Origin of the sequence: Maritalea sp. S77 (assembly GCF_049801075.1) — a bacterium.
In the GTDB taxonomy this organism is placed as follows: Bacteria; Pseudomonadota; Alphaproteobacteria; order Rhizobiales; family Devosiaceae; genus Maritalea.
In genome coordinates this window covers 573311-630981 of sequence record NZ_JBNAGG010000001.1, presented here as the reverse complement: position 1 = coordinate 630981, position 57671 = coordinate 573311, and the positions used below count along the sequence as shown (strand labels likewise).

53 protein-coding genes (2 of these 53 running past the window's edge) are annotated in these 57671 nt (G+C 52.6%); 31 read left to right on the top strand and 22 right to left on the bottom strand.

Translation table 11 applies throughout. The features are described 5' to 3' along the window. On the bottom strand, nucleotides 1-138 hold the beginning of the coding sequence (locus tag ACP15Y_RS02905) for an ROK family protein (RefSeq protein WP_424981505.1). Its footprint begins 1065 nt before the window's first position; 138 of the gene's 1203 nt are visible here — the first part of the coding sequence; its start codon is at nucleotides 136-138; its stop codon lies beyond the left edge, outside the window. A gap of 129 nt (nucleotides 139-267) precedes the next feature. Between ACP15Y_RS02905 and ACP15Y_RS02900 the strand changes: the two genes are divergently transcribed. The 14 genes from ACP15Y_RS02900 (at nucleotide 268) to ACP15Y_RS02835 (ending at nucleotide 17581) form a co-directional block, all read left to right on the top strand. Beyond that, entirely contained in the window at nucleotides 268-1017 is a 750-nt protein-coding gene (locus tag ACP15Y_RS02900) for a glucosamine-6-phosphate deaminase (RefSeq protein ID WP_424981504.1), read from the top strand. After that, nucleotides 1018-2160, top strand: coding sequence for an N-acetylglucosamine-6-phosphate deacetylase (locus ACP15Y_RS02895; protein ID WP_424981503.1), 1143 nt, complete (start codon nucleotides 1018-1020; stop codon nucleotides 2158-2160). Nucleotides 2161-2182: 22 nt separating this feature from the next. Continuing rightward, complete coding sequence (locus ACP15Y_RS02890; RefSeq protein ID WP_424981502.1) at nucleotides 2183-3166, top strand: TRAP transporter substrate-binding protein; 984 nt, start codon at nucleotides 2183-2185, stop codon at nucleotides 3164-3166. 68 nt (nucleotides 3167-3234) lie between these two features. Then, the gene (locus ACP15Y_RS02885) at nucleotides 3235-3738 is read left to right on the top strand and encodes a TRAP transporter small permease (RefSeq protein ID WP_424981501.1); all 504 of its coding nucleotides are present in this window, start codon (nucleotides 3235-3237) and stop codon (nucleotides 3736-3738) included. Next, complete coding sequence (locus ACP15Y_RS02880; RefSeq protein ID WP_424981500.1) at nucleotides 3735-5030, top strand: TRAP transporter large permease; 1296 nt, start codon at nucleotides 3735-3737, stop codon at nucleotides 5028-5030. Before ACP15Y_RS02885 ends, ACP15Y_RS02880 begins: the two co-directional genes overlap by 4 nt. Nucleotides 5031-5053: 23 nt before the next feature. Then, entirely contained in the window at nucleotides 5054-6271 is a 1218-nt protein-coding gene (gene uxuA / locus ACP15Y_RS02875) for a mannonate dehydratase (protein WP_424981499.1), read from the top strand. After that, nucleotides 6272-7693, top strand: coding sequence for a mannitol dehydrogenase family protein (locus ACP15Y_RS02870; protein WP_424981498.1), 1422 nt, complete (start codon nucleotides 6272-6274; stop codon nucleotides 7691-7693). It abuts the gene before it with no gap. 8 nt (nucleotides 7694-7701) lie between these two features. After that, nucleotides 7702-9210: a UxaA family hydrolase gene (locus tag ACP15Y_RS02865; RefSeq protein ID WP_424981497.1), complete on the top strand. Its 1509-nt coding sequence runs from the start codon at nucleotides 7702-7704 to the stop codon at nucleotides 9208-9210. A 142-nt stretch (nucleotides 9211-9352) separates the two neighbouring features. Continuing rightward, entirely contained in the window at nucleotides 9353-10048 is a 696-nt protein-coding gene (locus tag ACP15Y_RS02860; RefSeq protein ID WP_424981496.1) for a TetR family transcriptional regulator, read from the top strand. A gap of 10 nt (nucleotides 10049-10058) precedes the next feature. Then, nucleotides 10059-12494, top strand: a complete 2436-nt coding sequence (locus tag ACP15Y_RS02855) for a GcvT family protein (protein WP_424982446.1) — start codon at nucleotides 10059-10061, stop codon at nucleotides 12492-12494. Beyond that, nucleotides 12491-13744, top strand: coding sequence for a sarcosine oxidase subunit beta family protein (locus ACP15Y_RS02850; protein WP_424981495.1), 1254 nt, complete (start codon nucleotides 12491-12493; stop codon nucleotides 13742-13744). Before ACP15Y_RS02855 ends, ACP15Y_RS02850 begins: the two co-directional genes overlap by 4 nt. Nucleotides 13745-13756: 12 nt before the next feature. Continuing rightward, on the top strand, nucleotides 13757-14059 hold the full coding sequence (locus ACP15Y_RS02845; RefSeq protein WP_424981494.1) for a sarcosine oxidase subunit delta: 303 nt from the start codon (nucleotides 13757-13759) through the stop codon (nucleotides 14057-14059). Beyond that, on the top strand, nucleotides 14056-17031 hold the full coding sequence (locus ACP15Y_RS02840) for a sarcosine oxidase subunit alpha (protein ID WP_424981493.1): 2976 nt from the start codon (nucleotides 14056-14058) through the stop codon (nucleotides 17029-17031). The genes ACP15Y_RS02845 and ACP15Y_RS02840 overlap by 4 nt, the downstream gene beginning before the upstream one ends. Beyond that, nucleotides 17021-17581 (top strand): sarcosine oxidase subunit gamma, encoded by a 561-nt coding sequence (locus tag ACP15Y_RS02835; RefSeq protein WP_424981492.1) that lies wholly within the window; start codon nucleotides 17021-17023, stop codon nucleotides 17579-17581. The genes ACP15Y_RS02840 and ACP15Y_RS02835 overlap by 11 nt, the downstream gene beginning before the upstream one ends. Nucleotides 17582-17595: 14 nt before the next feature. On the opposite strand, the gene ACP15Y_RS02830 is transcribed toward ACP15Y_RS02835, so the two are convergent. Further along, nucleotides 17596-18588: a GlxA family transcriptional regulator gene (locus ACP15Y_RS02830; RefSeq protein ID WP_424981491.1), complete on the bottom strand. Its 993-nt coding sequence runs from the start codon at nucleotides 18586-18588 to the stop codon at nucleotides 17596-17598. A 306-nt stretch (nucleotides 18589-18894) separates the two neighbouring features. On the opposite strand from ACP15Y_RS02830, the gene ACP15Y_RS02825 reads away from it, so the two are divergent. From ACP15Y_RS02825 to ACP15Y_RS02790, 8 genes are read left to right on the top strand one after another with little or no spacing between them, the layout of a single operon-like run. Continuing rightward, complete coding sequence (locus tag ACP15Y_RS02825) at nucleotides 18895-20610, top strand: formate--tetrahydrofolate ligase (RefSeq protein WP_424981490.1); 1716 nt, start codon at nucleotides 18895-18897, stop codon at nucleotides 20608-20610. A gap of 26 nt (nucleotides 20611-20636) precedes the next feature. Continuing rightward, nucleotides 20637-21323: a corrinoid protein gene (locus ACP15Y_RS02820; protein ID WP_424981489.1), complete on the top strand. Its 687-nt coding sequence runs from the start codon at nucleotides 20637-20639 to the stop codon at nucleotides 21321-21323. Between the two features lies 1 nt (nucleotide 21324). Beyond that, nucleotides 21325-21987 (top strand): DUF1638 domain-containing protein, encoded by a 663-nt coding sequence (locus ACP15Y_RS02815; RefSeq protein ID WP_424981488.1) that lies wholly within the window; start codon nucleotides 21325-21327, stop codon nucleotides 21985-21987. 37 nt (nucleotides 21988-22024) lie between these two features. Further along, entirely contained in the window at nucleotides 22025-22414 is a 390-nt protein-coding gene (locus ACP15Y_RS02810) for a methylenetetrahydrofolate reductase C-terminal domain-containing protein (protein WP_424981487.1), read from the top strand. Continuing rightward, a complete protein-coding gene (locus ACP15Y_RS02805) occupies nucleotides 22407-23480 on the top strand; it encodes a methylenetetrahydrofolate reductase (RefSeq protein ID WP_424981486.1) in 1074 nt (357 codons plus the stop codon). The genes ACP15Y_RS02810 and ACP15Y_RS02805 overlap by 8 nt, the downstream gene beginning before the upstream one ends. A gap of 11 nt (nucleotides 23481-23491) precedes the next feature. Then, nucleotides 23492-24394 carry a dihydropteroate synthase gene (locus tag ACP15Y_RS02800; protein ID WP_424981485.1) on the top strand — a complete coding sequence of 301 codons (903 nt, stop codon included), beginning with the start codon at nucleotides 23492-23494 and terminating at the stop codon, nucleotides 24392-24394. Further along, nucleotides 24285-24854: a GFA family protein gene (locus ACP15Y_RS02795; RefSeq protein WP_424981484.1), complete on the top strand. Its 570-nt coding sequence runs from the start codon at nucleotides 24285-24287 to the stop codon at nucleotides 24852-24854. The genes ACP15Y_RS02800 and ACP15Y_RS02795 overlap by 110 nt, the downstream gene beginning before the upstream one ends. Next, complete coding sequence (locus ACP15Y_RS02790) at nucleotides 24805-26379, top strand: trimethylamine methyltransferase family protein (RefSeq protein WP_424981483.1); 1575 nt, start codon at nucleotides 24805-24807, stop codon at nucleotides 26377-26379. The genes ACP15Y_RS02795 and ACP15Y_RS02790 overlap by 50 nt, the downstream gene beginning before the upstream one ends. A gap of 35 nt (nucleotides 26380-26414) precedes the next feature. Here the strand turns inward: ACP15Y_RS02790 and ACP15Y_RS02785 are convergent, their stop codons facing one another. From ACP15Y_RS02785 to ACP15Y_RS02770, 4 genes are read right to left on the bottom strand one after another with little or no spacing between them, the layout of a single operon-like run. Beyond that, a complete protein-coding gene (locus ACP15Y_RS02785; RefSeq protein ID WP_424981482.1) occupies nucleotides 26415-27227 on the bottom strand; it encodes a GntR family transcriptional regulator in 813 nt (270 codons plus the stop codon). 10 nt (nucleotides 27228-27237) lie between these two features. Then, the gene (locus tag ACP15Y_RS02780; RefSeq protein ID WP_424981481.1) at nucleotides 27238-28065 is read right to left on the bottom strand and encodes an ABC transporter permease; all 828 of its coding nucleotides are present in this window, start codon (nucleotides 28063-28065) and stop codon (nucleotides 27238-27240) included. Continuing rightward, a complete protein-coding gene (locus tag ACP15Y_RS02775; protein ID WP_424981480.1) occupies nucleotides 28062-29018 on the bottom strand; it encodes an ABC transporter permease in 957 nt (318 codons plus the stop codon). The genes ACP15Y_RS02780 and ACP15Y_RS02775 overlap by 4 nt, the downstream gene beginning before the upstream one ends. A 57-nt stretch (nucleotides 29019-29075) precedes the next feature. Next, a complete protein-coding gene (locus ACP15Y_RS02770; protein WP_424981479.1) occupies nucleotides 29076-30572 on the bottom strand; it encodes an ABC transporter substrate-binding protein in 1497 nt (498 codons plus the stop codon). 236 nt (nucleotides 30573-30808) lie between these two features. Between ACP15Y_RS02770 and ACP15Y_RS02765 the strand changes: the two genes are divergently transcribed. Genes ACP15Y_RS02765 through ACP15Y_RS02750 form a run of 4 tightly spaced genes read left to right on the top strand, consistent with a single transcriptional unit; the run spans nucleotide 30809 to nucleotide 34825 of the window. Further along, nucleotides 30809-31765 carry an ABC transporter ATP-binding protein gene (locus ACP15Y_RS02765; protein ID WP_424981478.1) on the top strand — a complete coding sequence of 319 codons (957 nt, stop codon included), beginning with the start codon at nucleotides 30809-30811 and terminating at the stop codon, nucleotides 31763-31765. Beyond that, nucleotides 31765-32703 (top strand): ABC transporter ATP-binding protein, encoded by a 939-nt coding sequence (locus ACP15Y_RS02760; RefSeq protein WP_424981477.1) that lies wholly within the window; start codon nucleotides 31765-31767, stop codon nucleotides 32701-32703. Before ACP15Y_RS02765 ends, ACP15Y_RS02760 begins: the two co-directional genes overlap by 1 nt. Beyond that, entirely contained in the window at nucleotides 32682-33698 is a 1017-nt protein-coding gene (locus ACP15Y_RS02755; RefSeq protein WP_424981476.1) for a serine hydrolase domain-containing protein, read from the top strand. The genes ACP15Y_RS02760 and ACP15Y_RS02755 overlap by 22 nt, the downstream gene beginning before the upstream one ends. A gap of 11 nt (nucleotides 33699-33709) precedes the next feature. Continuing rightward, entirely contained in the window at nucleotides 33710-34825 is a 1116-nt protein-coding gene (locus tag ACP15Y_RS02750) for an anhydro-N-acetylmuramic acid kinase (protein ID WP_424981475.1), read from the top strand. A gap of 4 nt (nucleotides 34826-34829) precedes the next feature. Here ACP15Y_RS02750 and fsa read toward each other — a convergent pair whose 3' ends face one another. From fsa to ACP15Y_RS02735, 3 genes are read right to left on the bottom strand one after another with little or no spacing between them, the layout of a single operon-like run. Next, complete coding sequence (gene fsa, locus ACP15Y_RS02745) at nucleotides 34830-35483, bottom strand: fructose-6-phosphate aldolase (protein ID WP_424981474.1); 654 nt, start codon at nucleotides 35481-35483, stop codon at nucleotides 34830-34832. A gap of 11 nt (nucleotides 35484-35494) precedes the next feature. Continuing rightward, nucleotides 35495-35914 (bottom strand): riboflavin kinase, encoded by a 420-nt coding sequence (locus ACP15Y_RS02740; RefSeq protein ID WP_424981473.1) that lies wholly within the window; start codon nucleotides 35912-35914, stop codon nucleotides 35495-35497. After that, entirely contained in the window at nucleotides 35914-36420 is a 507-nt protein-coding gene (locus ACP15Y_RS02735; RefSeq protein WP_424981472.1) for a flavin reductase family protein, read from the bottom strand. The genes ACP15Y_RS02740 and ACP15Y_RS02735 overlap by 1 nt, the downstream gene beginning before the upstream one ends. Before the next feature lie 106 nt (nucleotides 36421-36526). Here ACP15Y_RS02735 and ACP15Y_RS02730 point away from each other — a divergent pair, with 106 nt between their 5' ends. Beyond that, complete coding sequence (locus ACP15Y_RS02730) at nucleotides 36527-37123, top strand: PadR family transcriptional regulator (RefSeq protein ID WP_424981471.1); 597 nt, start codon at nucleotides 36527-36529, stop codon at nucleotides 37121-37123. A 20-nt stretch (nucleotides 37124-37143) separates the two neighbouring features. On the opposite strand, the gene ACP15Y_RS02725 is transcribed toward ACP15Y_RS02730, so the two are convergent. The 5 genes from ACP15Y_RS02725 to ACP15Y_RS02705 are packed head-to-tail and all read right to left on the bottom strand — an operon-like array spanning nucleotide 37144 to nucleotide 42241. Then, complete coding sequence (locus ACP15Y_RS02725; RefSeq protein ID WP_424981470.1) at nucleotides 37144-38052, bottom strand: ribokinase; 909 nt, start codon at nucleotides 38050-38052, stop codon at nucleotides 37144-37146. Nucleotides 38053-38058: 6 nt separating this feature from the next. Continuing rightward, the gene (locus ACP15Y_RS02720) at nucleotides 38059-39414 is read right to left on the bottom strand and encodes an NtaA/DmoA family FMN-dependent monooxygenase (RefSeq protein WP_424981469.1); all 1356 of its coding nucleotides are present in this window, start codon (nucleotides 39412-39414) and stop codon (nucleotides 38059-38061) included. A 51-nt stretch (nucleotides 39415-39465) separates the two neighbouring features. Beyond that, complete coding sequence (locus ACP15Y_RS02715) at nucleotides 39466-40299, bottom strand: ABC transporter permease (protein WP_424981468.1); 834 nt, start codon at nucleotides 40297-40299, stop codon at nucleotides 39466-39468. After that, complete coding sequence (locus ACP15Y_RS02710) at nucleotides 40292-41122, bottom strand: ABC transporter ATP-binding protein (RefSeq protein WP_424981467.1); 831 nt, start codon at nucleotides 41120-41122, stop codon at nucleotides 40292-40294. Before ACP15Y_RS02710 ends, ACP15Y_RS02715 begins: the two co-directional genes overlap by 8 nt. Before the next feature lie 12 nt (nucleotides 41123-41134). Then, the gene (locus ACP15Y_RS02705) at nucleotides 41135-42241 is read right to left on the bottom strand and encodes an ABC transporter substrate-binding protein (RefSeq protein ID WP_424981466.1); all 1107 of its coding nucleotides are present in this window, start codon (nucleotides 42239-42241) and stop codon (nucleotides 41135-41137) included. Between the two features lie 290 nt (nucleotides 42242-42531). On the opposite strand from ACP15Y_RS02705, the gene ACP15Y_RS02700 reads away from it, so the two are divergent. Further along, nucleotides 42532-43506: a LacI family DNA-binding transcriptional regulator gene (locus tag ACP15Y_RS02700; RefSeq protein ID WP_424981465.1), complete on the top strand. Its 975-nt coding sequence runs from the start codon at nucleotides 42532-42534 to the stop codon at nucleotides 43504-43506. A 3-nt stretch (nucleotides 43507-43509) separates the two neighbouring features. Here ACP15Y_RS02700 and ACP15Y_RS02695 read toward each other — a convergent pair whose 3' ends face one another. The 8 genes from ACP15Y_RS02695 to ACP15Y_RS02660 form a co-directional block, all read right to left on the bottom strand. Then, nucleotides 43510-46635: an alpha-mannosidase gene (locus ACP15Y_RS02695; protein ID WP_424981464.1), complete on the bottom strand. Its 3126-nt coding sequence runs from the start codon at nucleotides 46633-46635 to the stop codon at nucleotides 43510-43512. After that, the gene (locus ACP15Y_RS02690) at nucleotides 46628-47575 is read right to left on the bottom strand and encodes an ROK family protein (RefSeq protein ID WP_424981463.1); all 948 of its coding nucleotides are present in this window, start codon (nucleotides 47573-47575) and stop codon (nucleotides 46628-46630) included. Before ACP15Y_RS02690 ends, ACP15Y_RS02695 begins: the two co-directional genes overlap by 8 nt. Further along, nucleotides 47565-47921 (bottom strand): phosphomannose isomerase type II C-terminal cupin domain, encoded by a 357-nt coding sequence (locus ACP15Y_RS02685; RefSeq protein WP_424981462.1) that lies wholly within the window; start codon nucleotides 47919-47921, stop codon nucleotides 47565-47567. Before ACP15Y_RS02685 ends, ACP15Y_RS02690 begins: the two co-directional genes overlap by 11 nt. Then, complete coding sequence (locus tag ACP15Y_RS02680; RefSeq protein WP_424981461.1) at nucleotides 47914-48960, bottom strand: ABC transporter ATP-binding protein; 1047 nt, start codon at nucleotides 48958-48960, stop codon at nucleotides 47914-47916. The genes ACP15Y_RS02685 and ACP15Y_RS02680 overlap by 8 nt, the downstream gene beginning before the upstream one ends. A gap of 2 nt (nucleotides 48961-48962) precedes the next feature. Next, the gene (locus ACP15Y_RS02675) at nucleotides 48963-49799 is read right to left on the bottom strand and encodes a carbohydrate ABC transporter permease (RefSeq protein ID WP_424981460.1); all 837 of its coding nucleotides are present in this window, start codon (nucleotides 49797-49799) and stop codon (nucleotides 48963-48965) included. Between the two features lie 2 nt (nucleotides 49800-49801). Then, complete coding sequence (locus ACP15Y_RS02670) at nucleotides 49802-50734, bottom strand: carbohydrate ABC transporter permease (RefSeq protein ID WP_424981459.1); 933 nt, start codon at nucleotides 50732-50734, stop codon at nucleotides 49802-49804. Further along, nucleotides 50731-52002, bottom strand: coding sequence for an ABC transporter substrate-binding protein (locus tag ACP15Y_RS02665; RefSeq protein WP_424981458.1), 1272 nt, complete (start codon nucleotides 52000-52002; stop codon nucleotides 50731-50733). Before ACP15Y_RS02665 ends, ACP15Y_RS02670 begins: the two co-directional genes overlap by 4 nt. Nucleotides 52003-52159: 157 nt before the next feature. After that, nucleotides 52160-52906 carry a FadR/GntR family transcriptional regulator gene (locus ACP15Y_RS02660; protein WP_424981457.1) on the bottom strand — a complete coding sequence of 249 codons (747 nt, stop codon included), beginning with the start codon at nucleotides 52904-52906 and terminating at the stop codon, nucleotides 52160-52162. Nucleotides 52907-53149: 243 nt separating this feature from the next. Between ACP15Y_RS02660 and ACP15Y_RS02655 the strand changes: the two genes are divergently transcribed. The 3 genes in view from ACP15Y_RS02655 to ACP15Y_RS02645 are tightly spaced (each overlapping or abutting the next) and all read left to right on the top strand, a layout consistent with a single transcriptional unit that may run on beyond the window. Next, nucleotides 53150-54391 carry an ABC transporter substrate-binding protein gene (locus ACP15Y_RS02655; protein WP_424981456.1) on the top strand — a complete coding sequence of 414 codons (1242 nt, stop codon included), beginning with the start codon at nucleotides 53150-53152 and terminating at the stop codon, nucleotides 54389-54391. Then, a complete protein-coding gene (locus ACP15Y_RS02650) occupies nucleotides 54388-56415 on the top strand; it encodes an ATP-binding protein (protein WP_424981455.1) in 2028 nt (675 codons plus the stop codon). The genes ACP15Y_RS02655 and ACP15Y_RS02650 overlap by 4 nt, the downstream gene beginning before the upstream one ends. Further along, a protein-coding gene (locus ACP15Y_RS02645; protein ID WP_424981454.1) for a sigma-54-dependent transcriptional regulator crosses the window boundary here: on the top strand, nucleotides 56412-57671 show its 5' portion. Its footprint extends 105 nt past the window's final position; 1260 of the gene's 1365 nt are visible here — the first part of the coding sequence; its start codon is at nucleotides 56412-56414; its stop codon lies beyond the right edge, outside the window. Before ACP15Y_RS02650 ends, ACP15Y_RS02645 begins: the two co-directional genes overlap by 4 nt.

Below are 57671 nucleotides of genomic sequence, written 5' to 3'. Positions count from 1 at the left end.
CTCTGCAATTTTCTTTCTGGTTTGGAAGGGCTGGGCGCAAATCATTGAAAAAATTCGGCCTTTTCGGCCCGCAGGCATGTCATGCCCGTCAAAATTAAACTGCTTAGAATATTGGCTAAGCATCGGAATAATCGTCATAAATTTAGTCCCATCTCCATCTTGCTCACTATGCAGCGAAAATTTTCAAAAAAAAACTCATGAGCGCGATTTTTATTTATTGACAAAAATGTATTTAATTACGAAGATGAAAATAAATAAGGAGTAGCCATGAAAATTTCAATATCTGACACCAAAAAACAAAATGGCGCATTGGCAGCGGAGTCGGGGGCGAAAGCCATCCGCGCAACGATTGCAGTAAAAGGCCATGCGCGGATTATTTTGGCGACCGGTGCGAGCCAATTCGAAATGCTGGAAGCATTGGTGCAGGCGCCAGATATTGATTGGGCTAAGTGCGACATCTTCCATTTGGATGAATATGTCGGCGTTGGCGAAGATCATGGCGCGAGCTTTGTGCGCTATTTGCGCGAGCGTTTTGTTGCCAAGGTACCTGCTGTGGCAGCGTTCCACGCAATTGATGGCCAGGTTGCGGATATGGACGGACAAATCGGGGCGCTTAACGCCGCGATCTCTGAGGCGCCGATTGATGTTGCGTTTGTTGGTATTGGTGAAAATGGCCATCTGGCCTTCAATGATCCGCCAGCAGATTTCGAAACCGAAGTCCCTTATATGATTGTGACGCTTGATGAGGCGTGTCGCCAGCAACAAGCTGGGGAGGGCTGGTTCGAAAACCTCGCCGCTGTGCCAGAGCAGGCCATTTCCATGAGCGTGCAGCAAATTTTGAAATCGAAAGTAATCATCTGCACTGTGCCGGATGAACGCAAATCGGACGCGGTGAAGGGCGCTGTAGAAGGGCCCGTAAGCAATCTATGCCCAGCTTCAATAATGCAAACGCATGATCAGACCTATGTGTTTTTAGATGCGGCTGCAGCCAGTAAACTGAGCGAAAGCGCAGCATAAATGGCTGATCAAATGGTTCATATACCCCAAATCGCGCCCCATAATGCGGATCTGGCACTGCTGCAGAAGCAGGCAGAACAGGCTGGCATGGCTTCAGGGGACGAAACCGCGCTCAGCTATGGCCTGATTGATCTGCAAGTAAATGGGTTTGCGGGTGTGGATTTCAACCGTGCGCCGATCACAGCGGATCAGTTGGATTTGGCGTTGGCGCAACTGGCGCTGACCGGGGTGACATCTGTATTGCCAACCCTGATCACCGGAGCAGACGAACATTTTGAGCAAACACTGGATGCGCTTGAGCAGGCAGTGAACCAATCAAAACTTGGCCCTCATATGGTGCTGGGCTATCACATTGAAGGGCCATTCCTTTCCCCAAAAGATGGTTTTTCAGGTGCCCATAATGCCAACCATATGGGGCCAGCCCGCATCGCGCTTTATGAGCGGCTGCAAAAGTCCGCCAACGGCAAGATCAAGCTGGTGACTGTTGCTCCTGAGGTGACAGGCGTGTTGACGCTGATCCCCGAATTGGTGGCGCAAAATATCTGCGTGTCGCTGGGACACACGGCCGCAAATGGCGAGCAGGTGAGTGACGCGGCGTCTGCTGGGGCGATGCTCTGCACCCATTTGGGCAATGGCTTGCCACAGCAAATGCACAAAACGGAAAATCCGCTCTTTTGGCAATTGGCTGAAGATCGGCTGTTTGCCATGTTCATTGCAGATGGCATCCATGTGACCAAAAGTGCTTTGCAAACCATGTTGCGCGCTAAGGGTGTGGAGCGATCAATTCTATCCACCGACGCTGTGTCAGCGGCAGGGGCGAAAATGCCAACTGGGCTATACACACTTGGCGAAGCTGAGGTGGAGCGCGATGCAGGTGGCACAGTGCGCATTCCCGGCTCCAAATATCTTGCTGGTTCATCCACCACCATGGATCAAATGGTGCGCAATGTGATGGATTGGTATGGCTATTCCTTTGCGGATGTGCTGACAATGACCAGAACCAACCCTTTGAAAGTGCTCGGCAATCAGCCGGAGAGCTTAAACTCAAAAACAGAACAGAATTTTGTGGAATGGCAACGCCATTCAACGGGCCTTGCGGTGCAACGCGCCTATGTGGGCCCCTACAAGATTGAACGTGAATAATCGTGATTGTGAGGAGGAAACTATGTCAAAAATGATCACAAAACGCAGCCTAATGATGGCGGCAACATTGCTGTTCAGCAGCGCCACATTGGCAAATGCGCAAACCGTTTTGCGCTTGGCAGAAAACCAGCCAGAATCCAACCCTGTAACCGTGGCGATGCACCATTTTGCCAAACTGGTGGACGAATATTCTGACGGTAGCGTGAAAGTTGAAGTCTATTCAGGTGCGCAGCTCGGCCAGGAAGTGGAAACCATTGAGCAAACTCAATTGGGCATCATCGACATGGCGCGGGTAAATACTGTGCCGTTGGCCAATGTGTCACCATCTGTCGGCGTGTTCACCTTGCCTTACATCTTTAAAGGCAAAGAGCATAAATACGCAGTGTTGGACGGAGAAATCGGCCAGCAAGTGCGCAAAGACATGGAAGCAACAGGCATTGTTGGCTTTGACTTTATGGAAGCGGGTTCACGCAGCTTCTATACCCGCGAAGGTTCACCTATCAATTCAATCGATGATTTGAAGGGCTTGAAAATTCGGGTGCAAAGCTCGCCAATTTCAATCCGCATGGTCGAACTGCTTGGCGGCGTGCCAACACCAATGAACTATGGTGAAGTCTATTCAAGCCTGCAAACTGGCGTGATTGACGGTGCGGAAAACGACTTTGTGAGCTTCTTGACCTCTGGTCATTATGAAGTGACGGCCAACTATGTGATTGATGGTCACTTGAGCCCACCAGCCATTTTGATCATGAACAAAGCAAAGTTCGACAGCTTGTCACAAGAAGATCAGGACGCGATTTCAAAAGCGGCGAAAGATGCAGCTGTTTATGAGCGTGACTTGATGTTCACTGCCAATGATGAAGCGCGGGCAAAAGTTGAAGAAGCGGGCGTAACCGTATCAGAAATTGACAATGGCCCATTCCAAGAAGCCATTTTGCCAATCTATGATGAGTTCCCGCATCTATCTGACTTGATTGAAAAAATCCGCGCAGTTGATGCAGAATAATTCATGGTAAAATGAAGTGAGGGCAGGCCTGTGCTTGCCCTTATTTTATGCGGAGGGGAGGCAAATCGATGATCATGATTGCAAAAACAATAGATGGCATAAATGTCGTGGCCGAATTTGTGTGCCACCGCTTGCTTGAATTGATCGTGTGCGTCACCTTTTTGCAGGTGGTGATGCGCTATGTGTTTAGCAGCCCCACCAAATGGTCTGAAGAAACGGCCATGATCTGCTTAGTTTGGTATGGCATGATCGCCGCGGCAATTTGCGTGCGTCGCCACCAACATATCGCGATCACTTTCTTCCGAGATTTAGCCGGACCGCGCATAGCACGCTTCCTCGATATTGCTGCACAAGTGGCTGCATTTATTTTCGCGCTGGTGCTGATCTATTCCGGTTTGAAACTAACGGAACTGACAGGCGCGGTGAAACTGCCTGCGTCCGGTTTTCCGAAATCCACCCTTTATATGAGTGCGCTTGCAGGCGGAGCACTGATCTGCCTCAACGTGATTGCAAATCTGATCACGAATTCACTTGATTTGCCTGGTTTCCAAGAGGGGAGCACAAGCGCGTGACCCAACAAACTATTGGTATTTTTCTATTGTTGGGCAGCTTTTTGGGCCTATTGTTTGCGCGGGTGCCGGTGGCCTTCTCCCTTGGGCTATCCTCGGTGATCACCGCGACCTATTTGGGCCTGCCATTGATGATGATCGGCCAACGCATGGTCAATGGCCTGTTCAGCTTTACTTTCCTTGCGGTGCCGTTCTTCATTCTTGTCGGCAACATCATGACCGAAGGCGGCATATCTGACAGGCTGGTGAAATTTGCTGACGTGCTGGTGGGCCGTTTCAGAGGCGGCTTGGCGCAAGGCAATGTGGTGGCAAGTACATTTTTTGGCGGCATTTCAGGCTCGTCTGTGGCGGACGTGGCGTCCATCGGATCGTTCCTGATCCCAGCCATGAAAAAGCGAGGCTATAGCTCAGAATATTCGGTGGCCGTTACCGTGACCTCATCGGTGCAGGGCGTGTTGATCCCGCCGAGCCAAAACATGATTTATTATGCCTTGGCCGCAGGGGGCATTCCGATTGGGCAGCTTTTCATTGCTGGCTATGTTCCAGGCATCTTGCTGTCCGTTTCGCTGATGGTGCTGTGCTGGATTGCGGCGATCCGCCACGACCATCCAAAAGGCGACAAATATGGCTTTAAAGAAAGCATCGGCATTATGAGCCGTGCCTCCATCGGCCTGTTCACCATTGTGATCATCATTGGCGGCATCATTGCGGGCATTTTCACCGCAACTGAATCTGCTGCTGTGGCCGTGGTTTATGCGCTGTTGGTGACAGTGTTTATCTATCGCACCATGGATCGCACAAAAATGCGCCGCATCATGTCTTCAACGCTGTCATCGCTGGGCATGGTCGTGTCGATCATCATGACATCATCCGCATTTGGTTTCTTGCTGTCTTATCTGAAGGTGCCGACCATTTTGGCCGAATTCATCTTGGGCATGTCGTCAAACCCAATCGTGATTTTGCTACTGATCAATCTTTTGCTGCTGGTGCTGGGCATGTTGATGGATATGGGCGTTCTAATCTTGATCATGACCCCAATCTTATTACCAATCGTGCTGAAAATCGGCGTCGACCCCATCCATTTCGGCATCATTATGATTTTGAATTTGGGGATAGGCGTGTGCACGCCGCCAGTCGGCACCTCTCTCATGGTCGGGTGCGGGATCGGCAAGGTGAAGATTGAAAACACGATCAAAAGCCTGATGCCTTTCTATATGGCCATGGTGATCGTTTTGTTACTTGTTACTTTTATTCCCGCATTTTCCTTGGGCTTATTGTCCATTCTCAACAATTAGCCGCGAGTGAGTGGAGCATTGATATGTTAGAAGCATGGCGCTGGTATGGACCAGCTGACCCGGTTCCGTTGCCCTATATCCAGCAGGCGGGTGCCACTGAAATTGTATCTGCCTTGCACCATGTGCCGGCAGGGAAGGTGTGGACTGACGCAGAGATCGAAAAGCATCAAGCTCATGTGGCGCAGTTTAGCCATCCAGAGGCACCGTTGCGCTGGAGCGTGGTGGAAAGCGTGCCAGTTTCTGACGCGATCAAAGTGGGTAGCGCTGAGGCAGACGCACATATCGCTGCTTATAAAGATACGCTGCGCAATTTGGCCAAAGCTGGCATCAAAACCATCTGCTATAATTTTATGCCGCTTTTGGATTGGACGCGTACCGATTTGGATTTCGCGCTGGCGAACGGTGCAAAAGCACTGCGGTTTGATGCAACTGCCTTCGCCGCGTTTGACCTTTTTATCCTGAAAAGAGATGGCGCTGCAGATGACTATGACTCGGATCGGATTGAAGCAGCTGAAGCCTATTTCCAAAGTTTGTCCCCTGATGAAGCCGAAGCGATTTCCCTCAACATCGTGGCGGGGCTTCCAGGGGGCACTTCTGGCGGACACACGCTCGAAAGTTTCAAAACCCAACTGGCACAATATAAGGGCATCACATCTGCTCATCTTTTTGATCATTTTGTGAGCTTTTTACGCGAAGTGATTCCCGTTGCTGAAGAATTGGGGATGCGCATGGCGGTGCATCCAGACGATCCGCCCCGGCCATTGCTCGGCTTGCCGCGGATCGTTTCTACTGCCGCTGATCTTGAAGCATTGTTCAAAGCGGTGCCAGGCAAAGCCAATGGATTGACTTTCTGCACAGGTAGTTTTGGCGTGCGCGCGGACAATGATTTGGTGGAGATGGCGAAAACATACGCTGAAAGAATTTACTTCGCCCATTTGCGCGGCACGGTGCGTGAACAGGACACCGAGAGCTTTTATGAAGGCAATCATTTGCAATCAGACGTGAATATGCCGGGCGTGATCACGCAATTGCTAAACGAAGAAGTGCGCAGAAAACAAGCAGGTTTCGCTGATTTTGCGGAGATCCCGTTCCGCCCAGATCACGGTCACCAGATGCTGGATGATTTGGACAAGCAAGGCGTCAACGCAGGCTATACGGCAATTGGCCGCTTGAAGGGACTAGCTGAATTGCGGGGCGTGATCGCGGCACTTGATCACAGCCGTTCAATTGGAGCGCGATAAATGAAACTCACTCAAGCAAATCTTGCCACGCTGAAAAATGTGCAGACACCAAATTATGACCGCGATGCCGTAAGAAGCGGCATTGTGCATCTGGGCGTTGGCGCGTTTCACCGTGGGCATCAAGCTGCCTTTATCGATGATATTCTCGCGGATGAACCTACCTGGGGCATTGTCGGAGCCTCGTTGCGCAGTGCTAGCACAGCAGACGCGCTTAACCCGCAAGACGGGCTTTACAGCCTGATGGTGAAAGAGGGGAAGTCAACCCACATTCGTTTGATGGGTAGCCTTTCCCGCGTGCTTGTCGCGCCAGTTGAGCGCGAAGCATTGCTGGAAACCATGGCAGACCCGCAGATTAAAATTGTGTCGCTCACCATCACTGAAAAGGGCTATTGCTATGATGCTGCGCAGGATCGGTTGAACAAGAGCCATCCGGACATTGTGAAAGACCTAGCAAGCCCGCTTGAACCGATCAGCGCGCCAGGCCTGATTGTTGAAGCACTGCGGCGGCGCATGGAAAGCGGAGCAGGGCCGTTCACTGTATTGTCTTGCGATAATCTGCCTTCGAATGGTCGGGTGGTCCAAAAGATCATTATCGAATTCGCGCATCTGCTTGATGCAGAATTGGCGGCGTGGATTGAGGAAAACGTAACTTGCCCCGCCTCAATGGTGGATCGCATTGTGCCCGCCACAACGGATGCTGACCGCGCATTTCTGAAGTCCACGACCGATATTGAAGACCAATGGCCGATTGTAACTGAGCCTTTCCGCCAATGGGTGATTGAAGATAATTTCTGTGCGGGTCGTCCCGCCTTTGAGAGCGTGGGCGTTGAGATGGTGGCTGACGTGACACCGTTCGAGCACATGAAGTTGCGCATGCTCAATGGCAGCCATTCTTTCTTGGCCTATGCCGGACTGCTCAAGGGGCATGAATTTGTGGCGGAAGCCATCGCCGATGATGAATTGCGAACCCATGTCCTCAATATGATGACTGATGAAATCATGCCAACGCTGGATTTGCCGGATTCATTTGATTTGTATGCCTATCGTGACGAACTGATCGAACGGTTTGAAAACCCCGGCATGGCGCACAGGCTGACGCAAATTGCGATGGATGGTAGCCAAAAACTGCCGCAAAGATTGCTGAACACCATCAGAGATTGCATGGCCACCAATCAACCTTATAGCTATTTGATCAAAGCAGTTGCCGCGTGGATCAAGTTTGTAAGCCAATCAGGTGAGGGGCAACCCTTCGGCCCACTGAACGACCCGATGCGTCAGGCGTTGGAGCAAGATGTACGCACTGCCAATGGCAAACTGCAGCATCTTGCTGAGCAGGTGCTTGCAAGGCAGGAAATTTTTGGCGCTGATCTGTCGCAGTCGGACGCCTTTAGAAACGCACTTCTCAAGAAAATAAAAGCCTAGGACCTATCATGAGCATTTCTCAAAAATTGATGCCGCTCGGCGACGGGCTGGGCATTGCTTTAGCGCGCATTGAAAAAGGAGAGCCGTTGACCGCTGAACTAAATGCGGTGGATCGAATTCTAAAAGGTCATAAAGTTGCATTGCAGCCATTCAAGACTGGCGATGTGATCAAGAAGTTTCGGCGGCCAATCGGCGTTGCTAGTGCTGATATTGTCCCCGGACAATGGGTGCACGATCATAATTTGGCGTTTGATGACAGCTTAGCCAGCGCAATGGGCGATATTGCGCCGTCAACAAGCCAAAAGATGCAATCAAAGAAGCACAGTTTTCAAGGCTTTGATCGGGGAAATGGCCGCGTGGGCACCCGCAACTATGTGGGCATCATATCAACAGTCAATTGCTCTGGCACCGTGTGCCGCATTGTGGCGGAACGGGCGAACAAAGAACTGCTACCAAACTTTCCGAATATCGATGGTTTTGTGTCAATTGTGCATCAGTCCGGTTGCGGCATGGCCAATTACGACATGTCATTTGAACTGCTGCAGCGCACGCTAAAAGGATATATCGACCATCCGAATTTTGGTGCTGTGATGGTGATCGGTTTGGGCTGCGAGGTGAACCAAATTGGTGCTTATGCCAAGGCGGGCCATAATGGCGATCAGCTCACTTATTTCAATATGCAGCAGACCGGTGGCACCGCACAAACAGTTGAATCAGCACTCAAAGCTTTGCAGCCAATCTGTTCTAAACTCAATCAAAATTCAAACCGTACCCCATGCGATGCATCACACATAATGCTGGGCTTGCAGTGCGGTGGTTCAGATGGATTTTCCGGCATCAGTGCCAATCCGGCACTTGGAAAAGCCGTTGACCTATTGGTGCAAGCAGGTGGCACGGCCATCCTTTCCGAAACACCTGAGATTTTGGGCGCGGAGCCATTGTTGCTGGGCGGCGCAAGCGCGGAAACCAATGCGAAGCTAATTGAATGCGTGAAGTGGTGGCAAAATCATGCCCAGGAAAACGGCATCAGTTTGGACAACAACCCATCGCCCGGCAACAAAGCCGGGGGCTTGACCACCATTTTGGAGAAATCACTCGGCGCAGTTAGCAAGGCAGGCACCACACCGCTCAACGCATATTATGATTATGCGCAACAGATCACCGACAAGGGTTTGGTGTTTATGGATAGCCCCGGCTATGACCCTGTGTCCGCCACCGGACAAATCGCGGCCGGCGCCAACCTGATCGCCTTCACCACGGGGCGGGGCTCATGCTTCGGCGCAAAACCCGCCCCAAGCTTCAAACTTGCCTCCACGTCAGAACTCTTCACCACCATGGAAGGCGACATGGACATAGATTGCGGCACAGTTTTAGACGGGCGCCAGAATTTTGACGAACTGGGCGAAGAGATTTTTGACTCCATCCTTGCCTACGCTTCCGGCCAATGCACCAAAAGCGAATTGCTCGGCTATGGCGACGACGAATTCATCCCTTGGCGGTTTGGGGCAGTTTTGTAAAACTGTCGGCTCTTCGCAGCGTTTCTGTGCCGTTTCAAAAGTTAATGGATTGACAGGATGTTTTACTAAGATTACGCTGACTAACTAATCAGTCAGTAGCGCAAAGCGTTGCTGAGTGGCCGTGAGCAGGGTGGTAAGCGGAATGGATCAGCCGGGTAAAAACGCAACAATTGCTAAAGATACGCCGCAAGAGATTATTAACGGCGTACTCTCGGTTATGGCGAAAGAGGGTATTGCCAATCTCACGACCAAGCTTGTTTCGAAACGAGCAGGGGTGTCGACAGCCTCAATACATTATTTCTTCGATACCAAAGATGTGCTGATCTACTCAGCCTTCGGCTATATGGTGCGCACTTTGCGCGATGAAACGATTGCAATTCGCCAGGCGGAAGCTGATCCGCTTATGCGTATTGCGCGCTCGCTGGAGGTGCACTTCAGCCCGTTTCATTTTATGGCGGATATTTCGATCATTTGGCCGCAATTTTGGGCCTATTCTGGGTCGGACAAGAATGTTGCGCGGCTGATGCATATTTTCAGCAGCAGGATGATTTCAAACAGCACCGCAGATTTGCGCGAACTCGGATTTTCGCGAACCGCCGCGCGCATGAAAGCGATTGAGCTGAGCGCACTGCAACGTGGTTTGTGGATTGAGCGCCGATTGGCACTCAGCGTGCAACAGGAAGAATGTTGGCGGATATTGGAAGCAGCCCTAGCCGCCATTGCACAGGAAACGGGACGGGCAGCACCTAAGTTCAACGCACAGATGAATGCGAACGACCACCCGGACACATCTACTGGCTCTCAACAAAAGGCAGCGGACCATGACCAATCAATCTAGTGAACAGGCCCTGCCGTCATCGGCGCGGGCAGTGGTGATCGGTGGCGGCGTCGTCGGTGTTTCGACGCTCTACCATTTGGCGAAAAAGGGATGGACGGATGTCATCCTTATCGAGCGAAAGGAGCTAACGTCAGGCTCTACGTGGCACGCGGCTGGCTTGCTGCCCCTGTTCAATATGAGCTATTCTGTGGGTCAACTCCATAAATATTCCGTGGACCTATATGGGCGCCTTGGCGAAGAGGTCGGCATGGATGTGGGGCTCAGCACGGTTTCAAACATTCGCCTCGCCACCAACCAAGACCGGATGGATGAATATCATCAATATGCCGGGGTTGCCCAAACGATCGGCGTGGAGTTTGAGTTTCTCACGCCCGACGAGGTGGTGGAGCTTTGGCCCTTGGCTGTGAAGGATGATTTGGTCGGCGCGTTGCGTCACCCAAATGATGGCTATGTGCAACCAGCTGACTTGACCCAAGCGCTTGCTCGCGGCTCGCGCTCAATGGGCGCCAAAATTCATCGATACACGACTGTGACGGGCATCAACCAAGCCGCGAACGGCGAGTGGACGGTTGAAACGGACAAGGGCGCTGTTACTTGTGAACATGTGATTTCCTGTACCGGAAATTTTGCCCGCCAAACCGGCGCGATGGTTGGGCTTGATATTCCTGTAATGCCGGTTGAACACCAGTTCATCGTCACCGAGCCACACCCAGCGATTATTGAGCGGCGCGAAAAGGGATTGCCCGAAATGGGCGTGCTGCGCGAGTCCGATGGATCCTGGTATATGCGCGAGGAAGCCGGGGGGCTTTTGCTCGGCCCTTATGAAGTTGGGGCGCCAGCTTGCTATGTTGATGGTCCTGACGCGCAGAGCGAATATGAACTGTTCCAAGAAGATGTTGAGCGGTTAATGCCGCACATTGAATCGGCGTTCCGCCGCGTCCCGATTTTCGAAGAGCTCGGCATCAAGAAAGTCTATAATGGCGCGATCGCCTATACGCCGGATGGTAACCCCATCGTTGGGCCAGCTTGGGACAAAAAGAACTTCTGGCTCAACGAGGGCCACAGCTTTGGCATAACTGCCGCTGGTGGCGCGGGCTGGCAGCTTGCAGAGTGGATTGTTGAAGGCACACCAAGCGTTGATATGTTGGGCGTCGACCCACGTCGCTACGGAGACTATGCGACGAAATCTTACCTCATCAAGAAAAATGAGGAAGCATATGACCACGTGTTCAAAGTGCATTATCCCGATGAAGAACGTGGCGCAGCCCGTCCATTGCGGACATCACCTTGCTACGACCGGATGAAGGAAAAAGGCGCGGTTTTCGGCCAGCTCTTCGGATGGGAGCGACCGAACTGGTTTGCACCCGAAGGCGTGCCGCAGGAAGACGATTGGTCATTCCGTCGATCCAAATGGTTTGAGCATGTGGGCAATGAATGTCGCAACGTGGCGGAAAATGTCGGCCTGTTAGATATGACAGCGTTTGCTAAAGCGCGCATAAGCGGGCCAGGCGCGGAAGCGTTTTTGGATCGCATTCTCGCCAACCGTTTGCCAAAGAAAATTGGTCGCGTGGGGTTGCTCCATGGACTAACGCCGCAGGGCGGGGTGCATTCAGAATTTACCGTGCAACGCGAAGGGCCAGACAGCTTTTATGTCGTGTCGGCAGGTGCCTGGCAACGGCTTGATCATGATTGGCTGAAAAAACAAATGCCGACAGATGGATCGGTGCAGTTCCAAAACCTTACAGGTGCGATGGGCGTTCTAGTGGTTGCTGGGCCAAAGGCACGCGATTTGCTGCAACCGATTTGCGGGGCGGACCTTTCCAACGAAGCTTTCCCTTGGCTTACAGGGCAGGAGACTTCTATCGGCCATGCTCCGGTCAAACTGCTGCGGGTCAACTTTGTGGGTGAGCTGGGCTGGGAAATCCATCATCCGATCGAATATCAGAACCATATTTTTGATGCGATCTTTAAGGATGGCGATGCCCACGGCCTTAAACCATTTGGCATTCGGGCCATGAACAATCTGCGTTTAGAAAAGTCCTATCGCCTTGTGGGCACTGAAATGTCGATTGAATATTCGGCATATGAATCAGGGCTAGACCGCTTCATCTCATTGAAGAAGGGCGATTTTGTTGGCAAAGACAATTTGATCGCGTGGAAAGAACGCGGCGCCAAGAATGCCTTCGCCACACTTGAGGTGATGGGCTGCGAAGATGCCGATGTAATCGGCAATAACCCGATCTACCTTGATGACGAAGTGGTGGGACGCGCGACGGGTGGTGGTTTTGGCTTCCGCCTCAACAAGTCACTGGCGTTGGCTATGGTGCGGCCAGATCTTGCTAAAACCGGCCAAGACTTGGAAATCGAAATTTTGGGTCAGCGCTATAAGGCTGCCGTGCTAGAAGAAAGCCCCTATGATCCAACCAATGAAAGGTTGCGCTCGTGATCCGTTATTCTGCGCGCTCTCTTTTTGCCAACGCGCTCTCCGGCCATAAAAACTGGCCAGAGCAATGGCCAGATGCGCAGCCTAAGAAATCCTACGATGTGATCATTGTAGGGGCAGGTGGGCATGGCTTAGGCGCAGCCTATTACCTCGCCAGCAAATATGGCATCACCAATGTGGCGGTCATTGAAAAAGGCTGGCTTGGCGGTGGCAATACCGGACGCAACACAACCATCATCCGCTCTAACTATCTTTATGATGAAAGCGCGCGGCTTTATGATCACGCGGTTGATCTGTGGGATGGCTTGTCGCAAGAGCTGAACTACAATGTGATGTTTTCCAAGCGTGGCGTGCTGATGCTGGCGCATAATGTGCATGACGTTCAAAGCTTTCAGCGCCACATTCATGCGAACCGTTTGAACGGTGTCGACAATAAATGGATGACGCCGCAAGAATGCAAAGCCTTTTGCCCACCGCTCGATATATCCTCGACCAAGCGCTATCCGGTGATGGGCGGTGCCTTGCAGCAACGCGCGGGTGTCGCGCGCCATGATTCCGTAGCCTGGGGCTATGCACGCGCGGCAGCGAAACTGGGCGTCGATATTATTCAAAACTGCGCTGTAACCGGGGTTCGACGCGGGGCCGATGGTGCAGTGGAAGGCGTTGAAACGGAAAAAGGATTTATCGGCGCGAAAAAGATCGGTGTCTCCGCAGCCGGGAACTCATCCATCATTATGAATATGGCAGGGCTAGATTTCCCGCTTGAAAGCTATCCGTTGCAGGCGCTCGTTTCCGAACCTGTGAAGCCAATTTTCCCCTGTGTGGTCATGTCTAATTCTGTACATGCCTATATCAGCCAATCAGATAAAGGCGAGCTTGTGATTGGCGCAGGGACCGACCAATATGTCTCATACAGTCAGCGCGGCGCGCTGCACATTATCGAGCACACGCTGGCCGCAATCTGCGAAATTTTCCCGATCTTCAAGCGGATGCGAATGTTGAGAAGTTGGGGCGGCGTGGTCGATGTAACACCAGACCGTTCATGCATTCTCGGGCGGACCCCTGTGCCCGGACTTTATGTGAATTGCGGTTGGGGAACCGGCGGATTTAAGGCGACGCCGGGTGCCGCGGATTTGCTGGCCTACACTATCGCCAAAGATGAACCACACCCGATCAATGCGCCATTCACGTTGGAGCGTTTTACAACAGGTCGCCTGATCGACGAAGCGGCGGCCGCCGCTGTTGCGCACTAGGGAGTTTTCGCCATGATGATGATTGAATGTCCCGTTTGCAAAGAGAAACGGCCCGAACTGGAGTTTCGCTATGCGGGGGAAGCCCATATAGCCCGGCCTGAAAATCCGGCGGCTTTAAGTGATGAGGAGTGGGCGACATATCTCTTTATCCGCAATAATCCGCGCGGCACACATTTTGAACGCTGGGTCCATGCCCATGGCTGCGCCAAGTTTTTCAACGCAGTGCGCGACACGGTAAGCGATAAATTTGTGATGACGTATAAAAGCGGCGAAGCACGACCTTCGCCTGAAGCAATTGCGGAGCGGTCGTCATGAGTAAATTCAGACGCGCTGGGCGTGGTCGGATCAATCACAACGCACCTATCAATTTCTCCTTTGACGGAACGAACTATCAAGGCTTCAAAGGCGATACGCTTGCTTCTGCCTTGCTGGCCAATGGCGTGCATTTGGTGGGGCGCTCGTTCAAATATCACCGTCCGCGCGGCATCATGGCGGCAGGATCTGATGAGGCGAACGCGCTAGTCGCATTTGACCGAGGGCCGGGTCGCATTACGCCAAACATGCGCGCAACAACATTAGAGTTGTTCGACGGGCTCACAGCGCGCAGCCAAAACAATTGGCCATCGCTCAAATTTGACGTTACTTCGCTCAATGATGTGTTTTCCGCCTTTTTCCCAGCCGGGTTCTACAACAAAACCTTCATGTGGCCGAAATCCTTTTGGGACAAGGTTTATGAGCCCGTTATCCGCGCGACTGCAGGTTTGGGACCTGCGCCAAAACAGGAAGATCCAGACAATTATGCGGCGCGCTACGCCCATTGTGAAACGCTAATTGTTGGTGCGGGCCCGGCTGGTGTGTCAGCGGCGCTTGCTGCCGCCAAAAAGGGCGGGCGTGTTGTACTTGTGGATGAGCAAGCCGAGCTTGGTGGTTCGCTGCTGTCCATGCCGGACGCAGAGATTGACGGCCTGCCTGCTCAAGAATGGCTGGCGCGTAGTCTACAAGAGCTCGCGCAGGCAGAAAATGTCACTTTGATGCCCCGCACAACTGCAATTGGCTATTATCATGATAACTTCCTCGGCCTTGCGGAGCGGCTCACCGATCATTTGACGGAAGATAATTTGGCAGGGCCACGTGAACGCCTGCACCGTATGCAGGCGGATGAGGTCATTCTGGCAACTGGAGCCATCGAGCGACCTTTAGTGTTCGCTGGCAATGACCGTCCGGGCATGATGTTAGCTTCAGCCGCGCAAACATTTCTCAATCGTTACGGCGTTGCGGTGGGCGAGCGAGTTGTGGTGGTCACCAGTCACGACAGCGCCTACAAGGCTGCATTTGATCTTGCTGATGCAAACATCCTGATCGAGGCGATCGTTGATTGCCGACCACAAATCGACGAGACTTTGCGCGCGGAAGCAGAAAAGCGCGGCATTGATATTCGCGTGGGCTGGACGGTGACTGCCACCGCTGGCCGCCATCATGTGAGCAGCGTAACGCTGAATAAGCGAAACGGCGATATGGTGGACAAAGCTGGTGAAACGTTGGAATGCGACGCTGTCATCATGTCAGGCGGATGGACACCCAGCGTGCACCTTTGGTCTCATTCCAAAGGGGCACTTGAATGGCGTGAAGATATTTCTGCCTATGTCCCAGATAAAGCAAACGAAAATGCCGTTTGTGTTGGCGCGTGTAACGGCGAATTCGGACTTGGCTTGGCGCTGGAAACCGGGGCAAATGCCGGGGGCGGTAAAGGTGGATATTCTGTAACGGACACCCTGCCTTGGACAGGTGACGGCAATTTAGAGATTTTGCCAACCCATCGCGATGAGTCACGCGTTAAAGCCTTTGTTGATTTTCAAAACGATGTAACGGCGAAAGACATTCGCTTGGCCGTGCGCGAAGGCTTTAAGTCGATTGAGCACATCAAGCGGTATACCACGACTGGCATGGCCACCGATCAGGGCAAAACGTCGAACCTGAACGGCTTGCAAATTGCTGCGCGTGCGCTGGGCCGCCCAGTTACGCAAGTGGGACTGACGACATTCAGACCGCCCTATACGCCGACGACTTTTGCAACGCTGGCGGGCAACAATATTGGCGCGAGCTTCGATGTGGTGCGCAAAACGTCAATTGATGCTTGGGCCGAGGCACATGGTGCCGTGTTCGAACCTGTCGCCTTGTGGCGGCGTGCACGATATTTCCCACAAAAGGGCGAGGATATGGACCAAGCTGTGGCCCGCGAATGCAAGGCCACGCGGGAATCTGTGGGCATATTTGATGCATCCACACTGGGCAAAATCGAAGTGGTCGGCCCGGATGCTGCCGAGTTTATGAACCGGATGTACACCAACCCATGGATCAAACTCGGCGTTGGGCGTTGCCGCTATGGGCTGATGTTGGGCGAAGACGGTTACATTATGGATGATGGCGTGATTGGGCGGCTTGCCGAAGACCGCTTCCATGTCACCACCACCACAGGCGGTGCGCCGCGCGTGCTGGCGCACATGGAAGACTATTTGCAAACCGAGTGGCCGGACCTTGATGTTTGGCTCACCTCTACGACAGAACAATGGGCAGTGATTGCCATTAATGGCCCCAATGCGCGAAAGCTGATTGAGCCATTTGTTGAGGATGTTGATCTTTCACCAGATGCGTTTCCACACATGTCCTTGCGCGAATGCAAAGTGTGCGGCGTTGATGCACGGCTGTTCCGCGTGAGTTTTTCGGGCGAGTTGGGCTTTGAAATCAATGTGCCTGCCCATTTTGGACGCGCTGTTTGGGAAACGCTCTATGAAGCCGGTAAGCAATATGACATCACGCCTTATGGCACAGAGGTGATGCACGTCCTGCGGGCGGAGAAGGGCTTCATCATTGTTGGCCAAGATACGGATGGTACCGTGACGCCAACTGATGCGGGCATGTCTTGGGCTATCGGCAAGAAAAAATCGGATTTTGTGGGCATGAGATCGCTAGCGCGGCCGGACCTTTTGGCAGATGGGCGCAAACAATTGGTTGGCCTTAGAACGAAGAATCCGAAAACCGTGCTCGAGGAAGGTGCACAAATTGTGATGTCTCCCGATCAACCGATACCGATGGACATGGTTGGGCATGTCACTTCTTCCTATTGGAGCGAAACACTTGGATGCTCTATCGCATTGGCACTGGTCGCCAACGGCCACGCGTTGCAGGGGCAAACCATTTATGTGCCCATGCCTGATGAAATGATCGAAGCGGAAATCGTCGACACGGTGTTCTATGATAAACAGGGAGATCGGCTCAATGTCATCTAGCGTTGCGATAAGCCCAGATCAGGGCGTAGGCGAAAGTTCGTTGGCCATAGACAAGGGGCCTGCTGTGGAGCTTATAGGCGAAAAATCCCGGTTCAACCTCAGACTGCGTGAGAAAGATATTGCCGCATTCAGCGAAGCCACCGGCATCGCGCTGCCGGCCAAGATTGGCTCCACGCATCGAGACGATGCCCTATTGATCATGTGTTTGGCCCCGGATGAATGGCTAATCATTACCGAACCCGAACATGGCGCGGAGATTGCCAAAAAATGCGAAGCATATACCTCGTCGCCGTTTAGCCTTGTCGATGTGTCGCATCGAAATGTAGGGTTCCAAATCAGCGGCGAGGGGGCTGCACATTTGATCAATGTGGGCTGCCCATTAGATTTGGACCTAAAAGCTTTCCCAGTTGGGAAATGCACGCGCACCATTTTTGAACGGGCGGAAATTGTGCTTTCGCGTGACGCTGAAACAGTATTTTGCGTCGAAATTTGGCGCTCGTTTGCGCCATATTTCTTGTCACTTTTGTCTAATGGAGCGCAGCCGCAATAATTGGCAAGGTCTCCTTATGATGCTTGCGACGGGGCCAGCACCAACGAAAGCTCACGTTCAGCAGAAGGTGACTGGCCGAAAAGCTCTTTATAGGCCTTGGAAAAGTGTGAAGCAGAGGTGAAGCCCGTGGCCACAGCAACTTGAATGATGGGCATGGTGGTCTGCATTAAAAGCAGTTTCGCTCGGTTGAGACGAATTTCGAGGTAATATCGCGTTGGCGTTTTGCCAAGCTTCACTCGGAATAAACGCTCCAATTGTCGTGCTGAAACTTGCGTTGCGTCGGCTATATTGCCGATGGACAGCGGGGTTTCGATATAGGCCTCCATATGGGCAATCGCCGCAAGAAGTTTTGGCTGATTTAGCCCCGTGCGATGTTTGATTGGCATACGTTGCGTATCGTGCGGCACCCGCACAAAATTATGCAAAAGCTGCTCGGCGACATTGATTGCCAATTCTCGGCCATGATCGGCTGCAATGCCAAAAATCATCATATCTAGCGGCGCTGTGCCGCCAGAGCACGTATATCGATTGCGATCGATCTCAAAAAGCGTCGCAGTGATGTCGAGATCAGGGAAGTTTTCGGCAAAGCCTTCAACATCTTCCCAATGAATGGTGCATCGATGGCCATCGAGTAGCCCCGCGCGCGCCAACAGGTGACTGCCCGTGCAAACACTGCCAAGGGTTGCGCCTGTTCGCGCATAATCGCGCAAAATGCCCAAAAGCGGCGGCGTGCTGTAGGCGTTGGCCTGCAAACCAGCGCAAACAACCAGAGTGTCGAGCGCTGGTTTTTCCGTCAGCGCCGCATCTGCCGTGACGCCAACGCCGTTGCTCGCGTAAACGGTCTCGCCATCAAGGCTAAGCACTTTCCAAAAATAGAGGGTGCGTCCACTAAGCCGATTTGCAGCGCGCAAAGGTTCAATGGAGGAGGTAAATGCCATCATTGAAAATTCAGGCACGATCAGGAAGCCGATGACTTTGGGTTCCTTCTGGGCATCTTTGCTGAACATATTTCACCCTCCCGAGCCGTAGCATAAAGGCAATAAATGGAGCTGATCGGGCTGTACAAAGCAACAATCCAACATTGCTCGCAATCACGTTCTGCACGGCATGTCTAACCCACATTATTAACTGGAGGTTTGGTGACGCCAAGCACTTTTGTGGTGCGAATTGTCGTTTTTTGAAAACTGGCGGTCGAATTTGAGACAGCCGGTTCGCGCAAAAGCAATCATCATCAATAAGTGGAGATGGATTTTTATCCAATGGAGGAAGTGTCGCGGTTGCGCGACAGAACTAGGTGAACAGGGAGGACGCTCATGGCGTTGGACACCATTGAGTTTGAAGAATTGCCGCCACCGGGCGCCCCGGACATTGATATAGCGCGCGCGGCAACGATGCGTCCCATATTGCCGCTGGCTGAAGATCGCCTTGGCGTGCCAGCTGAAGCCCTAATTCCCTTCGGCCATTACAAAGCAAAGCTATCTCTCGATTATATTGCCTCAAAAGCTGATGCCCCGAAGGGCAAGCTCGTTCTTGTCACCGCGGTTACTCCAACGCCCGCTGGCGAAGGCAAAACAACAACAAGCGTTGGCCTTAATGACGGATTGAACCGTATTGGCCTGAACTCAATGGTATGCTTGCGCGAACCCTCCCTAGGCCCATGCTTCGGCATGAAAGGCGGCGCAGCAGGTGGTGGCCGTGCACAAGTCATCCCAATGGAAGATATCAACCTCCATTTTAATGGTGACTTCCACGCCATCACCTCGGCACATAGCCTGTTGGCCGCGATCATCGACAATCATTTGCAATGGGGCAATGAGCAAGATATTGACCCGCGCCGCATTGTTTGGCGGCGCGTTGTTGATATGAACGATCGTGCCCTGCGCAACATCAATGTTGGCCTTGGTGGAGTTGCCCACGGTGTGCCACGCGAAACGGGTTTTGACATCACGGTCGCCTCCGAAATCATGGCCATCCTTTGCCTCGCAACTGATATTGCTGACCTCCAGCGTCGTTTAGGCGACATTATTGTGGCGCGACGGCGCGATAAGTCGCCAGTCACTGCGCGAGATATTGAGGCTGATGGCGCAATGGCTGTTTTGCTAAAAGACGCGCTGCAACCAAATCTTGTTCAAAGCATTGAGCATAATCCCGCCTTTATCCATGGTGGGCCGTTTGCCAACATCGCCCATGGTTGCAATTCAGTGATGGCCACAAAGGCCGCGTTGTCGCTTTGCGATGTTGTGGTGACGGAGGCCGGGTTTGGCGCTGATCTCGGGGCGGAAAAGTTCCTCGACATAAAATGCCGACAATCCGGGTTGCGACCAGACGCGGTGGTGCTTGTGGCCACAGTGCGTGCGCTAAAAATGCAAGGCGGCGTTGTCAAAAAAGACCTTGGAGAGTCCAACCCGGCAGCGGTTGAATGCGGTGTTGTTAATCTGCGTCGACATATCGAAAATCTACAAAAGTTCGGCATCACTCCAATTGTGGCGCTCAATCATTTTGTTATGGACACTGCAGAAGAAATTGCAGTTGTTCAGCAGGTTTGTGACGAACTGGGCGCGCGCTGCACCGTGGCAAAACACTGGTCTGAGGGCGGGGCGGGCGCCGAAGAATTGGCACAAGCTGTTAAAGACCAGCTTGAAGAGGCGACGCCGGAGATCAAGTTGCTTTATCCGGACGACGCGCCGCTGACCACGAAGGTTGAAACTGTCGCGCGCGAAATTTACCGCGCGAGTGGCGTAGATTTCAGCAGCGCTGCCGCACACAGCTTGGAAGAATTCACCAAGCTTGGCTATGGGCACCTGCCGGTTTGCATTGCAAAAACACAATATAGCTTCTCCACAAACCCCAAATCCACTGGCGCACCAGACGGCCATACGCTGGAAGTGCGTGAAGCACGCCTCTCAGCGGGCGCAGGCTTCGTGGTGATGGTGTGTGGGGACATCATGACCATGCCGGGATTGCCGAAGCGCCCAGCAGCGCTGGATATCGGCCTGAATGAATATGGCGACATTGTTGGCCTTGCCTAAAAATCAACAAGCAGAGGATGTCGAATATGAGTGTTGATGAAGAAGTAATCCTCCAAGATTTGAATGATGATGACCTCGTCGAGCAGATGAAGGATGATCTTTATGATGGTCTGGCCGATGAGGTGCGTGAGGGCACTCAAATCCTGTTGGAGCGTGGGTGGGATGCCAATCAAGTTTTAAGCGATGCGCTTGTTGAAGGCATGCGTATCGTTGGCGTCGATTTTCGTGATGGCATTCTGTTCGTGCCCGAGGTGCTGCAATGTGCCAACGCAATGAAGGGGGGGATGGGCCTTCTACGCCCGATCCTTGCCGCCTCCGAGAACTCCGCCAAAATTGGCAAATATGTCATCGGCACAGTAAAGGGCGATATTCACGATATTGGCAAAAATCTCGTGGGCATGATGCTTGAAGGCGCAGGGTTTGAAGTCATTGATATTGGCATCAACAACCCGGTCGAAAACTATTTAGAGGCGATCGACAAACACGAACCGAATGTACTCGGCATGTCGGCTTTGTTGACCACAACAATGCCCTATATGGGCGTGGTGATTGAGGAGTTCGACAAGCGGGGAATATTGAAAGAATTACCCATCATGGTGGGTGGCGCGCCGCTAAACCAAGAATTTGCCGACGCCATCAATGCAACTTCCTATGGGCGTGATGCCGCCAGAAGCGCCGAACTGGCGAAAGCACTGGTCGGGAGGAATAACTAAGATGGACCTAGCGCACGGTCATAATGGCAGTAACCCACGATTGCTGGTTGTCGCCTGCGGTGCCTTAGCAAAGGAAATTGTCGCATTGCGCACGCAAATGGGCGATGCCGCAACCAATATGACCCTGCAATGCTTGCCAGCTGAATATCACAATAGCCCACAAAAAATAGCGCCCGCCATAGATAAGATACTCACCGAACGGCGCGCGGATTTTGACCAAGTCCTCGTCGGCTATGGCGAATGCGGCACCGGCGGGGCGCTGGATAAAGTGCTTGAAAAACACGCTGCCGAACGGCTGCCTTTTGCGCACTGCTATGAGTTTTTCGCGGGGGCTGAGTTGTTCCAAACGATCACAGATGAGGAGATTGGAAGCTTCTTTCTCACAGACTATTTAGTCAAAAATTTTGAGCGCTTGGTTATGCGGGGCCTTGGGCTCGATCGACGCCCAGAGCTGAGAGATATCTATTTTGCAAACTATAAGCGCGTAGTCTATCTGGCCCAAACCAATGACACGGCACTAAAGGCCGCGGCGGCATCGGCTGCGCAAAAACTCGGCCTCAATTATGACTATCGCTTTGTCGGGTATGGCGAACTCAAAACCGCAATCACCACAGCCGTGAATGCAAACGCTGAACATGGAGCATATCGACATGTACGTGGTTAGGCGATGGTCAAGCGCGCACGCTCGGTTTTTGGAACGGTTGTACAAATCGACACGACCAACCATTCTCTCCGCTTTGCGCATGGTGACGCGACTGTTCGGGCGACGACTCGATACACCGATCACAGCCGCCGAGCGTCTCATCAAAGGGGCGCTTTTTGACTGTCAGATGTGCGGCAACTGCGTGTTGTCAAAAACCGGCATGACATGTCCCATGAATTGCCCCAAATCCATCCGCAATGGCCCATGTGGCGGCGTGCGATCCAACGGCATGTGCGAGGTGAAGCCGAACATGCGCTGCGTGTGGGTGGATGCATGGCATGGCGCGGCGAACATGCAGGATGGCGAGACCATCAAGGATATTGAGTTTGCGGTTGACCATAATCGGGTTGGCCAATCCTCTTGGCTAAGGCTCGCGCGCGATGAATGACGATCTTGATTTTGTTGAAGAATTCGGCGTAAACCCTGGTGACCCGCTGATCCAGCGACCCGGCCACGTTTCGCATGGCCGCTTTGAACGTGTTTTACGATCCGGACATTTTGCAGTAACCACTGAAATTGCGCCGCCAGACTCCGTTGATCCCGATGAAGTATTGGCACGTGCAAACCTGTTTGATGGATATGTGGATGCCATCAACGCCACAGATGGGTCGGGTGCAAACTGCCACATGTCTAGCCTTGGCGTGTGCGCCATTCTCACACGGGCAGGCTATTCGCCCATCATCCAGTTTTCCTGTCGCGATCGAAATCGCATTGCTATGCAGGGCGACCTATTGGGTGCAGCGGCGCTCGGCGTGTGCACAGTGCTGTGCCTCACAGGCGACGATGTAGGCGCCGGGGACCATCCAGAAGCCAAACCAGTTTTTGATCTGGATAGCATTTCTTTGCTGCAAACAACCAAGATATTGCGCGATGAAACTCGATTTTTGAGCGGTCGTCCGCTTGATGCAGCACCCCGAATGCTCATCGGCGCTTCCATCAATCCGTTCGTGCCGCCGCAGGACAATCGTGTTGACCAATTGGCAAAGAAAATCCGCGCCGGAGCAGAGTTTATTCAAAGCCAATATTGCTTTGATATTGACCGCCTAAGATCCTTTATGGCGCGCGCTTGCGATCTCGGCTTGCCTGAGCGGTGTTTTATTCTGATCGGTGTTGGCGTTTTGGGATCGGCCAAAACGGCAAAATGGCTGCGATCCAATGTGCCGGGCGTCCATATTCCAGACGCGATTATTCAACGTCTGGAAGGGGCCTCAAATCAAAAAGCCGAAGGTCGTCGCATCGCTGTGGAATTGATGCAGCAGATCAAAGAAACCCCCGGTGTTTCCGGCGTGCATTTGATGGCTTATCGCCACGAGCAATGGGTTGGGGAGATCGTCAAAGCCTCTGGGGTGCTGGGCGACAGAAAGCCATGGGCGCCTGAACCAGTGGATACAACAATTGGTGTTGTGACGCCGAATGAAGATGTGGCCGAAAACAAAATCGGAACTGGAAGCTAAGGGGAAAGCCGATGACACAAACGATTATTAGTTCTGCCACAAAGGAAGTGCGCATCGGGTTTGACCAGCCTTTTGTTATGATCGGCGAACGTATCAATCCCACAGGCCGCAAACTCTTAGCCGCTGAGATGAAAGTAGGTGATTATTCACGCGTTGAGAAAGACACGCTGGCGCAAGTGGCCGCAGGCGCGCAAATGCTCGATGTAAATGCGGGTATTCCCTTGGCGGACGAACCTAAAATTCTTGCGGAAACCATCCAACTTGTTCAATCGATAACCGATGTGCCGCTCTCCATAGATTCTTCCATTATTGAGGCATTGGAAGCCGGGCTCTCGGTTTATCAGGGGCGCGCGCTGGTGAATTCCACCACCGCGGAGGAAGAGGTGATGGAACGCATCTTGCCGCTGGTCAAAAAATATGACGCCGCGGTGGTGGCCATTTCGAACGATGAAACGGGTATCTCCGAAGATCCGGACGTGCGCTTTGAGATTGCCAAACGTATTGTGGAACGTGCGGCGGACTACGGAATTAAAGCCGAAGATGTGGTTGTTGATCCGCTGGTAATGCCAATTGGGGCAGTCAATAAAGCAGGCAAAGACGTGTTTCACCTTGTGCGTCGATTGCGCGAGGAGCTGAAGGTCAACACAACTTGCGGCGCGTCAAATATCGGCTTTGGCTTGCCCAATCGGCACGCGATCAACAATGCTTTCCTCCCCATGGTGGCCGCCGCGGGGATGACGTCAGCCATCCTCAATCCGCTGCATGAGGGGCTGGTGCCGGCCATCAAGGCTGCAGATGTGTTGAATGGCGTTGATCCGCATTGCGGCAACTGGATCAAGACGTTTCGCACACCGCCTGCAGAAAATGAAGGGGAAGAACGGGGAGGACGCCGTCGTGGTCGCCGTCGAGCCTAATCTGCACACAGGCGGATGTTTATGTCGAGCTGTTAGATACGAAACGCGCGGCCTAGCAGACATTTGGTTTTGCCATTGTCGTCAATGTCGGCATTTGAGCGGGCATTATGTTGCCGCCGCCGCGGTGCGCCGCGAAGATTTGAAGATTGATGGACCGTTGAAATGGGCATCTTTCTCTGCGACAGCGGAATATGCGTTTTGTCCGTCCTGCGGATCGCCAATCTTTTGGCGGCAATTCAATGCGCCAACAGTTTCCGTTTTTGCAGGCAGCTTAGACGATGCGGACGGGCTGGCCGTTAAGGGGCACATGTTCGTGAAAGAAAAGGGCGACTATTACGACATCGCAGATGATTTGCCCCAATTTGAAGGACGCCCACAGGGCGCAGGAATCCGAAATCAATTGTGGGCCCATGGGGCAGATAACTCAATACGAGAGAATGAGGAGCAGTCAAATGCCTAGACCAGGACGAGAGGGCGGACGCCGTGGACGCGCCGCAAGCAGCGTTACCGAAAGTACAGCTCCAGCCTATATTCAGCGCAACATTCCGCCCTATGAAATTCTCGGCGATGCTGACCTCAAGATCATCGAATATAATGCGGATACTATTCTTGAGGAAATTGGCATCGATATCAAAGATGACCCAGATTCTATCGCAACATTTGTGGCGGCAGGAGCTAGCGCTGACGGCGAACGGGTTCGGTTTCCGCGTGGTATGTGTCGCGAGCTGATCCAAAATTCAGCACCAAGCATATTCACTCAACATGCCCGCAACCCTGCGCGAAATGTGGTGATTGGAGGCAATAATTTGGTTTTGGTGCCTGCCTATGGCTCACCCTTTGTCTATAGCCGCGAGGGTGGGCGCCGCTATGCGACCATCGAAGATTTCCGCAACTTTGTGAAACTCGCATATTTGTCTGATGGGCTTCACCATTCAGGTGGTACCATTTGCGAGCCTGTGGACTTGCCCGTGAACAAGCGCCATTTTGATATGCTTTACAGCCATATCAAATATTCAGACAAAGCTTTCATGGGCTCGGTTACCGCGCCAGAACGGGCGCAGGATTCAGTTGATATGGCCAAGATTGTCTTTGGCGATGAAGTCGTTGAAGAAAACTGTGTCCTCGTCAATCTCATCAACGCCAACTCGCCATTGACCTTTGATTCAACAATGCTCGGCGCGCTGAAGGTCTATGCTAGCCACAATCAAGCGACCATGGTTAGTCCCTTTGTCGTGGCCGGGGCTATGTCGCCGGTAACCTCGGCCGCCGTTGCTGCGCAAAGCCTTGCTGAAGGCATGTGCGGCATGGCGCTGGCGCAATTGACGCGGCCGGGCGCACCAGTGATATATGGCAATTTCGTGAGCTCCATGTCGATGCAATCAGGTGCGCCAACTTTTGGCACGCCTGAGGCGTCCATGGTCATAAATATGGGCGCCGCCTTGGCGCGCCGCTTGGGCGTGCCGTTTCGCAGTGCGGGTGGGTTCACCGCCTCGAAAGTGCCAGATGCGCAGGCCGCTTACGAAGCCGCCAACACGCTTCAACAGGGCCTAATGGCCGGGGTCAATTTTATGTTGCACACCGCAGGCTGGCTCGAAGGCGGGCTTGCCATGGGCTACGAAAAGTTTGTGATGGATGCCGACCAGGCTAACATGCTGGCCGTCTACGCCAATGGGGTCGATATGTCCGAAAATGGGCAAGCGCTCGACGCTTTGCGCGAAGTGGGCCCCGGCCAACATTTCCTTGGCTGCGCACACACGCAAGCAAACTTTAAATCCGCCTTCTACCGTTCCAACATTTCTGACAATAACAGCTATGAGCAATGGCTAGAAGATGGATCATTCACAGCAGAAATGCGTGCGGAAAAGCTCTACAAAAAGATGCTTGCCGAATACCAGCCGCCAGCACTGGACCCAGACATCGACCAACGCCTCATCAACTTTATGAACGACCGAAAAGCCAGCTTCGCTGACTCGAATGTGGCTTAGTTGAGAGCGTATGGCAAATCTTATGATGCCGTGCCCTAATGCTCGATATTTAGCTCGGCGATAAAGTCATAGCGGTCGCCGCGATAGGCGGACATGGTGACTTCAATTGGGCGGCCATTGGCGAGGAAGGAGTGGCGCTCGGTGTGGAAAATTGGGGAGCCAACCTCTATGCCGAGTAAGCGAGACTCTTCCTCGTTAGCAATGGCTGCGTGCATGCGTTGTACGGCGCGTACGGGCATGTTGCCACTTTGTCGAAGCGCCTCGTAGAGCGAGGCATCAATTGTTTCTGGTGGGGCAGCGTAAAGGGGGACGGTTGCGTTCTCAATGCCCAATGGTTCGCCTTCAGCCACGCGAACTCGTGACAGGCGCAGGACCTGCTCGCTCGGCGATATACCAAGCTTTAGTGCCTCATTCGCAGTGGGTAGCCCCACCGATTTGTCCAAAAGGATTGACGTAGACTCCTGACCGCGACGTTGCATGTCGGCGGTGAAACCTAGCAAGATAGACAAAGGCTGATCAATTTGCGGTTTTACAAAAGTGCCAGCCCCATGGCGCTTGGAAATCAATCCGTCATTCAAAAGGCTTTCAATGGCTTTGCGGACAGTGATGCGGGAAAAGCCAGTGGCTTTGACCAATTCGCGCTCAGACGGCAAAGCTTCGCCACCGCGCAACGCGCCGCGCTCGATAAGCTCGCGCAAAACACCAGCCAATTGACGGTAGAAAGTTTCATTCCGCTTCTCACCGTGCTGCAGCTTTAGCAAAATTTCTTCCATTACCGGGTTTTCCGACATTGCAGATGTAGTATCCCCGTCAATATCATTTGTGCCTTTTGCGGGTTTTCCGGTCACTGAAACAATCCTAATTATCAGAGCGTAGACGCGGGTCTAACGTATCGCGTAAGGCATCGCCCAACAGGTTGAAGCCAAACGACAAAAACAAAATAGCAAAGCCAGCAAATATAGCAGGCCACGGCGATAGCAATAAAAAATTGCGGCCTTCCGATAGCATCAAACCTAATGAAGGTATAGGCGGCTGCGCGCCAAGGCCGAGGAAGGACAGGGAGGCCTCCACCAAGATAGCGGCAGAAAGCAGCAAGCTGGCCTGCACCAAAATCACGGACGAGAGGTTGGGCAGCAAATGCGAAAAGATAATTCGCAGGTCAGACGCGCCGATGGCTTTCGCCCCCATCACATACTCGCTTTCCACAATCACTAGGGAAGGGCCGCGCAACAGCCGCGCAAAAATCGGCGTGTAAACAATGGCAATCGCGATCGCAGCGCCCCATGTGCTTGGCCCGATCACAGCGATAACGCCAATGGCGAGCAGCAGGATGGGGAAGGCAAAAAGAATATCCATCAACCGCATTACAATGCGATCAAACCAGCCGCGATAATAAGCGGCCAACATGCCCAGCATGCCGCCAACCAACAAAGCCAAGCCCACCGCAGTGAGGCATGTCACCAATGAGGTGCGATAGCCGTAAACAATACGCGCCAAGACATCGCGGCCCAATTGGTCTGTGCCCAAAAGATTGACAGCATTTGGTGCCTTCATCCGCTGAATCATGACCTGCTGATACGGATCTTGAAAGCCGAGAATGGGGGCGAAGAGTGCCAACCCGATCTGCAGCGCCACAAAGCCAATGGCAAAGCTAAGTAGCTTATTTTGTTTGATAAACTGTCTCATTGGGACACCCGTGGATCAATATAGGCGTAAAGCAGGTCGACAAAGAAATTCACCATCACGAAAGATGCGGTCATCACCAGAATGGATGCCTGCACCAGCGGGTAATTTCGTTCTGCGATGGCACCAAGCACCAAGCGCCCCAAGCCGGGGATGGCAAACACTTGCTCTACCACAATGGCGCCGCCCAGCAAGTAACCCGTGGCCACACCAACGCTGGTGATGAAAGGGATCAATGCATTGCGGAGCGCATGTTTATAAACAAGGCCACGTTGCGGCACACCCTTGGCGCGTGCGGTGCGGATGTAATCCTGACTAAGCGCATCGAGCATGGCAGAGCGAACAAGGCGGGACAAGTTGGCCAGCATGGGCAGGCCGAGGGCGATCACGGGCAAAATCATGCGTTGCAAATTGCCCAAAGGGTCTTCGTTAAAGGGCACATAGCCAAGTGCCGACACACCGGGGAGCAGCTTTGACACCATGAAGATAGCGACAATGCCCAGCCAGAAAGATGGAATAGTGAGGCCAGCAATCGCGCCGATGCGCACAGCGACTTCCGCGCCTTTGCCGCGCGCTTCGGCCATAAAGCAGCCAATAGGGATGGAGAGGCCAGCGCCAAACAGCACGGAAAGAAAAGTGAGTTCTAGAGTTGGCCAAAGATTGGCGCTGATTTCGGACATAACCGGACGGCCCGTCCAGATCGAGGTGCCGAAATCTCCGCGAACCGCGCCCCAAATCCAATCGAAATATTGCACATATATCGGCTTATCTAGCCCTATGCGGGCTTCAAGCTCAGCGATCCGCTCCGGTGTGATCTCGGTATTGGCCCCCAGCATGATCGCCACGGCATCGCCGGGGATCAGCCGGATCATCATAAAGACGATGATCGACACACCGAAAAGAACAACGGCAAGATCAATCAACCTGCCAACAATAAATCGAGAAGAAGTGCGCATCTTTTGACCCAAAGTAAAAGCGCGGCATCACAAAATGACGCCGCGCTTGCTTATTGGTTATTCCATTGTGGCGTTGACCAAGCTGGTCAAACGGCCAGTTGGGTAAATTTCAAAGCCTTCAACCTTGTTGTTTACCGCGGTGAACAAATTGCCATAGGCAAGGTGTGCAACTGGACCCTCACAAGCAAGCATGCGCTGTACGTCATCGTAAATTTCTTTACGTGCGGCTTGGTCTGTCTCGCTGCGGCCTTTGTCCAACAGATCATTCAGTTCAGGATTGTCATATTGGAACACGTTGGTTGAGCCACCTGAATAGAAGGTGCGGTAGAAATATTGGTCAGGGTCTGGGTTGCCGCCATTGGCAGAAACGAACATGTCGAAATCTGAATTGCGCCAATCTTGCACAAACTCACCAATTTCCTTGTTAACCAGCTCCACTTCAATGCCACCAGCAGCCAATTGCTGTTGGATTACCTGCGAGATATCGCGGGCATCTTGCCGTGGCAACACAAGAATGGAGAGCTTGATTGGCATATCTACGCCAGCTTCTTCCAGCAATGCTTTTGCGCCATCAACATCTGGCGTGTAGCAATCGAACTCTGAGGTATCGAGTGCCCATGAGCTGAGAGCAGGGGAAAGTGGGCCACCAGGTACACCAGCGCCAAACAAAGCGCCGTCGATAATTTCCTGCCGGTTCAGCAGCATATTGATCGCACGGCGCACTTTAGGCTCCGCCAAAGGACCGCGCGTTGCATTCATGCCCAACAGCGTGTAGGCCACGTCCCGTGTGTCGAACACAGAAACACTTGGCTGTGCTTGCAGCTGTAGCGCCGTTGCAGGGTCGATGCCCGGCAAGACGTCATAATCGCCGCTGGTGAGGCCAACTTGGCGGGTTGCCGCTTCTGGCACAAAGTTCACCCGCACGCCGTCCAATTTAGGCAAGCCATCTTCGCGATAACCATCAAATTTGGTGAGGGCGATATAGCCGTTTGGCTGCCATTCGTCGAACTTGAAAGGGCCAGTGCCGATTGGTGTTTGCTGAAGTTTCTCAATGTCGTTTTCCAACTCTTCCGGCACGATGGCGATGCCAGCGAGTGCAGATAGAATTGGCGCAAATGGTGCATCCAATGTCAGCTTAACGGTGGTTGCATCAACCACCTCAATGCCAGTGATTGGCGAAACGCGGCTGGCCAAAGGCGAACCTGTGGATTCTGCCTGCACCCGGCGGATAGAGGCCGCCACGTCATTGGCATCCATGGTTGAGCCATCGTGGAACGTCACGCCATCATGAAGTGTGAATGTGTAGGAAAGGCCATCCTCAGAAACATTCCAAGACTTGGCCAAATCTGGCACAACATCAAGGTCAGCATTGATGTCAGTCAGGCCTTCATAAATATTGCCTTGCACCACCACAACAGAGTTGAACGCAGTGATCAAATGCGGATCAAGGCCCGCAGGCGATGAATCAATTGCCACATTTAAGCTGGCCGCAGATACGCCTGTGGCGAGCATGCTGGATGCAAATAATGCGATCCCGAATTTTTGAATAGACATGGTTCCTCCTAAATCTGTGTCTTGCGTCTCTGCGCAAGGAATTGTCCGATTTCATGGTTCATCTCTCAGCCATGCCGCGATATATCCACTATAGAACCACTCTGGACAATTTCGACGTTATGGTATTATTCTTCGCTATGCAAGAGGGTCGATAATCGAAAGGAAATGGCATTTCTTTCGGGTGTTGCCTCTCAAATTTCGGTCGCGTATCGTGATCATCTTCAACGGGAGGAACTATGACCCAATCGCCGCTGCTCACAATCGACGATTTGTGGATTGATGTTGGGTCGCGTCCCGTTATCGAAGGCGTTTCTTTGTCGATCAAACCGGGTGAGATGCTAGGATTAGTAGGCGAGTCAGGCTGCGGGAAGTCAGTATCGGCGCTTTCTATTATGCGCCTATTGGCCGAGCCACCTATGCGCATCAGGCAGGGGGCAATTCACTATGATGGTCAGGACATTTTAGCTATGTCGAACGCCGAATTGGAGCAGCTGCGCGGCAACCAAATCGCGATGATTTTCCAAGAGCCGATGACTTCGCTAAACCCGGTTTTCACCATCGGGGATCAGATCGCCGAAGTGGTATTACTTCATAAGACCAGTGATAAGGCTGAAGCGGCGCGACGTGCTGTTGAATTGCTTGAAAGGGTTGGTATTCCGGCTCCGGAAAAAGCGGCGCAAAAATATCCACATGAAATGTCTGGCGGGCAACGACAGCGCGCAATGATTGCCATTGCCTTGGCGTGTGACCCGAAACTATTGATTGCCGATGAACCCACCACAGCACTGGACGTGACAGTGCAGGCGCAAATCCTCGAACTGATCGAAGATTTGCGGCGTGAAATGGGCATGGCTGTGCTGTTGATCACCCACGATTTGGGCGTGGTGTCGCAATATTGCGGGCGGGTCGCGGTGATGTATGGCGGGCGCGTGGTGGAGGAGGCGTCGGCAGAGGAGCTGTTTGCCAATCCGCGCCATCGCTACACAGAGGCGTTGTTGCGTACAATTCCGGCAGCGAACCCGCCGGGGGTTGAGCTTCCGGCTATTCCCGGCACAGTGCCACCACCCGGTGCTCGTCCATCCGGATGTGCTTTCCATCCGCGTTGTTCTGCTTGTCTGGACATCTGCACAGAGGAAATGCCCGAGTTAACCGGGGATGATCACCATCGTTTGCGTTGTTGGAATGCGGCCTAATGACTTTGCTTGAAATCAAAAATCTATCAAAAATCTATCACGGCAAAAATGGCGCGAGGGTGCAGGCCTTGTCAGATGTGTCACTGGACATTGCTGCGGGTGAAGTTGTAGGTGTGGTTGGCGAATCTGGTTGTGGTAAGTCGACATTGGGACGTACGTTGCTGCGGCTGATTGAACCCAGCAGCGGCCAAGTGCTGTTTGAAGGCCAAGACATTGTGCCGCTCAAAAAGTCGGCCCTTAAGCCGTTGCGGCGCGATTTGCAGATCATCTTTCAAGACCCGTTCGGATCGCTTAACCCGCGCCATAAAGTGGGCAAGGTGATCGGCGAACCGTTGGAGGTGCATGGCATTGGCACCAAACAGCAGCGACAGGAAAAAGTGCGCGAATTGCTGGAGTTGGTGGGCTTGCCGCAAAATGCCATTGATCGGCATCCGCACGAGTTCTCCGGCGGCCAGCGGCAACGAATTGCCATTGCCCGCGCACTGGCGCTTGATCCCAAACTGATCGTTGCTGACGAAGCAGTGTCGGCTTTGGACGTTTCGATCCAAAGTCAAATCATCAATTTGATCGCCAAGCTGCAAAAACAGCTCAACATCTCCATTCTGTTTATCAGCCATGATTTGTCCGTCATCCGCCATGTGAGCGACCGGATTGCGATTATGTATCTGGGGCGGATCGTGGAAATGGGCGAAACCGAAGAGGTGATGCAAAACCCGCAGCACCCTTATACGCAGTCGCTTCTGTCTGCCATTCCACGCGTTGGCGAGAAGCGGGCGCGTACCGTATTGGCGGGAGAGGTTCCTGATCCAGCAAACCCGCCATCCGGCTGCGCATTCCACACAAGATGCCCAAAAGTGATGGATGTTTGTAAACAAACCCGTCCTGAATTGAAGGCGCAAACGCAGGGAGCTGTGGCATGTCATCTCTTTCCGCAATAAGTGATGTTGAATCCGTCGCCAAACGGGCGTTTGAACCCGTTCAAGCCGCAATAGATGCTGGCAAAATCCCCGGCGGCGTGCTGGGTGTGGCGACAGCAGATGGTAAACGAGCCATTTTGAATGCTGGGAGCGCGCAGACGGTGCCGAACCAGCGGCCTGTGGAAAAAGACACTTGGTTTGACCTCGCGTCACTTACCAAGGTGATTTTCACGACCTCGCGCATCCTCGATTATGCCCTCGAGGGGCGGATTGATTTGGATGCGCCCTTGATCAGCGTGTTACCGGATTTGCGGCAATATAATGCCGATGCGTGGGAGCGTAAGGTGACGTTCCGCGAATGTTTGGGACACCAAACGCCATTTCCAGCCGTTGAGCCAATCTATACTTATGGTCGCGATCCGGAATTGCTGCGGGCGTTTATCCTGCAACGCGAATGGCGCAAAGGCCCCCCGGTATATTCTGACATCAATTTCATCCTGCTCGGCTTTGCTTTGGAGCGCATTGAGGGCTGCAAATTGCGCGAAATGGTGCCTCCTGAAGGCTTTGCGTTCAGCGCACCAAAACATATGAGCGCGGCAACTGAAGATTGCACATGGCGCTCGAAAATTATGTGCGGCGAAGTGCATGACGATAATTGCTATGCGTTGCAAGGCGCAGGGCATGCAGGCTTGTTTGGAACGGCAGACTCGGTGCTGAATTTTGCAGCCGATCTGCTGGAAAACGCAGACAGCCCAAAAGTAGAGCTGATGCGCACCAAATTGAGTGAAAAGCGCAGCCACGGATTTGAGCATCGCCATGACGGGTGGCCCGGCGGAGACAAATGCAGCGATGAAACTATTGGCCATACCGGCTTCACAGGAACGGGCGTGTGGGTGGATTTTGAACGGAAAATCGGGTGGACCTTGCTGACCAACCGTATTCACCCAACGCGACACTTTGATAGCGGTATCGCTGAACTGCGCCGGGCCGTGGGCGACCTAGTCGTGCAATCTTAAGGGGAAACATGATGAGTGCAATTTGGTCAGTTGGCCTGATGACCGGAACGGTTTTAGATGGCTTTATCGATGTGGCTTTGCTGCGCACCGATGGCGAGGAAATTGTTGAGTTTGGCCCCTATGAGCTGATGCCTTATCCCGAGCACATCAATGAAATGCTGGTGCAGGCTTTGGCGGAAGCACGCGAATGGCAGTTTGCTGACGAAGATCCGCAAATCTTTGTTGAAGCCGAAGCCGCGCTGACTGACGCACAGTCAGACGCAGTGAAGGCGCTGGTGGCGCAAGCGGGCTTGAAAATGTCTGATATCGGCGCGGTGGGCTTTCACGGCCAAACTGTGTTGCACCGCGCCCCGCAGCCAGAGCGTATCGGCCAAACACGACAGCTTGGCGATGGCCAGCGGATGCATGAGCGATTGGGCGTGCCAGTTGTCTATGACTTCCGCAGCGCAGATATGGCCGAAGGCGGGCAGGGTGCACCTCTATCGGCAATCTACCACGCGGCTTTGCTGAAACGCATTAATGCAGGCGCAGAAAGTGCGGTACTTAATCTGGGTGGTGTGGCCAATATTTCATGGATGTCTGCCGGCGGAGATCTGATTGCCTTTGATACTGGGCCTGCCAATGCTCCGACCAATGATTTTATGAAGGCGCGTGGCTTGGGTAAAATGGATGAGGATGGGAAACTGGCCTTGTCTGGCACCGTGGATGAAGAGCGGCTTGCCTCGCTTTTGACCCATCCTTATTTGGCCGCTGCCTATCCCAAATCGCTTGATCGCTTTGATTTCGGGCCGGAAATGGCAGACGGGTTGAGTGATGCAGATGGCGCAGCCACTTTGGCGGCGTTTACAGCGAGTGCAGTGGGCAAAGCACTGGATTTGCTGCCAGCAAGACCTGAAAGACTGATCGTTTGTGGCGGCGGTCGCAAAAACCCCGCCATTATGAACGCACTGGAAGTGCGTACGGGATGCACCATCGATCGGGCGGAAGATCATGGCTGGCGCGGTGATGCGGTCGAAGCAGAATGTTTCGCTCATCTGGCAGCCCGCACATTGCGCGGACTGCCGATCAGTTTCCCAAAAACAACGGGTGCGCCAAAGCCGCTAACCGGTGGTCGGGTCGCGCGATAGCTGGCTAAAGGATTGATTGTCCTGTTGATTTCCAGTCTTTGACGAACGCATCCAAGCCCTTGTCAGTCAATGGATGCTCAGTCAATTTGCGGATCACCGCTGGTGGAATGGTCGCCACATCAGCACCCGCCAACGCGCTGTCGCTCACATGGTTGGCTGAGCGGATAGAGGCCGCAAGAATTTCGGTTTCAAACCCGTAATTGTCGTAAACGGTGCGGATATCTTCGATCAGCTGCATGCCATCTAGATTGATGTCGTCTAGGCGACCAATAAATGGCGACACATAGGTTGCACCCGCTTTAGCAGCCAACAGCGCTTGGTTCACGGAGAAACACAAGGTCACGTTGGTTTTCACGCCTTTATTGGTGAAATAGCGACAGGCTTTCAAACCTTCCATGGTCAAAGGCAGCTTGATCACCACATTGTCAGCCAATGAGGCGAGATAATCGCCTTCTTTCACCATGCCATCATAATCTGTGGCAGCCACTTCAGCTGAAACAGGACCTTCAATCAGGTCGCAGATTTCTTTCACCACTTCAATAAAGTCACGGCCAGATTTGGCAATAAGGCTTGGATTGGTGGTCACACCATCCAAAAGGCCAGATTCATTGAGTTCTTTAATGTCAGCAACTTCGGCTGTATCGACAAAAAATTTCATGATTTCCTTCCCTAGCGCTGAGTATATTCAGCTAATATTTGGCGCGACCGTTCCACATCGCGCATGGTTTGTTCTTTCAAAGCATCTACCGATGGAAACACAACCATATCCCGCAGCCGCGCCACAAAGCTGACATGAACAGCGAAATCATAAAGGTCGCGGTCGAAATCGTGGATGAAAGCCTCAAAACGTCGCTCGGTGACATCATCAAAGGTCGGATTGTCGCCAATGCTCATGGTCGCATGATATATCTTACGCTCATCTTCAATGGTCACCAAGCAGGCATAGACGCCATCGGGCGGTGTGGGGGCATCTGCGGCGACCGAGATGTTGGCAGTGGGGAAGCCCAATACTTGCCCGCGGCCATGGCCAGAAACCACATGTCCTGACAATATGATGTCATGCAAACTGAGGGCAGGGGCCGCTGACATCACGCATCGCCCATCAATTCACGAAATTGGCTTTGATGGAAAACAAGCGGATCGGTTTCAGCAAACAGCTCGGCCTCATGCACCTCGAGCATGATCATTTCATGATCACCCGCCGGAAACGCGGCACTTTGCCGACATTCGAGCCACAAGGCGCCGCCTTCAATCAAAATGGCACCACTGTTTTTGGTGGTCCATGCTGCGCCGTCAAAACGATCAGCTGTGCGCGACGCCAATTTTCGGCACAATTCGCTGTGGCCAGCGCCCAGTACAGTGAGGCCCAACCGCTCCGCCTTCGCCAGCAACGGCCATGTGGACGAAGTGTTGCCAACACATATGGACACAAGCGGCGGGTCCAGCGAGACTGAGTTGAAGGAGTTAACGGCAAATCCAACGGGTTTGCCCTCAATGAGTGCACAAACGGCAACAACACCTGTGGGGAAGACAGAAAAGGCACGGCGTAATTCGTTGGGCGAAATCGCTTCTGCTAATTGGGCTTGTGCTGACATTAAAATTCTCCCGGACCGTTTGGTGGTCCCTAAACTAATTTTGGTCTTATTTCGTTTGAACTATTCTATCTTGAATGTTCAAAAATGATCACGTAAACATAAGCTTATGTCGAACCTTACACGCCTCATGGTGCTTGGCGCCGTTCATCAATTTCAGCCTGTGCATGGATATTTTCTGCGCCAGGAACTGATCACTTGGCACGTTGACGAATGGGCCAACGTCAATCCCGGTTCCATATACAATGCGCTGTCGTCGCTCAAAAAAGATGGCTATGTGGAAGAGCATTGCATTGAGACAGAGGGCAAACGCCCCGAGCGCACGGTTTATAAAATGACGCCCGAAGGTAATGTCGAATTTATTCGCTTGCTGCGGAAAGTCATTTGGACCGTGGATGCGTTTGACACGAAATCCGGCATGGTACTGACCTCGTTCATGTTCGCCTTGAGCCGACAGGAAGTCATCGAAGTGCTTGAACATCGCGTGCGCGAAATCGACGCCCGTGTGAAAGCCAATGGCTATCATGTTGAAGATGTAGCGCAATCGGAAACCACGCCGCTCTATGTGCGCGAGATCTTCGAGCTGTCCACCACACGCCTGAAGGGCGAAAAGGAGTGGACCGAGGCGCTGCTGCAACGGCTGCATGATGGCGAATATAGCTTTGTCGGTGAAGAGCCCAGCAAACGCGGACGGCATCAGCCGTAACGACTTGATGGCAACCTTAGTCATAAGATCACCTGTTGCGTTTGCGGTGAATTGCTGATCATCACCTGAATGTTTTTCGATGATAAATTGTCGGTTTGCGCGCCCATCGCCATGGCGGTGAGAGCCCCTGCAGCGGATGCATGGCCAATCGCATGTTCAATTGAATGCCCAGAGGCCAGAGCTGCTGCAAAGGCCCCGCAAAAGGCGTCACCTGAGCCCGTTGTATCAACCGCATTGATGGGAAACGCAGAGGCAGTCTGTGCGGGGGCATCCCGTTCTGCCCACATCACACCATTGGCCCCCAGCGTCATCACGATGAGGGAAGGACCGGCTTGCCGCAAGGCATCAAAGCCGCCCAAATCCTCTGCCTCGGTTTCATTGACCACCAAAATATCAGCCAACGCCAAATGCTCGATGCCAACATCGCGGGATGGGGCTGCATTCAGCAAAGTCAGCACACCAAGGTGCTGGCTAATGGCCATGGCGGTTTTTGCTGCCTGAGAGCCAATTTCCATCTGCACCATCATCAAATCAGCCTCAACGAGTGCGTGTGGCAGTTGGGTTAGGTCCAACTGCTCATTGGCCCCCGGCACCACAATGATGGAGTTTTCCCCGCCGGATTGGCAGGAAATATAGGCCGTGCCCGTGGGTGCTTGCGGGTTGGTGCGCAGATAACGGTCACTTAGGCCGATCTGCGCGCAGACCTTGCGCAGATGCTGCGCCTCGCTGTCGGCACCAACTTGCCCCACAAATTGGGTGGAAGCGCCGCAGCGGTGGGCGGCAACGGCTTGATTGAAGCCCTTGCCGCCGGGCATTTTGCCCAACATTTTGCCCATAATGGTCTCGCCCGGCGCAGGGGCATGATCAACCTGCACCATAAGGTCCAAATTGATGCTGCCCACAACACAGACTTTTCCCAAAGCACCCATGATGGACTAGCCCTTCGCGCCAGCGCGATAGCCTGCGCCCGGGTGATCATCGCGCAATTGCGGTGTGGACGTGCCCACCAAACGCTCGCGCAATGTTGCCTCTGGATAACCTTCACGTGCATAGCCACGTTCACGCAAGATCGGCAACACTTTGGTTGCGAAATCCAAGGTTGAACCGGGCTGCGTGACCGGGGTCAGCAAAAAGCCGTCCAGATCGGTGGCGTCTGCCAATTCGCAAATATGATCTGCGATCACTTCGGCGGTGCCAACCAATGGTGCGGGTTTCACGCCGTGGGCATGCCAATCTGCCAACACGTCAGCGACGGTTTTATCGCCAAAACGTGCAATCTGAGTTTGCGACAGTTCGGTGTGCAGTGAGCTCATTTTTGTTTCTGGTGCGTAAGACGACAGGTCTAGCCCCGTGAACATGGCATAAGACGCGACAGCAACTTCTGGGTTTTGCGCATCCAAAACCTCTTTATATTTGCGTTCTGCTTCTTCCTTGGTATCGCCAATTACGCATGAAAACGCGCTCATCAATTTAATGGAATTGGCATCACGCCCAGCCTTTACAGCCTCATCACGGATGGACTTAACCTGTTCAGCCAGTTTTTCGGCTGTGCCACCGCCAAGGAAAATACATTCCCCGTGGGTGCCGCCAAATTGGCGGCCCCGTGGGGAGGAGCCAGCTTGGAACAGAACAGGCGTGCCTTGTGGCGAATAGGACGTGTTGGCATAGCCATAAGAATTGAAGTGTGTGCCCTCATGCTTAACGCGGTGCACTTTTTCAGGATTGGCGAAATGGCCATCCTTATTGCGCTCAATTGCATCTGGCTCCCAAGAACCTTCGAACAATTTATAGGACAGTTCCATAAACTCATCGGCCATGTCATAGCGATCATCATGGGCCACCATCGGCACACCGAAGGCCTTAACAGCGGTTTCAGCTGTGCCTGTTGTCACCACATTCCAGCCCAAACGGCCTTCGGAGAAATGGTCCAAGCTCGCCATGCGACGGGCAAACGAGTAGGGCTGTTCCAGAAGCGTTGACCCCGTTACCACCAACCCAAGATTTTTGGTTTGGCTGATAAGTGCGGCGGCGACAATAAACGGGTCCATACGCGGCAGATCCAAAGATTCAGTCGAGCATATATCTGGCCGCTCACCATTCACTTCAGACCAGCCCCATGCGTCCGCTAGGAACAGAAAGTCAAGTCCACCTTCTTCGCAAATGCGAGCGACTTCCTGCCAATATTCTAGCCGATCAAAATGATCGCGTTTATTGCCTTTATGGCGCCACGTGGCGGTGCCGGAATCGTTAGCCTGTGCGTTCTCAAACACACCAAAACGGAGTTGTTTCATCTTAAAACTCTTTCATTATTAGGGGCGGTGGGCGCAAAAGGAACGTTCGTCCTAGCGCCCAACAGCATTCTCGTCGCTCCACCACAAGACGCGCTTGCGGACGATGGCGAGGGCAGCGATCAACACGATACCCAAAAGGCAAAGCAGTGCGATTGATGCCCAAATCACCGGCAAATTGGCCTGTGCAGCGGCAATGGTGAGCAGGGAGCCAAGGCCCGCTTGTCGACCCGCAGCCACAAATTCCGCCACAGCAGCACCCACAACCGAAAGGGGAAGGGCAATGCGTAAACCGGCAAAGAAGAACGGCATGGAACCAGGGAAGCGCAGATCACGGAAGATCTCCCAGCGGCTGGCGTGAAGCGTGCGCAACACATCCAAGGCGCGTGGATCAGCTTCTTTCAGCCCGGCAAGGGAGTTCACCAGCATCGGGAAGAACACAACCAAGCCCGTCACAATATATTTGGGCAACATGCCGAAACCGAACGCCACCACAAGCGCAGGGGCAATCGCCACCACAGGCGTGACCATGATCACCACCATAAGGGGCATCACTGCGCGCTCAATCAGCGGAAATTCGCACATGATTACAGCGAGGATAAATCCTGCAAATATGCCCATACTCGCGCCGATGGCAATTTCCTGCCCGGTGACCAACAAGTTCGTCCAATACATTTGTGGCGAGCTCATCAAGCTGTTGCCAATGGCGTCCAAAGTGGGGATCACATACGGATTGGCATAGGCAACAAACTGCCAAAGCAAGGCGACGGCAATAAAGGTCACAATGGTCGGCATGGACGATATCACCATGGATACAAGCTTATAATCGTGCAACGGACGCATGGATTTTTGGGTCATTTTTGCATCAGTGGGTGTCGTATTAGCCATGAGCCTGCCTCATCACTGTTTTCAAACTGTTGCGCACATAGCCCTCCAAATCGCGGAATGTGTCTGTGGCATAGGCTGCTTCTTCACGCGGACGTGGCAAATCAACGGGAATGATCTCGGCAATGCGGCCCGGATGGGCAGCCATCAAGATAATGCGATCTGACAACATGATCGCTTCAGGTACCGAGTGGGTCACAAACATCACTGACTTGCGGTTGGATTGCCAAAACTCGAGCAAGCCCATGCGCTGTTGATCGCGGTTCATCTCATCAAGAGCGGAAAAGGGCTCGTCCATCAACATGACGGCCGGATCAAACACAAAGGCCCGGGCGATGGCGACGCGTTGCTGCATGCCGCCCGATAACTGGCCGGGAAATTTATGCATGGCATTTCCCAAGCCGAAGGACCGCAAAAGGGCTTCCGGGTCACGCAGTTCGCGACCCTTATTTGACCCCTTATTGACCAAAAGTGGCAAACGCACATTGTCCAAAACTGTGCGCCAAGGCAACAGAGCAGGGGATTGCGGCACCAATCCAATTGATTTCGCCTGTGCCGCAGCCTTTACCGGGCTGCCATTAATCTCCACTTGGCCAGAGTCGGCCTTTGATAGCCCTGCTACCAGCTTCAGCAATGTGGATTTGCCACACCCGCTTGGCCCGATAACCGAAACAAATTCGCCCTTTTTGATGTTGAAGCTGACATCATCAAGAACTGTGATTTTCGCACCTTCAGGACCAAAGCCCTTCGATACATTCTTCACCATTACGCCGACATCATCATCCGCGGGGAGTGATGATGCAGGCTGGCTGCTAACATCTTGCATCAACATCACCGATTAGCGTGGCCACTGAAGCTTGCCATCCACATAAAGGGAGGCAACAAGATCGGCGTCCATCATCTCGTCAATCGCGGGAAGTTCAGCAAGTTCGCCATATTTTTCAACCATGGCGTGCTCGTTTTCCCAGTCCGCAGGCGTATGTACGCCCGGTGATTTTTCGGCATTTCGAACCCATGAGGATTCCACAGCCCATGTGCGGGCCTGTTGATCTTCGGGGAATGCAGATCCCTGATTGTTTGCAGCAGCTAGAGCGCTAATTTGCTGAACGCAATCTTGTTCGTTCGTCAAACAAAATTCGAGCGCCCGCAATGAAGCGCGCATAAAATCAGCAGCAACCTCACGGTGGTCAGCCAAGAATTGTGAGTTCACTTCCATCACATTATATGTGCCCTGAAGGCCAAATTCCTCCGGACGGAACTCGTTGAAAGGCATTCCAATTGACCGTAATTTCTCGGGCTGATTTGATGCGTAGCCAACAATTGCATCAATTTGACCACGCGGAACCACTGTTGGGTCATAGTTGGTCATTTTGATCAAGCTGACCTTCGACAAATCAACATCAGCAGCTTCCAGCATTGCTTTCGCGATTGGAGTGATGTTGATGAAATATCCAAGGGTGCCGCCTTCAAGATCTTTCAAAGACTTGATCTTCTCATTGGCGAAAATGGAAAATGGCGAATTGTTGCCATAGGTTGCAACGGCCTTCAAATTGCGGCTGTTCGCTGCCGCCAGCATCACATCCGATGCAGAGCCAAGGGCTGTGAATTGAGCTTGCCCGGAAGCAACCAACAATTGTCCGTTTGCGCCGCCTGCGTTAATGTCGACATCGAGACAAAGTGCGTCGAAAAAGCCGAACTCCTTCGCCAAAAATACGTCAAGCTGACCAGCACTTGCGGAGTAGCCATAGCCTGACACATATGTAATGGTGCCAATAGACTGATTGCGGGCACATTCTTCCGCGCTAATCACCACATTATCTTGTGCCATCGCGCTGCCGGCCACAAAACTGGCGGGCAGGGCAGCCGCAGCGGCAAGCGCGATCGTGCCCAATGCTGTCATACAAGCGCGACCGCGCCGTTTAATCTTATTTGAATCCATTTTCATGATTCATCTCCTCTCCTCGCAATTCATGCAAAAAGTTACATATCAAAATTTCATTAGTCAACTTTGAATAATATAAATGTGAATAAGTGGGGCTGTGCGAATGCGGCCGGGCGTAAAATTTCTATGATTTGCAGGATGTTGGGGTGTTTTTGCTGCTCACTTGGCAGGGCGGTCATTCCGGCCCAAATACCAAGCAAGAGCGAACTAGACAGACATTTGAGAATAAGATTGTATGGATTTCGAATTCAACGAACCGGCTGAAAAACTTGTCTAAACAACCCTCTTTAAAGATGATCGCAGAACGAACTGGCTTTGCCGTCACAACCGTGTCCAAGGCGTTACGTGATGCGCCAAACATTTCAGCCAAAACCAAAAAATATGTGCGCAGCATTGCAGATGAAATTGGCTATCAGCCAGACCGGGCTGGCGTTTCCCTGCGTACTGGAAAAACATATAAGATTGCATTGCTGATGCAGCTTGAAGATGAAATCTCCGATTTCTCACGCCGCCTGATTTTGGGGATGGCTCGCATCTTTGAAAGCACACCTTATGAACTGGTGTTCTATCCGATTTTGCCTGACCATGACGAATTGGATGAAGTGATCAAGATCGTGCGCAATCGGCTGGTGGATGGGTTGGTGTTGGCACAAACTGCGCCTGACGACCCGCGTGTCGCCTATGCACAAGAGCATAATTTCCCCGTCGTTACACACGGGCGCACTGCGCTAGAAGCGCCTCATGCCTATTACGATTTCGATAATGAGATTTTTGCGCATCAGGCCGCAAAACGCCTGATGGAATTGGGCTGCAATGAAATTGGGTTGCTCGCGCCGGAACAACATCTAACCTATTTCCAGCACCTGCAAACTGGCCTTGAACGGGCCATTATGGGCGCAAATTGTGAAATTTCTAATTTCCGCGCACAAGTGAAGCCCGGCGAAGATTATGTCCGCTGGCTGCGTGAGGCAACAATTGAGGCCGTTCAAGAAGGCACGATGCCGAAAGGTGTCATTTGCTCAGGCGAAATGGCGGCACTTGCGGTTATGGATGGCGTCAAATCTGCTGGCGGCGAGGTTGGGAGCGATGTGCAAATCATCTCGCGCAAAACCTCATCGCTCCTCGAGTTTTTACACCCGCGCATTGATTGGGTGGAGGAAGACTTGATTGAGGCGGGCGAACATTTGGCTAAATTGCTGCTCCAACGCATTCAGGGCGTTGATCCCAAACAATTGCAAATTATCGGTTCGCCCGCCATTGGGTGGTGAGACTTAGCCCCAAGCTGCAGCTAGGGTAAGAATTTCAAATGGTTTCAATTCAATTTCAATCTCACCAGATTGCGTGCGTTCAATTGGCCTTTGATGTTGCTCCAACAAGTTGGTGGCAAATACCTCACCCAATCTCTCATCCAATTGTACTGTGAAACGCGTGCGTTTGCCGCTCTCTTCACAGAGGCGGAAAATCACATGCTGGCCGTCCTCGCTAATTTTTGCCGCGTGAAGAACGACATTTTGGGGCGACAGCTTAATCAAGGATTGGCTGTCTATTTGAGGCGTTGAGGCAAAGTCGTTGCCTCGCACTTTCAACGGAACAGCAAAGTCCAACGCGCGCTGGTTGATCGTCTCGAGCTTCTCCAAACCTTCACTTACTGTGATTGCATAGCGACAAACATGTTGTTCTTGGTCCGCCGTTGGATGCGGATAAATGCCCGATTTGATTAGTGTCAGCCCAAATTGGGTATCCTGTGCGCTATATCCATATTTGCAATCATTGAGCACGCCGATGGCAAAATCCGCTTCTTCAAATGCGACCCAGCGATGCATGCTGGCTTCAAACCGTGCTTGATCCCAGCTGGTGTTGCGATGGGTAGGGCGTGTGACATGGCCAAATTGAATTTGCGATTTGATGTGATCGCTAACCACATCGAAATCAAACTCTGCTTTCAGCAATGATTGGCTTTCTTGCCAGTCAGCGAAGAAATCAAACTCAAGCTGACGCGCATCCACCTGCAACGAGATAATCTGCACAATAGTTGAATTGTTATATTGCCGCTCGAGACGAATAGCAGCGCGGTGCGGGCCGGTTTCAATCACTTCGAGGGTCGCGGGCGCGTCCACCAGCCAAGATTTTTCCTGGTGGAACCAATCAATGTCCCATGCATCCCAACGCAGTGGCTTGTCCTCATAAACGCGCAACTGGTTGCCCAGCGTGCCACCACGCAGCAGTTCGCGCTGGCTTTGCTTGTCGAAAATGCTCACGATGTCGCCTTGTGGATTCAATTCGATCCGCACAAAGACATTTTCTAAATGGTCTCTACCAACGGAAAGCTCTGCAATGCTGTCCGTCGCACGGGCGGCTAAGGTGGGGCGAAGTGACTGAAATGCTGGCATTTCATCAACTGGGGCGCTTTCATAGCTGCTGCCATCGGCCCGGTGAACTTGCTGGATTGCGCACGGGCCAGCGCCAAAATCAATGGCCAAACTTTCGATGTCAGGATCAAGTTCCACCATGCGGTTGCGGCGCTCTACGCCCACGCTGTTCAGCAAATTGGCGTGTTCGCCAAATGCCAGCTTGTGCAGGTTAAGCCGCAGCTTTTCGCCCCGCTCGAACAGTTCAGCATAATCCCGATCGCTATCCTCATAGACTTCAGGGATAGAGGTGCCGGGCAAAATGTCATGGAATTGATTGAGCATCAAGATTTTCCATAGCGCATCAATTTCGGCCAAGGCGTCGTCAATGGCTTCACCATTCAGCTTTGCCAAAACACTCAGCAATTCCAATTCACGCAGCAAATGCTCTCCATTGGCGTTGTTGCGCTTATTTTTGGCCAAAGAGGTGAGGGTGCCGCGATGATATTCGAGATAAAGCTCGCCCACCCAACGCGGGAAATCTATGTCGCTTTCCGCAATGGTTTGCCGCAACCGATCAAAATAGGGGCGAATGCCCTCAAGTTTGAGTTTCGGTAGACCCGGCACGCCCTTTTCCATGCGCTTGGCGTTTTCCAGCATCACTTTGCAGGGACCACCACCACCATCGCCATGTCCAAACGGCACCAGCACATTTTGGTTCAGCGCTTTTGGTTCATAGCGGTTCCACGCACCAACCGCCGAACTAACATCCAAATGCGGGCCATAATCCGTGCGGTGGTCGCCGCGATGACCTTTGTCGTCAGTTTGTGCTGTGATCAAATAGGCGGTGACATTGGTGCCATCAATGCCCTGCCACTCAAATGTGTCATTGGGCATACGGTTGGTGTCGTTCCAAGAGCATTTGGAGGTGACAAAAATGTCCAAACCAGTTTGTGCCATTAATTGGGGAATTGCGGCGGTATAGCCAAAAGTGTCAGGCAGCCAGAGCACACGCGGGGTAATGCCAAATTCGTCCTGCTGGAATTTGACGCCGCGCAAGATTTGCCGCACCAAAGACTCGCCAGAAATAATGTTCACATCCGGCTCTAGCCACATCGCGCCTTCGATCTCGAATTGACCAGAATTGACGTGTTTTTTGATCCGATCAAACAGTTCTGGCGCATCTTCCTTCAGCCATTCAAATAGAATGCACTGATTGTACATGAACACAAAATCCGGATATTCATCCATCAGCTTGCAAGCGGTGGACATGGATCGAACCATCTTTTCCCGCGTTTGCGAGATCGGCCAAAGCCATGCTACGTCAATATGCGTATGGCCAACTGCGGAGATGGTTGGCGCATGCCTGTCGGCACCAAACAAGTCCTTTGCCACTTCGAGTGCTTTGTGAATTGAGGCCGAAAATGCCTCGTCTCGCGATCGCAAATCAATGCTGGCGAAAGCCCGATCAATGACGTTGAAGAGATGGTGCCGCCGCGCGTCATTTTCATCAAGCCGTCGTGCAGATTCAAATGATATCGCCAAATCATAATATAGATCAGCGGCATCATCATGTTGCTCACACCACACCAGCCCCACGCCAAGCTGGCGCTCAATTTCTGCTGTATAGGCGTTGATATGGATCGTTGCAGTGCCAGCCGATTGTTGTGCAGCTGGCAAGTAGAGCTCGCGGTGAAACCCATCAAATGCCTGACAGATCTGTCCGTCCAAATAAGCTTGGCATTGCGGATCCGTTCGACCCAGCAATATCTCGTTCTTCGCGATCAGTTTGAGGTACGGGGTTATGCCGGCATCGGTTTGCGGCACGGTTAGTTTTCCGGCAAACCAATGGTGGCCTGCTGGTGTGCCCCACGCAAAATCGCCTTCAACCTGTGGCCAACTTTTCCAATCCATGCCAAGAACGTTGGCAGCGCTTGCATCGCCTTGCCACTCATGCAACGGCACGCTTGCCACGGCTTCACGCCAAGCCATTTGCTTGAGCAAATTAAGATAATGATTGAGTTTTTCTTCTTGTTTTTGATTATGCATAAAATTTGGCTTGCTCAGAGTAGGATGAATTGGGGGCGAGATAGGCTGCGCCGCGCGCGGCTTGCAGTGCGCTGTCGCCAACAATCTCGAATTTAGTTTTTATTTCTTTTGAAAAGCAGAGCGGTTCGACTTGTGCAAAAACCTCGTGCCACAAGCGCGTTTGCGCCGCCATGCCGCCACCAATTACAATGCGATGTGGGTCTAGCAATTGGATGATGTTGACAAGATAATGGGCAAAACTACGCTTGAACTGGTCAAGACTGGCGAGAGCTGCATTGTCTTGGCGGTTGGCGTCGGCCAAAATCTCAATCGCCGACCGCTCACGCTGGCTTTGCCGGGCATGAAACTGCGAAAGACCCGTGCCAGACAAAAGCTGCTCGGTGCAACCGCGCTGGCCGCAATAACATGTCGGCCAATCCGCCGTCGCCTCTGGCAAAAGACTTAGTGGCACGTGACCGGCCTCCGCGGCTAAACCAGCCGCGCCTTTGATCAATTGACCGTCTTTGACCAAACCGCCGCCAAGCCCCGTGCCAACGGTCAGGGCATAAACCATCTCGGGCGATGCCCCGGTTTCGCTATGCGCACAGGACAAAGCGAAGCAATTGGCATCATTTTCGATGATGACATCCTGCGAAAGAGCTTGCGAAAAATGCGCTGCGAGGTCATGCCCATTTAGCGCCAAAATATTGGCGTTACGCCAGGATGCGGTTTCTGGATGAGCGCTACCCGGGGCGCAAATGCCGATAAAATCGATCTGGCCGAAATAGGCGCGAAAATGGGTCACGCCATCGATCAGCGTCTGGGTGATATCGGCAAGCGATTTCGGGGTATTCACCCGCCGTTCGGCCACCAGCTCGCCATCGCGTAGCAGCACAAACTGAATTTTTGTGCCACCAATATCGATGCCGAGCCGGGGAGGAGAAGCTGCGCTATCGACCATAGATGTCCTCGTAGCGCACAATGTCGTCTTCGCCCAAATAGCTGCCATACTGCACTTCGATAATGTCGACAGGGGCGTCGGAGAAGTTTTCAATTCGATGAATGGCGCCCTGCGGAATATCCACAGATTGACCTGCCTCCAGGTCAAACTTATCTTCTCCCAAGGTAATTGTTGCAGTACCCCGCGCCACGACCCAATGTTCGGCGCGATGCTTGTGACTTTGCAACGATAATTGACCTTCGGGCTTGACCTGAATGATCTTGCTCTTAAAGCCGTCACCTTCGGTCAAGACGGTGAAGCTACCCCAAGGACGTTCTTCAAATTGTGGGTGGGTTGAGTTATCCATTTTTGTGCTCCGAAATGGCATGGCCGTTTTCATCAAATAGGTGCAAATCATCAGGCTGGAATTGACACCCAATTTTCTCGCCGATCGCGGTGCGATCAATGCCGGGCACGCGCACCACAAATGGTTTGTCGGCGCCATGGTTGATGTAGAAAATTGTGTCCGACCCCAAGCGCTCCACCACGTCGATAGTGCCCACCAGATGGGCGTTTTCATCCGCTGCTGTCACTTTGATGTGTTCGGGGCGGAAGCCATAGGTTTGTGCTTTGGGGTTAGCAAGCGACGAAGGCAGATTGAGCGCGCCATCATCATGGGCAACGAAATTCATTTTGGGAGAGCCCAAAAAGCCTGCCACAAATAGATTTGCGGGATTGCTATAAAGATCAAGTGGTGTGCCCACTTGTTCAACTTGCCCAGCATTCATCACCACAATGCGGTCGGCCAACGTCATGGCTTCCACCTGATCGTGGGTCACATAAACCATTGTGGTGCCAAGTCGTTGGTGCAGCTTGGCAATCTCAATCCGCATTTCAATACGCAATGCAGCGTCGAGGTTGGATAAGGGTTCATCGAATAAGAAAATCTGTGGGTCGCGCACAATTGCACGACCCATGGCAACACGTTGACGCTGGCCACCAGAGAGAGCTTTAGGGAACCGATCCATCAATTTGTCCAGCCCCAAAATGCCTGCAGCATGTGAGGTGCGCTCTTGCTTTTCAGCGGCAGCGCGCTTGCGCAACTCAAGGCTGAAGCCCAAATTGCGCTCCACATTCATATGCGGATATAGCGCGTAGGATTGGAACACCATGGCGATATCGCGGTCTCGTGGCTCGAGATCATTGACGCGCGTTTCGCCAAAAATCATGTCGCCAGAGCTAACAGGTTCCAGCCCTGCAATCATCCGCAGCAATGTGGACTTGCCGCATCCAGAGGGGCCAACCAGAACAACAAATTCGCCTTTGTCGAACTGAAGTGAAATGTCTTTGAGCACATGCACCGGCCCAAAGCGTTTATTGATGCTGTTTAGCGTAATCGCAGTCATAATCAGCCTTTCACAGCGCCTGCGGTCAAACCTTTGACCAGGAACCGCTGGATAAGAATAAAGAACAAGCAGCTTGGAATAAGGGCGAGGGTGCCTGCGGCCATCATCTGCCCCCAATCCACTGCAAATTTGGACACGAAGGTTTTAAGGCCCACGGGAAAAGTCATCTTGTCATCAGAGTTGATGAGCATCAGTGCGAACAAAAGCTCGCTCCAAGCAGCGGTGAAGATGAAGCCAAGTGTGGCAGCCAAACCGGGCAAGGTGAGCGGAAAAATCACTTTGCGTAGCGCTTCAAACCGGGTGCAGCCATCAATCATGGCTGCTTCTTCGAGGTCTTTAGGAATGCCATCGAAAAAGCCCTGCATCAGGAAGGTGGCAAACGGCACGTTGAACGCGGTGTATACAATGATCAGACCGGTTAGACTGTCGAGAAGGCGCAGTCCGGCCATGATCTTGTATATCGGCGCAATGATCATCAGGAGAGGGAACATCTGAGTGATCAGCATCAAGGCAATGATGATGGCCTTGCCGCGAAAGTGGAAGCGGGAGAAGGCATAGCCGGCCGCCGTTGCCACCAATGTGGTGAAGAAAGCTGTGCCCAAGCTCACAATCATGGAGTTTTTGAAGTAGACCAGAAAGTCAGTCAAAAACAGCACCGAGACAAAATTGTCTAAGGTGAAACTAGAAGGCCAAATTTGCGTGCCTTCTGTGTAAATCAACCGATCTGGTGTGACGGCGATTTTGACCAGCCAATAGATTGGAAACAAAGCAAACAGCACATACAGCGCGATTGCGGCATAGCGCAGCGTTGCGCCAATGGGGAAAGCGGTCTTTTGCATAATCAAATCCCCTTCACCAAATGTTTGCGCATTTGCAAAATCAGCATGGCATAAGCCAACAGCAGCACCAGCAAGGCGATGGCCAGGGTGGATGCATAGGCGAAATCAAGCCGACGGAATGCGGTTGTGAAAATGTAAGACGAGATAATGTGGGTCGAGTTGGCTGGCCCACCGCCGGTCATGATGTAAATCAGGTCGGCAAAGTTGGCGATCCAAATTGTGCGCAACATAACGGTGATGGCGATGGTCGGCGCCAAAAACGGCACGGTGATTTTGATAAAACTCTGCCATACGCTCGCCCCATCAATCGCAGCGGCTTCATAAAGGTCGCGCGGAATAGATTGCAAGGCGGCCAGCAATGTGATGGCAAAAAACGGAATGCCAAACCATACATTGGCAACAATAGGCCCCCACAACGCCATATCAGGATTGGCGAGAATGTTTTGCGGCTCGTCCATCAAGCCAACAGCGGCAAGCCAATGGGGGATAGGGCCAATGATAGGGTTAAATAGCCAAGCCCAATTCAAGCCAGACAAAAAGGCGGGGACTGCCCATGGCAGGAACACCAAGCCTTGCACAATGCCGCGACCTGCAAATGGTTTGTTGAGCAGCAATGCCAGACCAAGGCCCAAGAAGAATTGGAAGAACAGCGAACCAAGCGTCCACCAGAAGGTGTTGGTCAGGGCTTTCCAGAACAACCGATCCGCCCACAATTTTTCAAAATTGGCGAAGCCGACCCAACCAGTTTCAAACGGGTTCAGCAGGTTAATCGCTTGGAATGCATAGGATATGCCAACAACAAGCGGCACCAGCATCACCAGGGCGATCAGGATAATGGCGGGCGAGAGATATAAATATGGCTCAACCAACCAATGAAATCTTTTGAGGGGTCTCCCCCGGCCATTGCCGGGGGAGGTAGGGAGCGCCATCGTCATTGTGCGGCTTTCCATGCTTTATATTCAGTTGTGAGGAATGAAGCCCATTCTTCGGCCAAATCTTCAGCTGTGCGTTGACCCAACAAGGCCTCTTGGCTTGAAGAGATCGCCAACTCTTTGAATACGCCGAACTTTTTCAAGTAAACTGGCATAATTGTAGGGATATATTCTTCACCATTCAGTGTGTCGAACCAGCCCTTATACTGTGGGGTGGCGAAGTGAGAATCTTGCTCTGCACCTTCGTGGATCGGGATTACACCGACTTGCTTAGTCCATGTGAGGTTAGATTCAGGTGATGAAAGGTGCTGCACAAGAGCAACCGCTTCATCCTGATGTTCTGTGGTGTTAAACACAGACCAGCCCGCAAAACCGATGGTTGGGAAGGCTTTGCCTGACGGACCAACTGGCATTGGCGTCACAGCAAAATCTTCTGGGTCCATCCGCTCGGCCACTGAGATCAAGGCATCTGGATCTTGGTCCAAAAACGCACATGTGCCGGAATAGAAGCCCGCAACGATTTCGTTGAAGCCCCAGTTCACGCTGGCATAAGGCGCGTATTCTTTTTGATACATATCGATAAGGAACTGAAGCCCTTCGATTGAACCTGGTTCGTTCAGACGGCTCTGGCCATCTTCGGTGAAGAACTCATTAGAGCCGTTCATTGTGGCCGCATACATGATCCATGCGTTCAAACCGCCACCGCCACCGCGCAGGCAGTAACCAGATTTACCAGGCAATTCAGAAACTTTAGCCGACGCTTCCATGAACTCTTCCATGGTATGCGGCGGGCCATCTACGCCAGCTTCTGCCAACAATTTCTTGTTGTAGAACATGGCGCGGAGATAAAACCCATATGGCAATGTGTAAGCTTCGTCTTCAGCCAAGCGGGCCATATCCAAAGTCTTTTGGGCCAACGTGTCGCCATGCTCCCAACCGGAGATCGCGTCTTCAAGGCTGAGCAACATGTCGTTGCCGGCGTAAAGGGCCAACCAAGCGTCTGGCATCTCAACAACGTCAGGCACTTCGCCGCCTGCAACCATTGTGGAAAGCTTTTCAAAGGCTTCGCCCCATGGCAGTGAAATGATCTCAACATCGACATCAGGATTGTTGGCTTCATATTCAGAAACCAAGCTGTTGAGTGTTTCAGTCCGCGCAGGACTTGTGATCACTTCAACAAGTTTTAGTTTTGTTTCGGCCAATGCGGTTCCGGCAGACAAGGTGGCTGCGAGAATGGCGCTTGTGGCCACTGTACGGAATAAGTGTTTCACTATTTCCTCCCTTTAAATTGCGCCGCGCATATGCGGCACTTCCCATCCGGCCAATGCCGGAAACTCCTCTCAAAAAATCCAACGTTGTACTAAATATATATCGTTGTACTTTTTGTGCTTAAAAAGAGACGACGCTGTTGAGCGTCGTCTTAAATCGCTAGCCCAAAAGCTCCTTTGTTTGCTGTTCGGTGCTGTCGAGAATTTTTTCCATCGCAGAAACGGCCGCCGCGGCGTCACCTGCAATCACGGCTTCGGCCAAAGGCTTATGTAGCGGAATTGACGGTAGGCCGTAGCTATCGTCCATAAATGGTTCGATATAATGCTGGTGAAAGGCACCGTGCACCTGTTCGATCAATTGCGCAAAGAGTGGATTGCCCGATGCAGCATAAATCGCACGGTGAAAATTCGCATCGGCTTGGCGCCAGGGCAGGCCTTTATCAACCACATCAAACAAAGCCTCGAGTGTATCCTTGATAGCGTCTCGATCCTTTTGGCTGGCATGAAGTGCGGCAAGGTGCACAGCTTCCTTTTCCAAAGCGCGGCGCACCTGCTGTGTCCGCAAAAGGCCTTCCGCCTCGAATTGCAATACAACTGGCACATGCACCGAATTGGGCACTATATCCATGGCCAAAATGGTGCCAGCGCTGGTGCGACGTTCGACAATGCCCAGATTTTCCCATACCTTCAGCGCTTCCCGAACGGTGGAGCGCCCGACTTGCAAGCGCGACGCCAGTTCGGTTTCAGTTGGCAATTTGTCGCCTTCTTTAAGGCCTGCTTGCTCAATCATAACAGCAAGCGCTTCGAGCACTTCTACGTCGCGCGTGCGCCGCTTAATAGGGCGCAAAAACTGCGAAGCGGTGCCAGAAGCGGCGCTTGCATTGGTTGATTTCGATTGCGGGGCCATAAGTTGCCTTTGACTGTTTATGCGTTTGTCTGACAAACAAGCATAGATTCGATTTGTAGTCAAATCTCATGTTACGACCTGTTGATAAAGTCCGGATTTGCGCGGTTTCAAGCCAGTAAATCAGTGCGGCTAGGATCGAAGGCGAGACTTAGATCATTTTGTTTCAGGTGCGAAATTCGCATGAACTTGTTTGCTTGTTGGCGCAAACATATTGTATCAGTTGTGCCTCGGGTGAGGAGAACTATGACCAATCGGATGACTTTTGTCGCGCTGCTGACGCTTGCAATCAGTGCGATAACACCAGCCTATGCGCAAGAAAAACCGCAGCGATTGCGGGTGCTGACATCAATGTCAGAGCGGGTGTTCAAACCCTTTGTAGAGGGCTTCGAACGCGATAATCCAAATATTGATGTGCTGGTGCTGAACAAGAACACCAATCATGCCTTGGGCGAAGTGGCACTCGGCAATGGCCGCGAATTTGATATTTTCTGGGCTTCTTCGCCTGAAGCTTTCGACATGCTCGATGACTTCGATCATCTGGCACCCTATAAGGGCAAAAGACATCATGATTTTGCGCTTTCATCCGTTGGTTGGAGTTGGAAAACGGACCGTTTAAGCAATGTGCCCAGCAGTTGGAATATGTTGCTGGAACCTCGTTTCGATGGACGGATCGGCATTGCTCGTCCGTCCCGTTCTGGCACCACACATTTGATTGTTGAGCAATTCCTTCAGGATCGCGGTTGGGAAGATGGTTGGCAATATGTGCTGCAACTCAGTGCAAATTTTGCGACCATAACTTCACGCAGCTTTGGTGTGATCGATGGTCTGAAATCTGAGCGATTTGACATCGGGTTGAACATCGACTTTCTCGCCATCTCTGAAGATGACCTAAGCTTTCAGTATGGCCGTCCTGTCATGTTGGTGCCGGGCCGTATCGCAAAATTGAAAGGCGGCGGGGCACCGGAGCTTGCGGAGCGCTTTATCGATTTTGTGTTGTCGCCGGAAGGGCAAGAAGTTTTGCTAACGCCGAGCATCAACAGGGTGCCGATAGATGTAGAGCTGCGCAAAACTTTATCGTACGAAAAATACCCCGCACTGACTGCAGCATTGCGCCTGAGCTGGGCCGCCTATGATCCTGAACTTGCTGCGCGGCGTTATTGGATGGTGAACGAGATTTTCGATCAGTTCATCACCAATCAATTTGGCCGTCGCCGTGCCATCTGGCGCGAAATTCGCGATATTGAGGCAGATGCCGAACGCGCGAAACTGCATCGCACAAAGCTTGATTTGGCGAAAACCTACTTGCTCACCATGCCAATCGAAGAGCATGAAGTCGCGATTATGCAGCCGAGCCCGATGCCCGGGCCAGGGACACGTTATGCACCAATGACGGCCGAACAGAAAAAGTTTCAAGTACGCTGGCAATCTCAAGCCGAGATGCTGCTCAATCTGGCAGAAAATGAATTACGTGAGATCACTCAATGAGTGATGCCCTTTCTTTCAAAGATCGGCTTTTTGCCTATTTGCCAGGTGCCTACAGCGTTTGGGGCCGACTGTTTGCGTCCTTCCTATTGATTTCCGCCATCTTGGCCATCATCGCTTTTGCCGCCGTGTTGCGCTTCACCACCATCAGCCAAGACATGTCTGAATTGGTAGAGCAACAAATGCCTGAAATTGTGCAGGTGAATGAGGTTGCCACCGCGGTGACAGAGCTGGCGGCGCAAGCCACAATTTTGAGTGAACCACGGTTGCGCAAAGACCGTGCGGCCTATCAGGAAGCGCTCAACGCCCAACTGACCAACTTGACCGACCGCATCAGCCGCGTGCGCGATCCCGAATTGATTTCGGCACGCGACGAAATTGAACAGCATATCCGCCTATTGCTGCAATTCTCCGACAAGCAGTTCAGCTTGGAGGAAAACTTGATCGAAAAAGCGTCCAGCCTGCGATGGTTACAGGCTGACTTCCAATCGGAAATCTCGCCGCTTTTGTTGGATATATCATTCAATATCGACAATGCCGTGTCCCGCATTGAGGTTTCGGAGGGTCAGGAGGATTTCCGCGCCGCATTTGACCTGTTGAGCACCGAAAGCGCGAAACGCGATTTGGTGCAAGAGGTCGGGCGAGAAGGCAGCTTTGCCATCAATGCTATGTTGCAAAGCGCCAATGCGCAAAGCGCTGAAAGTCTCGCGCAATTTGCAGATATCACGTTGGAAAGTTTGGACAGGGCCAGCCGATTGCTGGAAGAACTCGGCGATGCAGATGCATTGATCACGCTTGATCAATCCCTTCGATCGCTGAGAGACTTGGCAACATCGCCAACTGGCATTTTTGCCGTGGCACAGCAATTGATTGACGCAAGACAAAATGTGTTGCTTGAGCTTTCCGCGGCGCAACAAAGCCTGTCGCAGTTCCAAAAGGAGTTGTCAGAAACAGGGGAGGCGCGCCGCGCAACTGCCATCGGGCTGGCAGACGAGGCCATTCGCGACATGCAGGATGCAAGCCTGCAGATTGTTGCGCTTACGCTTATGGGCCTCATGGCGACATTGTTTATCTTGATCTTTTATGTGCGGCGGCGCGTGGTGGCACGACTGCAGGCACTTTCTCACGCACTACGGGCCATCGCACGCGGGGAGCTGGATCAATCGACCGAGCAAATGACGGGCAGCGACGAATTGGGGCGCATGGGCAACGCAGTGGAAGTGTTCCGCCAATCCGTTTTGGAGCGAGAAGAAACGCTGAAACGCCTGCAAAACGAGATTAAAGAGCGCGAACGCACCAACAAGAAACTACAGCAAACACAGGTGGAACTGGTTCAAGCGGGCAAACTGGCCGCGCTCGGCCGTTTGTCCGCGGGGATATCGCATGAACTTAACCAGCCCATCGCCGCAACACGCTACGCAGCGCATAATAGCCTCACAAGATTGGAGCAAGGAGCGGACGTGAAAACGCTAGAAAAGCCCTTGCAAAAGATTGTCCGGCTGTCGGATCGTATGACCGCGCTTGTCAAGCAATTCTCGCATTTTGCCCGCCGCTCAGACTATCAGATCAAGCCCATTGAACTTGCGCCTGTTGTGGAGAGATCCGTAGAAATTTTCCAATCCCGGCTCGCCGAATTGCCCCATATTCAAATCAGTATGGATATGGAGAGTTTTGAGGTGCGGGTGCAAGGTGATCCGCTTTTGGTCGAGCAGATATTGGTAAATTTAATCTCCAACGCCATCGACGCGATTGCCGATGCAGAACGCAAATCGGGACAAATCGACATTTCCGGAAGGGCGGACGGTGACTACTTTCACATTGATGTTGTGGACAATGGAGCAGGAATCCCAAGTTTGGAACACGATATTTTTGAGCCATTTGTCACATCTAAAGAAGTTGGCAAGGGGACAGGATTAGGGCTGAGTATTTCATACACCATCGCCCAAGATTTGGGCGGTGTTTTGTATCTGAATAACAATCCCGATCAGGGAGCAACCGCAAGCTTTGGGTTGAGGGTGGCGTCATGAGTAAAACAGCGCAACAACATATTATGCTGATCGACGATGATCAGGATTTGCTGGAAGAAATCGCGGATACATTGGAACTGGCCGGTCACCATGTGCTCAGCTTTGAACGTGCCGACCTCGCCTTGCCGCATATCACCAGTCAATTCAACGGCGTAATCGTTTGCGATATTCGTATGCCGAAAATGAGCGGGCTGGAGCTGCTCGAACATGCCATTAATCTGGATGCTGAACTGCCGGTCATTATGATCACCGGACATGGGCACGTGGCCGAAGCCACCATGGCAATGAAGGCAGGGGCGTATGATTTCTTAGAAAAGCCCGTTGCGCCCGAAAGGCTTCTGGCGACCCTGAGTCGAGCGTTGGAAAAACGCCAACTGGCGCAGGAGGTGCGTGCCCTTAAAGGCATGGTGGGGGAGGATCAGCTCTCCTCTCGTTTGATTGGCAATGCCAAAACCACCCAGCAATTGCGCGAACATGTGGCGACACTGACGCCGCTCAATGTTGATTTAATCGTGCGGGGCGAAACAGGCAGCGGCAAAGATGTCATTGCGCGAGCATTGCATGATCTCGGTCCGCGCGGTGAGGGACCATTCGTGGCCGTCAATTGCGCAGCGCTCCCCGAAACTTTGGTCGATAGCTCGTTTTTCGGTCATGAAAAAGGCGCCTTCACGGGGGCAGACCATGCGCACATAGGTTATTTCGAAGCTGCTGATGGCGGCACACTTTTCCTAGACGAATTGGAATCCATGCCGTTGAGTTTCCAAGTGCGTTTGCTGCGTGTTTTGGAAAATCGAGAAATAACAAGGCTGGGGGGCAGCAAAAATATTTCCCTCGATTTGCGCGTGATTGCCGCAGTTAAGGGCGAATTGGATCAACTGGTGAAAGCTGACAAGCTAAGAGCTGATTTGGTTTACCGCCTCAATATTGCATCAATCGACATCCCGCCTTTGCGGGCCCGCAAAAGCGACGTGGAATTGCTGTTTATGCACTTTTGCGAACGGGCCGCCTCACTGCACCAGCGCGAGGTGCCAGCGTTGAGCGCTGAACTGCGTAGTGAGTTGGTGCGTTATGATTGGCCGGGCAACATAAGAGAACTGAAAAACGCCGCCGAGCGCTTTGTGATCGGGTTGCCACTTCAATGGCTGAAAGATCAAGCCCAAGGCAATGCTGAAATCTTGAACGGCCTACCGCTTGATGACGCCGTAGACGCTTTTGAGAAAAGCTATATTGAGGAAGCGCTGGCGCACAATAGCGGC

Excerpts from the sequence above, each read along its gene's own strand:
- ACP15Y_RS02900 (WP_424981504.1), top strand. The coding sequence starts at position 268 with ATGAAAATTTCAATATCTGACACCAAAAAACAAAATGGCGCATTGGCA.
- ACP15Y_RS02895 (WP_424981503.1), top strand. The coding sequence starts at position 1,018 with ATGGCTGATCAAATGGTTCATATACCCCAAATCGCGCCCCATAATGCG.
- ACP15Y_RS02890 (WP_424981502.1), top strand. The coding sequence starts at position 2,183 with ATGTCAAAAATGATCACAAAACGCAGCCTAATGATGGCGGCAACATTG.
- ACP15Y_RS02885 (WP_424981501.1), top strand. The coding sequence starts at position 3,235 with ATGATCATGATTGCAAAAACAATAGATGGCATAAATGTCGTGGCCGAA.
- uxuA (WP_424981499.1), top strand. The coding sequence starts at position 5,054 with ATGTTAGAAGCATGGCGCTGGTATGGACCAGCTGACCCGGTTCCGTTG.
- ACP15Y_RS02870 (WP_424981498.1), top strand. The coding sequence starts at position 6,272 with ATGAAACTCACTCAAGCAAATCTTGCCACGCTGAAAAATGTGCAGACA.
- ACP15Y_RS02865 (WP_424981497.1), top strand. The coding sequence starts at position 7,702 with ATGAGCATTTCTCAAAAATTGATGCCGCTCGGCGACGGGCTGGGCATT.
- ACP15Y_RS02860 (WP_424981496.1), top strand. The coding sequence starts at position 9,353 with ATGGATCAGCCGGGTAAAAACGCAACAATTGCTAAAGATACGCCGCAA.
- ACP15Y_RS02845 (WP_424981494.1), top strand. The coding sequence starts at position 13,757 with ATGATGATGATTGAATGTCCCGTTTGCAAAGAGAAACGGCCCGAACTG.
- ACP15Y_RS02840 (WP_424981493.1), top strand. The coding sequence starts at position 14,056 with ATGAGTAAATTCAGACGCGCTGGGCGTGGTCGGATCAATCACAACGCA.
- ACP15Y_RS02835 (WP_424981492.1), top strand. The coding sequence starts at position 17,021 with ATGTCATCTAGCGTTGCGATAAGCCCAGATCAGGGCGTAGGCGAAAGT.
- ACP15Y_RS02830 (WP_424981491.1), bottom strand. The coding sequence starts at position 18,588 with ATGTTCAGCAAAGATGCCCAGAAGGAACCCAAAGTCATCGGCTTCCTG.
- ACP15Y_RS02825 (WP_424981490.1), top strand. The coding sequence starts at position 18,895 with ATGGCGTTGGACACCATTGAGTTTGAAGAATTGCCGCCACCGGGCGCC.
- ACP15Y_RS02820 (WP_424981489.1), top strand. The coding sequence starts at position 20,637 with ATGAGTGTTGATGAAGAAGTAATCCTCCAAGATTTGAATGATGATGAC.
- ACP15Y_RS02815 (WP_424981488.1), top strand. The coding sequence starts at position 21,325 with ATGGACCTAGCGCACGGTCATAATGGCAGTAACCCACGATTGCTGGTT.
- ACP15Y_RS02805 (WP_424981486.1), top strand. The coding sequence starts at position 22,407 with ATGAATGACGATCTTGATTTTGTTGAAGAATTCGGCGTAAACCCTGGT.
- ACP15Y_RS02800 (WP_424981485.1), top strand. The coding sequence starts at position 23,492 with ATGACACAAACGATTATTAGTTCTGCCACAAAGGAAGTGCGCATCGGG.
- ACP15Y_RS02795 (WP_424981484.1), top strand. The coding sequence starts at position 24,285 with ATGGCGTTGATCCGCATTGCGGCAACTGGATCAAGACGTTTCGCACAC.
- ACP15Y_RS02790 (WP_424981483.1), top strand. The coding sequence starts at position 24,805 with ATGGGGCAGATAACTCAATACGAGAGAATGAGGAGCAGTCAAATGCCT.
- ACP15Y_RS02780 (WP_424981481.1), bottom strand. The coding sequence starts at position 28,065 with ATGAGACAGTTTATCAAACAAAATAAGCTACTTAGCTTTGCCATTGGC.
- ACP15Y_RS02775 (WP_424981480.1), bottom strand. The coding sequence starts at position 29,018 with ATGCGCACTTCTTCTCGATTTATTGTTGGCAGGTTGATTGATCTTGCC.
- ACP15Y_RS02770 (WP_424981479.1), bottom strand. The coding sequence starts at position 30,572 with ATGTCTATTCAAAAATTCGGGATCGCATTATTTGCATCCAGCATGCTC.
- ACP15Y_RS02765 (WP_424981478.1), top strand. The coding sequence starts at position 30,809 with ATGACCCAATCGCCGCTGCTCACAATCGACGATTTGTGGATTGATGTT.
- ACP15Y_RS02760 (WP_424981477.1), top strand. The coding sequence starts at position 31,765 with ATGACTTTGCTTGAAATCAAAAATCTATCAAAAATCTATCACGGCAAA.
- ACP15Y_RS02755 (WP_424981476.1), top strand. The coding sequence starts at position 32,682 with ATGTCATCTCTTTCCGCAATAAGTGATGTTGAATCCGTCGCCAAACGG.
- ACP15Y_RS02750 (WP_424981475.1), top strand. The coding sequence starts at position 33,710 with ATGAGTGCAATTTGGTCAGTTGGCCTGATGACCGGAACGGTTTTAGAT.
- fsa (WP_424981474.1), bottom strand. The coding sequence starts at position 35,483 with ATGAAATTTTTTGTCGATACAGCCGAAGTTGCTGACATTAAAGAACTC.
- ACP15Y_RS02740 (WP_424981473.1), bottom strand. The coding sequence starts at position 35,914 with ATGTCAGCGGCCCCTGCCCTCAGTTTGCATGACATCATATTGTCAGGA.
- ACP15Y_RS02735 (WP_424981472.1), bottom strand. The coding sequence starts at position 36,420 with ATGTCAGCACAAGCCCAATTAGCAGAAGCGATTTCGCCCAACGAATTA.
- ACP15Y_RS02730 (WP_424981471.1), top strand. The coding sequence starts at position 36,527 with ATGTCGAACCTTACACGCCTCATGGTGCTTGGCGCCGTTCATCAATTT.
- ACP15Y_RS02725 (WP_424981470.1), bottom strand. The coding sequence starts at position 38,052 with ATGGGTGCTTTGGGAAAAGTCTGTGTTGTGGGCAGCATCAATTTGGAC.
- ACP15Y_RS02720 (WP_424981469.1), bottom strand. The coding sequence starts at position 39,414 with ATGAAACAACTCCGTTTTGGTGTGTTTGAGAACGCACAGGCTAACGAT.
- ACP15Y_RS02715 (WP_424981468.1), bottom strand. The coding sequence starts at position 40,299 with ATGGCTAATACGACACCCACTGATGCAAAAATGACCCAAAAATCCATG.
- ACP15Y_RS02710 (WP_424981467.1), bottom strand. The coding sequence starts at position 41,122 with ATGCAAGATGTTAGCAGCCAGCCTGCATCATCACTCCCCGCGGATGAT.
- ACP15Y_RS02705 (WP_424981466.1), bottom strand. The coding sequence starts at position 42,241 with ATGAAAATGGATTCAAATAAGATTAAACGGCGCGGTCGCGCTTGTATG.
- ACP15Y_RS02700 (WP_424981465.1), top strand. The coding sequence starts at position 42,532 with ATGATCGCAGAACGAACTGGCTTTGCCGTCACAACCGTGTCCAAGGCG.
- ACP15Y_RS02695 (WP_424981464.1), bottom strand. The coding sequence starts at position 46,635 with ATGCATAATCAAAAACAAGAAGAAAAACTCAATCATTATCTTAATTTG.
- ACP15Y_RS02690 (WP_424981463.1), bottom strand. The coding sequence starts at position 47,575 with ATGGTCGATAGCGCAGCTTCTCCTCCCCGGCTCGGCATCGATATTGGT.
- ACP15Y_RS02685 (WP_424981462.1), bottom strand. The coding sequence starts at position 47,921 with ATGGATAACTCAACCCACCCACAATTTGAAGAACGTCCTTGGGGTAGC.
- ACP15Y_RS02680 (WP_424981461.1), bottom strand. The coding sequence starts at position 48,960 with ATGACTGCGATTACGCTAAACAGCATCAATAAACGCTTTGGGCCGGTG.
- ACP15Y_RS02675 (WP_424981460.1), bottom strand. The coding sequence starts at position 49,799 with ATGCAAAAGACCGCTTTCCCCATTGGCGCAACGCTGCGCTATGCCGCA.
- ACP15Y_RS02670 (WP_424981459.1), bottom strand. The coding sequence starts at position 50,734 with ATGACGATGGCGCTCCCTACCTCCCCCGGCAATGGCCGGGGGAGACCC.
- ACP15Y_RS02660 (WP_424981457.1), bottom strand. The coding sequence starts at position 52,906 with ATGGCCCCGCAATCGAAATCAACCAATGCAAGCGCCGCTTCTGGCACC.
- ACP15Y_RS02655 (WP_424981456.1), top strand. The coding sequence starts at position 53,150 with ATGACCAATCGGATGACTTTTGTCGCGCTGCTGACGCTTGCAATCAGT.
- ACP15Y_RS02650 (WP_424981455.1), top strand. The coding sequence starts at position 54,388 with ATGAGTGATGCCCTTTCTTTCAAAGATCGGCTTTTTGCCTATTTGCCA.